At 41.3% G+C, this 57,671-nt stretch carries 49 protein-coding genes, 7 tRNA genes and 1 pseudogene (2 of these 57 cut by a window edge); 33 read left to right on the plus strand and 24 right to left on the minus strand.

What is annotated here, in order from left to right; all coding sequences use genetic code 11:
* The 3 genes in view from nrfD to DQW11_RS16670 are tightly spaced (at most 40 nt apart) and all read right to left on the minus strand, a layout consistent with a single transcriptional unit that may run on beyond the window.
* A protein-coding gene (gene nrfD / locus DQW11_RS16660) for an NrfD/PsrC family molybdoenzyme membrane anchor subunit (protein ID WP_113925229.1) crosses the window boundary here: on the minus strand, positions 1-1,266 show its 5' portion. The gene continues 99 nt to the left of window position 1, outside the view; 1,266 of the gene's 1,365 nt are visible here — the first part of the coding sequence; its start codon is at positions 1,264-1,266; its stop codon lies off the left edge, out of view.
* Between the two features lie 18 nt (positions 1,267-1,284).
* On the minus strand, positions 1,285-4,371 hold the full coding sequence (locus DQW11_RS16665; RefSeq protein ID WP_113925230.1) for a TAT-variant-translocated molybdopterin oxidoreductase: 3,087 nt from the start codon (positions 4,369-4,371) through the stop codon (positions 1,285-1,287).
* 40 nt (positions 4,372-4,411) lie between these two features.
* Positions 4,412-5,674, minus strand: a complete 1,263-nt coding sequence (locus DQW11_RS16670; RefSeq protein WP_113925231.1) for a c-type cytochrome — start codon at positions 5,672-5,674, stop codon at positions 4,412-4,414.
* Between the two features lie 368 nt (positions 5,675-6,042).
* On the opposite strand from DQW11_RS16670, the gene DQW11_RS22285 reads away from it, so the two are divergent.
* The 6 genes from DQW11_RS22285 (at position 6,043) to DQW11_RS16685 (ending at position 7,099) form a co-directional block, all read left to right on the plus strand.
* Positions 6,043-6,112 (plus strand) — tRNA-Cys (locus DQW11_RS22285).
* A gap of 117 nt (positions 6,113-6,229) precedes the next feature.
* Positions 6,230-6,299: transfer RNA gene (locus DQW11_RS22290), tRNA-Cys, on the plus strand.
* 129 nt (positions 6,300-6,428) lie between these two features.
* A tRNA-Cys gene (locus DQW11_RS16675) sits at positions 6,429-6,498 on the plus strand.
* 129 nt (positions 6,499-6,627) lie between these two features.
* Positions 6,628-6,697, plus strand: a tRNA-Cys gene (locus DQW11_RS22295).
* A gap of 128 nt (positions 6,698-6,825) precedes the next feature.
* Positions 6,826-6,898: transfer RNA gene (locus DQW11_RS16680), tRNA-Cys, on the plus strand.
* Positions 6,899-7,028: 130 nt separating this feature from the next.
* A tRNA-Cys gene (locus tag DQW11_RS16685) sits at positions 7,029-7,099 on the plus strand.
* 121 nt (positions 7,100-7,220) lie between these two features.
* Here DQW11_RS16685 and DQW11_RS16690 read toward each other — a convergent pair.
* Together DQW11_RS16690 and rpsA are read right to left on the minus strand one after the other, a co-directional pair.
* Entirely contained in the window at positions 7,221-8,405 is a 1,185-nt protein-coding gene (locus DQW11_RS16690) for a hypothetical protein (protein WP_113925232.1), read from the minus strand.
* Between the two features lie 236 nt (positions 8,406-8,641).
* Positions 8,642-10,435, minus strand: a complete 1,794-nt coding sequence (gene rpsA, locus DQW11_RS16695; RefSeq protein ID WP_113925303.1) for a 30S ribosomal protein S1 — start codon at positions 10,433-10,435, stop codon at positions 8,642-8,644.
* 301 nt (positions 10,436-10,736) lie between these two features.
* Here rpsA and DQW11_RS16700 point away from each other — a divergent pair, with 301 nt between their 5' ends.
* The 5 genes from DQW11_RS16700 to DQW11_RS16720 all read left to right on the plus strand — a co-directional run bounded on the left by DQW11_RS16700 (position 10,737) and on the right by DQW11_RS16720 (position 15,444).
* Complete coding sequence (locus tag DQW11_RS16700; protein ID WP_113925233.1) at positions 10,737-11,465, plus strand: lysophospholipid acyltransferase family protein; 729 nt, start codon at positions 10,737-10,739, stop codon at positions 11,463-11,465.
* Positions 11,466-11,564: 99 nt separating this feature from the next.
* Entirely contained in the window at positions 11,565-12,860 is a 1,296-nt protein-coding gene (locus DQW11_RS16705; protein ID WP_113925234.1) for a DUF2851 family protein, read from the plus strand.
* Positions 12,861-12,911: 51 nt separating this feature from the next.
* Positions 12,912-13,550, plus strand: a complete 639-nt coding sequence (locus DQW11_RS16710) for an acetyltransferase (protein WP_113925235.1) — start codon at positions 12,912-12,914, stop codon at positions 13,548-13,550.
* Between the two features lie 54 nt (positions 13,551-13,604).
* A complete protein-coding gene (gene trhO, locus DQW11_RS16715) occupies positions 13,605-14,618 on the plus strand; it encodes an oxygen-dependent tRNA uridine(34) hydroxylase TrhO (protein ID WP_113925236.1) in 1,014 nt (337 codons plus the stop codon).
* A complete protein-coding gene (locus DQW11_RS16720) occupies positions 14,575-15,444 on the plus strand; it encodes a nucleoside phosphorylase (RefSeq protein WP_113925237.1) in 870 nt (289 codons plus the stop codon). The genes trhO and DQW11_RS16720 overlap by 44 nt, the downstream gene beginning before the upstream one ends.
* Before the next feature lie 15 nt (positions 15,445-15,459).
* On the opposite strand, the gene DQW11_RS16725 is transcribed toward DQW11_RS16720, so the two are convergent.
* Together DQW11_RS16725 and DQW11_RS16730 are read right to left on the minus strand one after the other, a co-directional pair.
* Positions 15,460-15,735 (minus strand): hypothetical protein, encoded by a 276-nt coding sequence (locus DQW11_RS16725; protein ID WP_113925238.1) that lies wholly within the window; start codon positions 15,733-15,735, stop codon positions 15,460-15,462.
* Between the two features lie 102 nt (positions 15,736-15,837).
* Positions 15,838-16,464 carry a response regulator gene (locus DQW11_RS16730; protein ID WP_113925239.1) on the minus strand — a complete coding sequence of 209 codons (627 nt, stop codon included), beginning with the start codon at positions 16,462-16,464 and terminating at the stop codon, positions 15,838-15,840.
* A 275-nt stretch (positions 16,465-16,739) separates the two neighbouring features.
* On the opposite strand from DQW11_RS16730, the gene DQW11_RS16735 reads away from it, so the two are divergent.
* Positions 16,740-17,450 (plus strand): DNA alkylation repair protein, encoded by a 711-nt coding sequence (locus tag DQW11_RS16735; RefSeq protein WP_113925240.1) that lies wholly within the window; start codon positions 16,740-16,742, stop codon positions 17,448-17,450.
* A gap of 48 nt (positions 17,451-17,498) precedes the next feature.
* Complete coding sequence (locus tag DQW11_RS16740) at positions 17,499-18,086, plus strand: hypothetical protein (RefSeq protein ID WP_113925241.1); 588 nt, start codon at positions 17,499-17,501, stop codon at positions 18,084-18,086.
* Positions 18,087-18,164: 78 nt separating this feature from the next.
* Here the strand turns inward: DQW11_RS16740 and DQW11_RS16745 are convergent, their stop codons facing one another.
* Positions 18,165-19,520 carry a DEAD/DEAH box helicase gene (locus tag DQW11_RS16745; RefSeq protein WP_113925242.1) on the minus strand — a complete coding sequence of 452 codons (1,356 nt, stop codon included), beginning with the start codon at positions 19,518-19,520 and terminating at the stop codon, positions 18,165-18,167.
* 131 nt (positions 19,521-19,651) lie between these two features.
* Between DQW11_RS16745 and DQW11_RS16750 the strand changes: the two genes are divergently transcribed.
* The 8 genes from DQW11_RS16750 (at position 19,652) to DQW11_RS16785 (ending at position 27,229) form a co-directional block, all read left to right on the plus strand.
* Entirely contained in the window at positions 19,652-20,995 is a 1,344-nt protein-coding gene (locus tag DQW11_RS16750) for a dihydroorotase (RefSeq protein ID WP_113925243.1), read from the plus strand.
* Between the two features lie 77 nt (positions 20,996-21,072).
* Positions 21,073-21,148 (plus strand) — tRNA-His (locus tag DQW11_RS16755).
* Between the two features lie 352 nt (positions 21,149-21,500).
* Positions 21,501-23,417: an amylo-alpha-1,6-glucosidase gene (locus DQW11_RS16760; protein ID WP_113925244.1), complete on the plus strand. Its 1,917-nt coding sequence runs from the start codon at positions 21,501-21,503 to the stop codon at positions 23,415-23,417.
* Positions 23,418-23,426: 9 nt separating this feature from the next.
* A complete protein-coding gene (locus DQW11_RS16765) occupies positions 23,427-24,707 on the plus strand; it encodes a glycosyltransferase family 4 protein (protein ID WP_113925245.1) in 1,281 nt (426 codons plus the stop codon).
* 2 nt (positions 24,708-24,709) lie between these two features.
* Entirely contained in the window at positions 24,710-25,924 is a 1,215-nt protein-coding gene (locus tag DQW11_RS16770) for a glycoside hydrolase family 57 protein (protein ID WP_113925246.1), read from the plus strand.
* A gap of 72 nt (positions 25,925-25,996) precedes the next feature.
* Positions 25,997-26,506, plus strand: coding sequence for a RidA family protein (locus tag DQW11_RS16775; protein WP_113925247.1), 510 nt, complete (start codon positions 25,997-25,999; stop codon positions 26,504-26,506).
* Positions 26,503-26,961: a hypothetical protein gene (locus tag DQW11_RS16780; protein ID WP_113925248.1), complete on the plus strand. Its 459-nt coding sequence runs from the start codon at positions 26,503-26,505 to the stop codon at positions 26,959-26,961. The genes DQW11_RS16775 and DQW11_RS16780 overlap by 4 nt, the downstream gene beginning before the upstream one ends.
* A complete protein-coding gene (locus DQW11_RS16785) occupies positions 26,951-27,229 on the plus strand; it encodes a hypothetical protein (protein WP_113925249.1) in 279 nt (92 codons plus the stop codon). The genes DQW11_RS16780 and DQW11_RS16785 overlap by 11 nt, the downstream gene beginning before the upstream one ends.
* A gap of 5 nt (positions 27,230-27,234) precedes the next feature.
* Here DQW11_RS16785 and DQW11_RS16790 read toward each other — a convergent pair whose 3' ends face one another.
* From DQW11_RS16790 to DQW11_RS16835, 10 genes and pseudogenes are all read right to left on the minus strand, one after another.
* The gene (locus tag DQW11_RS16790) at positions 27,235-27,915 is read right to left on the minus strand and encodes a DUF2461 domain-containing protein (protein ID WP_113925250.1); all 681 of its coding nucleotides are present in this window, start codon (positions 27,913-27,915) and stop codon (positions 27,235-27,237) included.
* Positions 27,916-28,024: 109 nt separating this feature from the next.
* On the minus strand, positions 28,025-28,636 hold the full coding sequence (locus tag DQW11_RS16795) for an alpha/beta hydrolase (RefSeq protein WP_113925251.1): 612 nt from the start codon (positions 28,634-28,636) through the stop codon (positions 28,025-28,027).
* On the minus strand, positions 28,629-29,579 hold the full coding sequence (locus DQW11_RS16800; protein WP_113925252.1) for a ring-cleaving dioxygenase: 951 nt from the start codon (positions 29,577-29,579) through the stop codon (positions 28,629-28,631). The genes DQW11_RS16795 and DQW11_RS16800 overlap by 8 nt, the downstream gene beginning before the upstream one ends.
* Positions 29,580-29,672: 93 nt before the next feature.
* Positions 29,673-30,199 (minus strand): annotated as a pseudogene (locus DQW11_RS16805) (YceI family protein).
* Positions 30,200-30,331: 132 nt separating this feature from the next.
* Positions 30,332-30,781 (minus strand): MarR family winged helix-turn-helix transcriptional regulator, encoded by a 450-nt coding sequence (locus DQW11_RS16810; protein ID WP_113925253.1) that lies wholly within the window; start codon positions 30,779-30,781, stop codon positions 30,332-30,334.
* Positions 30,782-31,031: 250 nt separating this feature from the next.
* Positions 31,032-31,832, minus strand: a complete 801-nt coding sequence (locus tag DQW11_RS16815; RefSeq protein ID WP_113925254.1) for an alpha/beta fold hydrolase — start codon at positions 31,830-31,832, stop codon at positions 31,032-31,034.
* Between the two features lie 153 nt (positions 31,833-31,985).
* The gene (locus DQW11_RS16820) at positions 31,986-33,578 is read right to left on the minus strand and encodes an amidohydrolase family protein (protein ID WP_198669912.1); all 1,593 of its coding nucleotides are present in this window, start codon (positions 33,576-33,578) and stop codon (positions 31,986-31,988) included.
* A 106-nt stretch (positions 33,579-33,684) separates the two neighbouring features.
* A complete protein-coding gene (locus tag DQW11_RS16825) occupies positions 33,685-34,134 on the minus strand; it encodes a hypothetical protein (protein WP_113925256.1) in 450 nt (149 codons plus the stop codon).
* 297 nt (positions 34,135-34,431) lie between these two features.
* Complete coding sequence (locus DQW11_RS16830) at positions 34,432-36,951, minus strand: ABC transporter permease (protein ID WP_113925257.1); 2,520 nt, start codon at positions 36,949-36,951, stop codon at positions 34,432-34,434.
* Positions 36,944-37,621, minus strand: coding sequence for an ABC transporter ATP-binding protein (locus tag DQW11_RS16835; RefSeq protein WP_113925258.1), 678 nt, complete (start codon positions 37,619-37,621; stop codon positions 36,944-36,946). The genes DQW11_RS16830 and DQW11_RS16835 overlap by 8 nt, the downstream gene beginning before the upstream one ends.
* 144 nt (positions 37,622-37,765) lie before the next feature.
* On the opposite strand from DQW11_RS16835, the gene DQW11_RS16840 reads away from it, so the two are divergent.
* Positions 37,766-38,434: an arylesterase gene (locus DQW11_RS16840; protein ID WP_113925259.1), complete on the plus strand. Its 669-nt coding sequence runs from the start codon at positions 37,766-37,768 to the stop codon at positions 38,432-38,434.
* Positions 38,435-38,595: 161 nt separating this feature from the next.
* A complete protein-coding gene (locus DQW11_RS16845; protein WP_113925260.1) occupies positions 38,596-39,567 on the plus strand; it encodes a c-type cytochrome in 972 nt (323 codons plus the stop codon).
* A 41-nt stretch (positions 39,568-39,608) separates the two neighbouring features.
* Here DQW11_RS16845 and DQW11_RS16850 read toward each other — a convergent pair whose 3' ends face one another.
* On the minus strand, positions 39,609-39,965 hold the full coding sequence (locus DQW11_RS16850) for a YraN family protein (RefSeq protein WP_113925261.1): 357 nt from the start codon (positions 39,963-39,965) through the stop codon (positions 39,609-39,611).
* An 82-nt stretch (positions 39,966-40,047) separates the two neighbouring features.
* On the opposite strand from DQW11_RS16850, the gene lipB reads away from it, so the two are divergent.
* The 8 genes from lipB (at position 40,048) to DQW11_RS16895 (ending at position 46,995) form a co-directional block, all read left to right on the plus strand.
* Positions 40,048-40,764: a lipoyl(octanoyl) transferase LipB gene (gene lipB, locus DQW11_RS16855; RefSeq protein WP_113925262.1), complete on the plus strand. Its 717-nt coding sequence runs from the start codon at positions 40,048-40,050 to the stop codon at positions 40,762-40,764.
* A gap of 133 nt (positions 40,765-40,897) precedes the next feature.
* Positions 40,898-41,299 (plus strand): hypothetical protein, encoded by a 402-nt coding sequence (locus tag DQW11_RS16860; protein ID WP_113925263.1) that lies wholly within the window; start codon positions 40,898-40,900, stop codon positions 41,297-41,299.
* Positions 41,300-41,451: 152 nt separating this feature from the next.
* Positions 41,452-42,186 (plus strand): 3'-5' exonuclease, encoded by a 735-nt coding sequence (locus DQW11_RS16865; RefSeq protein ID WP_113925264.1) that lies wholly within the window; start codon positions 41,452-41,454, stop codon positions 42,184-42,186.
* A gap of 361 nt (positions 42,187-42,547) precedes the next feature.
* Positions 42,548-42,796, plus strand: a complete 249-nt coding sequence (locus DQW11_RS16875) for a hypothetical protein (RefSeq protein WP_113925266.1) — start codon at positions 42,548-42,550, stop codon at positions 42,794-42,796.
* Positions 42,793-43,194, plus strand: a complete 402-nt coding sequence (locus DQW11_RS16880; RefSeq protein WP_157966135.1) for a type II toxin-antitoxin system VapC family toxin — start codon at positions 42,793-42,795, stop codon at positions 43,192-43,194. Before DQW11_RS16875 ends, DQW11_RS16880 begins: the two co-directional genes overlap by 4 nt.
* 6 nt (positions 43,195-43,200) lie before the next feature.
* Positions 43,201-45,390, plus strand: a complete 2,190-nt coding sequence (rnr, locus tag DQW11_RS16885; protein WP_113925268.1) for a ribonuclease R — start codon at positions 43,201-43,203, stop codon at positions 45,388-45,390.
* Positions 45,365-46,351 carry a polyprenyl synthetase family protein gene (locus DQW11_RS16890; RefSeq protein ID WP_113925269.1) on the plus strand — a complete coding sequence of 329 codons (987 nt, stop codon included), beginning with the start codon at positions 45,365-45,367 and terminating at the stop codon, positions 46,349-46,351. Before rnr ends, DQW11_RS16890 begins: the two co-directional genes overlap by 26 nt.
* Positions 46,352-46,365: 14 nt before the next feature.
* Positions 46,366-46,995 (plus strand): rhomboid family intramembrane serine protease, encoded by a 630-nt coding sequence (locus DQW11_RS16895; protein ID WP_113925270.1) that lies wholly within the window; start codon positions 46,366-46,368, stop codon positions 46,993-46,995.
* 65 nt (positions 46,996-47,060) lie between these two features.
* Here the strand turns inward: DQW11_RS16895 and DQW11_RS16900 are convergent, their stop codons facing one another.
* From DQW11_RS16900 to rplU, 5 genes are all read right to left on the minus strand, one after another.
* The gene (locus tag DQW11_RS16900; RefSeq protein ID WP_113925271.1) at positions 47,061-47,372 is read right to left on the minus strand and encodes an HPF/RaiA family ribosome-associated protein; all 312 of its coding nucleotides are present in this window, start codon (positions 47,370-47,372) and stop codon (positions 47,061-47,063) included.
* 265 nt (positions 47,373-47,637) lie between these two features.
* On the minus strand, positions 47,638-50,223 hold the full coding sequence (locus DQW11_RS16910) for a zinc-dependent metalloprotease (protein ID WP_232826776.1): 2,586 nt from the start codon (positions 50,221-50,223) through the stop codon (positions 47,638-47,640).
* A gap of 181 nt (positions 50,224-50,404) precedes the next feature.
* Positions 50,405-53,473, minus strand: a complete 3,069-nt coding sequence (locus tag DQW11_RS16915) for a WD40/YVTN/BNR-like repeat-containing protein (protein WP_113925273.1) — start codon at positions 53,471-53,473, stop codon at positions 50,405-50,407.
* Between the two features lie 145 nt (positions 53,474-53,618).
* A complete protein-coding gene (gene rpmA / locus DQW11_RS16920) occupies positions 53,619-53,879 on the minus strand; it encodes a 50S ribosomal protein L27 (protein ID WP_113925274.1) in 261 nt (86 codons plus the stop codon).
* Between the two features lie 32 nt (positions 53,880-53,911).
* Positions 53,912-54,223 carry a 50S ribosomal protein L21 gene (gene rplU, locus DQW11_RS16925; protein WP_113925275.1) on the minus strand — a complete coding sequence of 104 codons (312 nt, stop codon included), beginning with the start codon at positions 54,221-54,223 and terminating at the stop codon, positions 53,912-53,914.
* Between the two features lie 525 nt (positions 54,224-54,748).
* Between rplU and DQW11_RS16930 the strand changes: the two genes are divergently transcribed.
* Together DQW11_RS16930 and DQW11_RS16935 are read left to right on the plus strand one after the other, a co-directional pair.
* Entirely contained in the window at positions 54,749-55,729 is a 981-nt protein-coding gene (locus DQW11_RS16930) for a ribonucleotide-diphosphate reductase subunit beta (RefSeq protein ID WP_113925276.1), read from the plus strand.
* A gap of 33 nt (positions 55,730-55,762) precedes the next feature.
* On the plus strand, positions 55,763-57,671 hold the 5' portion of the coding sequence (locus tag DQW11_RS16935; RefSeq protein WP_113925277.1) for a ribonucleoside-diphosphate reductase subunit alpha. The gene runs 497 nt beyond the window's last position; 1,909 of the gene's 2,406 nt are visible here — the first part of the coding sequence; its start codon is at positions 55,763-55,765; its stop codon lies off the right edge, out of view.

Here is a 57,671-nt window from a genome sequence, read left to right on the forward strand (position 1 = left end):
GAACAATCCGAAGGTGAACAGATAAACCCCAACATCTGAGATGGTTGGATAGAACATTGCCCAAGATGATGGAAGGTAATCCCTATGCAAAGAGGTCACAATGATCACAAATCTTTCAAACCACATTCCGATATTTACTACAAGGGATAATAAGAAAGTGGCAACAATTGAAGTCCTGATTTTCTTGAACCAGAATAGTTGCGGAGAAATCACGTTACATGTCATCATAGACCAATATGCCCACCAATATGGACCAAACATCCTGTTCATAAAGGCATATTGCTCAGCGGCAACACCTGAATACCAAGCAATGAAGAATTCTGTGATATAAGCAATACCTACAATAGATCCGGTGATGATGATTACAATGTTCATCAATTCAATATGACCTATAGTAATGTAATCCTCCAAATGGAAAACTTTCCTTGTCACAATCATCAATGTCAATACCATTGCAAAACCTGAGAAAATCGCCCCGGCAACAAAGTATGGAGGGAAGATAGTTGTATGCCATCCCGGAATAACTGAGGTAGCAAAGTCAAAGGATACAATGGTGTGTACAGATAGAACCAAAGGAGTTGCTAAACCTGCCAAAATCAAAGCTACTGATTCATATCTGCTCCAGGTTTTAGCAGCGCCATCCCAACCAAATGACAGGGCACCGTATATGCTTTTTCTGATTCCTGTAGCTCTGTCCCTAATTGTTGCAAAGTCGGGAATCAAACCTATATACCAAAATACCAAGGATACAGAGAAATAGGTGGAAATCGCAAACACGTCCCAAAGCAGTGGTGAGTTGAAATTCACCCAAAGTGATCCAAATGTATTGGGAAGTGGCAAAGCCCAATAAGCACCCAACCATGGTCTACCCATGTGAATGACAGGGAACATGGCCGCACAGATTACAGCAAAAATGGTCATGGCTTCAGCAGCTCTATTGATGGCCATTCTCCACTTCTGTCTGAACAATAATAGTACAGCGGAAATCAATGTACCGGCGTGACCGATACCAACCCACCAAACGAAGTTGGTGATATCCCAAGCCCAGCCGACGGTTTTATTGAGCCCCCACATACCGATACCTTCCCAAAGAGTAGCTATCAATGCTATGGATCCTAATAACAAAACCCCCACAGAAAACAAAAAGGCCAATAACCAACCCAAGCTAGGCTTCGCCTCTACTTGTCTTGATATATCATGGGTGACGTCTTTCAGAGTTTTACCGCCTGTAATCAGAGGCTGGCGTACGGATGAAGTAACATGCATATCTTATAAAATTATTTATTACGCTTCTGATTTATCCTTATTTCTGATTTTAGTAAAGTACCACACGTTAGGGCTCACATTAATTTCTTCCAAAACGTGATAGGCTCTTTCTTCATTGACCTCTTTCGTCGCTGAAATAGTGTCATCCTGAATTTTGAGCATTTGGGTAATTTTACTGTTAGTATCATTCATGTCGCCAAATACGATGGCAGTGGTAGGACAAGCTGAAGCACAGGCTACATTGATTTCACCGTCTTTAACTTTTCTTCCTTCTCTTTTGGCTGTCAATTTACCGGCCTGAATTCTCTGAACACACATAGAGCATTTTTCGATTACTCCTCTAGCTCTTACTGTTACATCAGGATTCAACACCATTTTGCCCATGTCATCATTTTGTGCAACGTTCACTGCCGCAAAATCTTTGTTGTCATGATACTTGAACCAGTTGAATCTTCTTACTTTATAAGGACAGTTGTTGGCACAATATCTTGTCCCAATACATCTGTTATAAGTCATTTGGTTAAGCCCTTCCGAAGAGTGGGTTGTTGCCGCAACAGGACACACAGTTTCGCAAGGTGCATTGTTGCAATGTTGACACATCATCGGTTGGAAAGTAACTTCAGGGTTATCTGCAGCAACTTCCAATTCTTTATTGGATGTAGCTTCGGCAGGAGAGCTATAGTACCTGTCAATCCTGATCCAAGCCATTTCTCTTCGGTTAAGCACTTCTTGCTTTCCTACTACAGAAACGTTGTTTTCAACCTGACATGCTATGGTACAAGCACCGCAACCGATACAAGAATTCATATCAATTGCCAATCCCCAATGGTGTTGGCTATATTGGTGTCCTTTCCAAAGTGAAATTTTAGAAGGTTTGACAAACTCCCCTTCTTTGTAAATTTTTGGTTGATATCTGCCTGCAGATGCGTCTTCTTTATATTCACCTAAGGTAGCTTCTTGAATCACAAACTCTCTTCCCATGTAGGTTTGATGGGTTTGGGTTTGTGCAATTTTATAAACCTCAGAAGTCAATTCGATAGAAATACCTTCAGTTACATCGAAATTTGTAAAGCCTTTTGAGCTATCTGCCAATTCATAGGCGTTCACTCCGACTCCATCTGCAACTCGACCTGCTTTGGTCCTGCCATATCCTAAAGCCAAACCGACTGTTCCGTCTGCTTGTCCCGGTTGAACCAAAACCGGTACTATAAGAGATTTACCTCCTACTGTAATTTTTGCCTTCTTGGTCTCACCTTCAGACATCTTTAAGCCATTCTCATTTGCCCATTTTTGGGAAACGGTCAGGTAATTGTCCCAGGTAGCTTTGGAAATCGGATCAGACATTTCCTGAAGCCAAGGGTTGTTTGCAAATGTTCCATTGCCAATTCCGACTTTGGTATAGATCGCCAATTCTGTGCCTGTACTGTCTGCTTTGTAAGCCTTTGCTACAGAAGAAGCTGCGGAAGCCAAATCAGCTACATTAGCAACAGGCGTTGATTCAGATGGAATAGAATACACTCCGTTGAATAATGATCTGTCCCAAAATTCCTGAAAATTTGCAGTTTCAGTTTGAGCTGCAAAAAGGGTTGTATTCCAGTTTTGCTGCAAGAAATCATAATAATTGGTTGCAGCGCCTGCCCAAACTAAAAATGTATCCTGCGCTTGTCTCGAATCAAATAATGGAGAAATTGCAGGTTGGCTTAAGCTATATTCACCTTTTCTTGGATAGAAATCATTCCATGATTCAAGATAATGGTGATCAGGAGCGATGTATTGTACCAATGAAGCTGTCTCATCCATAGTGGAGTTGGTGGCCACTGACACTTTTGCCTTGGCAATACCTTCAGCTACTTCAGCCCCTTTGGCAAAATCATAAACCGGATTACAGTTGTAGAAAACAACTCCCCCTACCCTGCCTGCCTTCAAATCAGCCACAAACTGATTCATTTTTGAATCGTCTCCTTTTCTGAAATAGGATGGCTTGGAAAAATCTACGGTAACACCATTGTTTTCGAGTAAGTCATTGATGGCGTTTACGACAACCTGCACATTAGGATCATTTGAACCCGATACCACGATGGACTTACCCTTATTTGCCCAAAGTTCTTTGGCCGCTTTGTCAAGGTGTGCAATTTCTATAGCTCCGCCTGAAACGGTATCTGCTCCGGCCTGCTTTGCAATGGCATTGTATAATGCCAATACCGCAAGACCGCTTTGAGAAGGTTTTATTGGAGTTCTGTAGTCTGCATTTGCTCCGGTAAGGGAAAGGTTGGATTCAAACTGAAAATGGCGGGACATGACAGGTTTTTCTTTCGAAATTTTCCTTCCCTGTCCATATTGCTTGGCAAATTCAATAGGGGAGATCCAAGTTCCCAAAAAGTCTGCTCCAAAGCTCACAATTACACTTGCCTTTTCAAAATTATAAGTTGGAAGCATTGCTGTTCCATAGCAGGTTTCAGCAGCCTTTGTTATACCATAATTGGATATAGGATCGTAAGTAATGATTTCAGCACCTCCAAAAGCAGCGGCAAATTGCTGTAAAACGCTTTCGGTAGAAGGTGAAATGACTGTATTGGTAACGATTTTAACTGAACCTGCAGCTGCTAATTTGGCTTTCACTTCGGTATCAATCGTCGCCCAATCAGATTTTGCACCATTGATATGTGGCCCTGCTAGTCTTTGCTTGTCATATAATGAAAGAACAGAGGCTTCTACAATAGCGCTGATTCCTCCTTTATTGATAGGGGAAAGCTCATTCCCATCAATTTTGATAGGTCTTCCTTCTCTGGTTTTTACTACGATCGATGCATAATCACCCCCTGAAGAAAATGTAGAGGCATAATAATTAGGAATGGATGGATTGATATCAACAGGTTTGTTGACATAAGGAATAGCCTTTCTTACAGGTGCTTCACAGGCAGCCAAAGAAGCTGCAGCCAAACTGAAGCCCATTAATTTTAAGAAATCCCTTCTTGTTGAACCTTCCTCATTGCCACCGTTGATCGGCAAATACTCGGGAAATTCCCTCTCCGCATTTTTAACAAATTCCGGATCATTTGTTAATTGCTCTAAACCTTTCCAATAGGTCTTTTTATTTTCTGTCATTGTATATTCAAGAAAAGTAAGTTCTGAATTGTTTCTTTAATTAATAATGGCACTTGGCACATTCCAATCCTCCGATGTCTTTCACCTTGAGGGCTTCCTTGGAATTGCTGTGTAACTGTACCAATTTATCATAATACTCATTTCCTTTAGAATTGATGTCAGTCTGTCTGTGGCAGTCTATACACCATCCCATAGTAAGAGCGCTGTGTTGATAGACCACTTCCATTTCTTGAATCGGTCCATGGCAAGTCTGACATTCTATTCCACCTACTGCAACGTGCTGTGCGTGGTTAAAATAAGAAAGGTCGGGAAGGTTATGGATTCTTACCCATTCTATTGGCTGATTATTATCCACAGCCGCATAGATTTTCGCGATCTCAGGAGAAATACCCTCTTTGCCTCCCACATTTTGGATATGTGTATGACAGTTCATACAAATATTTGCTGAAGGGATATTGGCTGATTTACCTATTTCAACGCCTGTATGGCAATATTGACATTCAATTTCATATTGACCGGCATGGAGTTGGTGGGAAAATGCAATTGGTTGCTTTGGACCATAACCCTGCTGAACACCGATGGTCAATATCTCATCCAAAGCGGTCTTTACTGTAAATGCGATTACAATAGTGGTAATAATGATGACGAAACCATCTGATTTTAAAAGCTTTTTGAAATCAAACTTTTGATTTATAAATTCTTCATCAACAGCATCAAGTTTTTGATTGCTCAAATATTTGGTCAGTATAGAAATGATCAGACCCAATACGATCAAAATCAACAGCAACACTACCACAAGAACGCCTAAGATTATGGTCAGGTATTCGCTCGGAATTCCCGAACCACCAGAAGTACCTGTTTGAGCGCCATCTACGGCAGCTGCAGCAGCCGCAGGATCCACTTTATCGCCATATTCGATATAGGACAATAAATTTAAGAGATCTGCATCTGAAAGGAATTCATGAGCGGGCATCACCAAATTGTTGAATTGACCTGCAATGGTTACCGCTTCAGGATCACCTGAAGCAATCAAAGCCTGTGAATTCTTGATAAATTTTTTGGTCCACTCAATGGAATGACGGTCTGTTACTCCCCTCAAAGCTGGCCCAACATTTTTGGAATCCAATCTGTGACAGGTTCTACAGTTAGCATTGAAGACGGTCTTCCCTGCTGCTATCGCCTCCTCACTGTTGGGAACATCGGGATTTACCGCGTAGACTTGTGTCCCTGACAAATGGAAGAATAGCATCATCAAGAAGCTAAATCTCAAAGGGACACTTAATAATGAGCGATTGATCGACATATTTATTACTTATTAAACAGTTTAATGCACGTTTTTTTGATAAACACTGCAAATGTACTATCGCATTTCTACTTTTCAAACTTGAATGACTTAGATCAAATAAGCATTAAAGCTGAAATAATTTTATTATAAGTATTTGTTTTTCAGTTATTTAAATACAATTTGCAATAAACTTTTTCAATTTAGATTCATTATAAATAAAATAATATTTGGATTAAAATCAGGGGAAACAGTGAGTATAAATGCCTCCCGGAATTTTTAAAATCAGATGTCAAAATGAAGATGGGTGGAAAAATAGTTAATTATTAAAATATTTTGAGAAAAACTTGCCTATCTAAGGGATTCTAATTTTCTTTGTTTCACTAAAAGGTCGAGTGGCCGAGTGTTAGGCAGGAGTCAGCAAGACTTTGTACGGTGGTTCAAATCCATCCTCGACCTCAAAATAGAACGCATTAATCACCCAAGATAAATCGTTCCCATATTTTATCAATAAGTTAATAATTTTGGACAATATTTTTTTGTCCTTCATTAATGGCGAGCATTAAGTTTTTACAAGGTCGAGTGGCCGAGTGTCAGGCAGGAGTCAGCAAGACTTTAGACGGTGGTTCAAATCCATCCTCGACCTCAAAATTGGAAACGAGATTTATCCAAAGGGATACCCGCTTCAGTTAGTTTTATTGGAATTGATTTTGCCTAAAGACAATTTGGGGATTACTTCTTCACGATCAATAGCATTATCTAAAAGTAATTACAAGGTCGAGTGGCCGAGTGTAAGGCAGGAGTCAGCAAGACTTTAGACGGTGGTTCAAATCCATCCTCGACCTCAAAATTGGAAACGAGATTTATCCAAAGGGATACCCACTTCAGTTAGTTTTATTGGAATAGATTTTGCCTAAAGACAATTTGGGGATTACTTCTTCACGTTCCAGAGCATTATCTAAAAGTAATTACAAGGTCGAGTGGCCGAGTGAAAGGCAGGAGTCAGCAAGACTTTATACGGTGGTTCAAATCCATCCTCGACCTCAAAATTGGAAACGAGATTTATCCAAAGGGATACCCGCTTCAGTTAGTTTTATTGGAATTGATTTTGCCTAAAGACAATTTGGGGATTACTTCTTCACGTTCAAGAGCATTATCAAAAGTAATTACAAGGTCGAGTGGCCGAGTGTAAGGCAGGAGTCAGCAAGACTTTAGACGGTGGTTCAAATCCATCCTCGACCTCCAAAAGCTTCCCAATTTTGGGGAGCTTTTTTTATTCTAGCAAAATAAAATGAATTTTAACTGAACCAAAATTTGGTTATAGTCCGTTTGATTTAATTAGTAGAATCCCTACATTTGCATTCCGTAAAAAAACGGTCGAGTGGCCGAGTGGCTAGGCAGAGGTCTGCAAAACCTTGTACAGCGGTTCGAATCCGCTCTCGACCTCACAAAAAAAAAGCATCCTTGAAAAGGGATGCTTTTTTGTTTTTTGTCAAAAAGGCTAAGCTTTGAATCTCAATAAATCCTAAGACTTAAGATATGAAAGAAAACACTGGATGGTTTTTGATCATTTCCCTACCAATTGTACTTTGTAAATCCTTAAAAAATCTTCTTCCTCTTCCTTATTTGGAGCTTTTTCCATCCAAAGAAATCCACCTCCTGAAGCAAAACCGCTTAAATTAACTCCCCCGGGAAAATCAAGGTTTCCCATTACTTCCAAAGTCTTTTGGTCCAATATCAAAATTCCCTGATTGACTTCACTTTCAATTTTTTCATAGAGCAGTTCAGCTTCCTCTTCACTTCCAGAACTATAAAGCGCTTCTAATTCCTTCATTTTTTCCTCGGGAATTCCTCCATAGTATTGCAACAGAATTTTGCCCTCCACAACATGTATGTTTCGAATAGCAGGTGTGCCACCTTTTATAATAACTGTACCTTCGGCAAATTCTGCCCGGGGTGTTATAGGCAGTTTGCCAAAGCCAGGCAAATCTAGCATGACCACGGTATCCAACTCTGCTCCCTCAGGACTCAGGTCATATACATTCAGCCGCTGCTCCCCACCCAAGGCGATGTATAGTTTACCTTCTGCGGCCTCTAATGCCGGAGCATAATCACTTTCAAAATAGCCGTTTCCATCCAAAAACTGACTTCCTTGCTCAAAGGGTACAATTTCAATGAATTTTTCTCCCTCAATATCGATAAGTTCCAAAGCCCTGAAGTTGTCATAAAATTTTTGTTCTCCGGGAAAAGTCTCCCGCGTACGGACAGATTTACTAAGCAAGTATTGCTTTCCATTAAGTGTTGCCGTTTCCATTCCCTTACCCGAAAAACTCATAAAACCTGCTCCAGACAAGATCTCCGGGTGCGCAAGTTTTTTTATCATATTGCCGTCTAAATCATAGATAAAAATCCCACTCATCCCAGCCAGGGCGAGTTGATTTTCATTGACGAAACCGGGGGATTCCATCAGGAATCCATAGGAATCAGGGGTGTCTTCTTTTTTCGAAAATTGGCTCAAAATAGCTCCTGAGCTGTCCGTGATGATAAATTCACGGTTTGCAAAATCATAGAAGACAAACCGGTCTGCTTTTGGGCTGACGTCCGTAATCAAGGGATCACCCAAAATCTGCAAATCCAGCGAATCAATAACCTCAAACGAATAAATTGTGGGAATTTCCTGCTCCTTTTTTTCAGGATTGGAGCATGAGTAAAAAATAATAAGGACGAGTAAATAAAGTTGGAGATGTTTCATTATTCAATTTTAAAAAATAATTTTCAAAATTCAATTTTATTCTTAGTTGATTTGTTCAAATTTGATCTATCCATCCTTTTGCTCCAAATTCAGACCAAGCAAGAAATTGGGATGGGCATAAAAAAAGTGTCCACCTTTCGGCAGACACTTCTTTAAATTTATCTCCAATCTTCAAATTCCATGAGAATATATCTCATGTCTTGCATCTTGTCCCGATAGCTATCGGGATTAGCGTCTTATTTCTTTCCGCCTTCCATCTTCTCCTTCAACTCCGCCAAAGCATCGATGTCGCCGAAAGTTGATTTCTCTGCAGCAGCAGGGGCTTCAGCCTTAGGTTCGTCAGCTTTTTTCTTACCTTTTTTATCAGCTGCTTTTGCTGCTGAAGTTGCGGCAGATTTAGCATCTTCTTTGTAAGAAGCAGAATGGGAAAGTACAATCCTTTTGTCATCTTTAGAGAATTCGATTACTTTGAAATCCAAAGATTCACCAACTTCTACAGTAGATCCGTCTTCTTTCTCCAGGTTTTTGGAGGTTGCAAAACCTTCAAGACCGTAAGGAAGTTCAAGAACTGCACCTTTGTCATTTTTAGAATTCACAGTACACTTGTGGATAGATCCGATAGGGAATACCGTTTCAAAAGTATCCCAAGGATTTTCTTCCAATTGCTTGTGTCCAAGTGCCAATCTTCTGTTGTCAACATCAAGTTCCAAAACAGCTACCGCCAATTCGTCCCCGACTTTCACAAACTCAGATGGGTGTTTGATTTTCTTGGTCCAAGAAAGGTCAGATACGTGTACCAAACCGTCGATTCCTTCTTCCAATTCAAGGAACAAACCAAAGTTGGTCAGGTTTCTTACCACTCCTTTATGCTTGGTTCCCACTGCATATTTGGCAGACATGTCACCTTTTGTCCAAGGATCTTCTGTCAATTGCTTGATACCAAGAGACATTTTTCTTTCGTCTTTGTCCAAAGTCAAAACAACAGCCTCGATTTCGTCACCGACTTTTACAAAGTCAGCAGGATTTCTCAAGTGCTGTGACCAGCTCATTTCAGAAACGTGGATCAAACCTTCAACGCCAGGAGCCAATTCCAAGAATGCACCGTAATCAGCCACATTGACGATTTTACCTTTTACTCTTGAGCCAACTTCCAATTCAGCTGACAAAGCATCCCAAGGATGTGAAGTCAACTGCTTCATACCCAAAGAAATTCTCTTCTTGTCATCATCGAAGTCAAGCACAACAACCTGAACTTTGTCGTCAAGGTTAAGTACTTCTTCCGGATGGTTGATTCTACCCCAAGAGATATCAGTGATGTGAAGCAAGCCATCAACACCACCCAAATCGATGAATACACCGAAGTTGGTCATGTTCTTGATAACACCTTCCAATACCTGACCTTTCTCAAGGTTGTTGAGGATTTCTGCTTTTTGTTTCTCAAGGTCTTTTTCGATCAAGACTTTGTGCGAAACGACTACGTTATCGTTGGTGTGGTTGATTTTAACCACTTTTACTTCCATTTTCTTACCTACATAGATATCAAAATCCCTGATAGGCTTCACGTCGATCTGAGAACCTGGCAAGAAAGCCTCCACACCGTAGATATCCACGATAAGACCACCTTTGGTTCTTCTTTTTACAAGACCTTCGATTACGCTGTCATTTGTAAGGGCATCTTCGATGTCAGTCCATGCACGTACCATTCTTGCTTTTTTCCTTGAAAGGACAAGCTGTCCCAAGGCATTTTCCTGCTCTTCGATGAAAAGTTCTACCTGATCACCGATTTTAAGATTAGGAAGGTCACGGAATTCAGATACGGGAACCAAGCCATCAGATTTGAAACCGATGTTGATGATCACGTCCTTGTCATTGATACCAACTACGGTACCTTTGATGACTTCTTTTTCTGTGATCGTGTTCAAAGTTCCGGCATACATGGCTTCCATGTCGGCCTTTTGTTCTTTGGAATATCCGTCACCAAAACCTTTGGTGGAGAAATTATCCCAGTTAAACTCTTTTTGATTAGACATAATGTGTGATTGACCCTGACATTCCTCCATCCTAGGGTCATGGGATTGAGGCTTTTAGTTGATGAAAAGTCGCTGAGAATCAGTCGCAGAGACCCCGTTCACCCGAACGGACTGCAAATGTAAGGTTTTTTTGGAAAAGGAGAATTATTGAAAGGAAAAATGTATTTGTTTTGCGACCGATGTTTTGCGACCTAGATGACTAAAAAACGAAACCCCCGAAATCGCTCTCAGGGGTTGTTTGCAAGTAAAGAGTTAGTAAATTTATTTAACGATCGTTAAAATTACCCAAACCTTTCCTAAAATGAAAATCATTCTGTGGATTTATACCCTTTATGCCGCTGCATTGTTTGTCCTTTTGATGTTGGTCTTTGGATTGTTTATCGTGATTCCGCTCTTGGTCAGTCCAAGGGGAGGTAAAATTTCTTTTATTTTTATCCGCTTTTGGGCAGGAATTTGGTCTTTTTTGGTTGGCATCCGCTATGAAATCCAGGGTCGGGAACACATTGACCCGAAGCAGGCATACATTTATATATTTAACCACCGGTCTTTTATCGATGCCCCTGTGATTCCGATGGCCATCTCACAGGAAGTAAGGGCTATAGGCAAAAAGGAACTTTCCAAAATCCCGGTTTTCGGGTTTGTAGTTTCCAGGGTGGCTGTTTGGGTGGACAGAAAGGATACCGCTTCGCGAAAAGCCTCCGTGGACAGGCTGATGGAGATTCTCAAAAAAGGCATTTCCATTGTTGTCGCTCCAGAGGGGACAAGAAACGATACAGGGCAAGTTTTGCTTCCATTTCAAAAGGGGGCATTCAGAATCGCTATCGAAACAGGGACACCCATCATGCCGATGACAGTTATCGGTGCGGACCATATTATGAAGCGGGGCTCGATTTTGTTGAGGCCGGGAAAAGTCCTAGTCTATTTTTCAGCAGCCATCCAGCCCGGTTCTTTCTCTGGAGAAGATGGTTTTTTGAGGTTGGCTGACAAATGCTACAACAGGCTTGAAGCAATGATTCTGACCCACGAATAATATTAGTCGACTAAAATCGCCTCCTGACGGCCTTGGATTTTTTAATCATTGGAATAATCTTGAAATTGATTTTTCCAATTTCAACCCAATTTTTAAGACATGAATTTTCAGGAAGACTTTCTGCAGACCGTGTGGAAATACCAATATTTTGACAAAAATTCCCTTCAGACTACCGAAGGAATTCCCATTGATGTCAAGAAAATCGGTTACCACAATTTCCATGAAGGGCCGGATTTTTTGGAAGCCCATATCAAACTTGGCAAATTGGATCTATTCGGACATGTGGAAGTGCACCGCAAAGCCTCAGACTGGAAATCCCACGACCACAATGCCGACCTCAGGTACAATTCTGTCGTGCTGCATGTGGTTTGGGAAGAGGACAAAACCATGCTCAGAAATGATGGAAGCAAAATTCCCACCTTGGAACTGAAGGGAAAAATCCTGCTTGATGTCATCCGCAATTATGAAAGGCTGACAAGTAGCCGGGACGAAATCCTCTGTGGCAATCTATTGGAAAAGATTCCTCCTATCATCCAATTTTCTATGTTGGAAAAAACCCTTGTAGAGCGGCTGGAACATAAATCTTCTTTGCTCGGGCAGCTATTGGAATCTACCAACAACAATTGGGAAGAGACGGCATACAGGTGGCTTTTTCAGTGCTTTGGATTCAAGACCAATGCCAACACCATGCTCAAATTGGCAGAAAGCGTGCCTTACAAAATTCTGCAAAAACACGGAAACCAACCGCAGGTGATCGAGGCCATTCTTCTTGGACAAGCTGATTTGATTCCCATAGAACCATTAGATGATTACAGCCTTTTTCTGCAAAAAGAGTATGATTTTTATCAGAAAAAGTACCGCCTCCAAAAAACCATCCACCACCACGAATGGATCATGATGGGAGTCCGACCACAAAACTTTCCTCCTCTGAGAATCGCCCAATTGGCACAGGTTTTCAACAAAAACCCAAACCTGTTTTCATCCGTCATTCATCACAATGAGCATTTTGAGCAGTTCAAAAAAGTCTTCGATATCGAGACTCCTGACTATTGGCTTTTCCATATCAAAGTCGGAATACCTTCCCAGAAAAAATTGGCCAAAAAACTCAGCACCAATACTTTATCCCTGCTTACCATCAATTTTGTCTTCCCGCTTTGGTATACCTATGGGCAGTACATTGAGGAAAGCGATTGGAAAGAAAAATGCTTTGACCTTCTTCAGGAAATACAGGCTGAAGAAAACTTCATCATCCGCAAATATGCAACACACCAATGGAAGGCAAAAACCGCTTTTGACAGCCAAGGGATGATCGGACTTTACCATGATTATTGTAAGCCTAAAAAGTGTCTTGACTGCAAAATCGGGCAGAACCTGCTCAAGCCGGAGAGGAAATGATTTTTGTTTAAATCCTGATTTGCGTACTTTTGCGATCCGAACAGGAAAAAAATGGAAAAACCAGTAATCATTCTTGGAGCCAAAGGCATCGCCCATCCAGCATTAGAGATTTTCAACAGCAACAAAGTCATTGTCTATGGCTTTTTGGATGAAGATGAAAAGCTCCACGGCACAGAAATCAATGTCGTGCCCGTATTGGGGAATCCTGAAGATGATGGTTTTCTGAAACTTATCGGACAAAAGTGTGAAGCATTTGTCGCCGTAGATGACAATAAATACCGTCAGTTTCTGGTCAAAATGCTCAATGAGCGTAGGAAAGTCCAGCCGATCAATGCCATCCACGAGTCTTCCTATGTCTCGACAGATGCGGTTCTTGGACATGGAAATTTTATCAACGGTAGGGTGAATATCGGCGCAGGAACCAAAATCGGCAGCCATTGCATATTTAATACCGGAGCAATTGTAGACCACGAATCAGTGTTGGAGGATTTTGTACAAATCGGTGCGGGTTCTATTGTCAACTCTGGCGTGACGATCAAAGAAGGTGCGTTTATTGGTTCCGGAGTCACTTTGGTATCCGGCATCACGGTTGGTAAAAATGCCAGAATCGGTGCCGGTTCGGTCGTGATCTCCAATGTCAAAGACGGTGAAACCGTATTCGGGAATCCTGCTGCCCCTATTAAAAAGTAATTATTGAAATCTCATTTATAAACCAAAACACCCTGCCGAAACAGGGCTCTAGTTATGGAAAATCAACCCTACAGCATTCTGCTCTATTATTGCTATGCCACCATCGAAGATACGGAGGCATACCGCGAGGAACACCATCTTTTTTGTATTGAAAACAACATACGGGGCCGGATTATTATTTCGCCTGAGGGGCTGAATGGAACCGTTTCAGGACTGAAGGAAGATTGTGAAAAATACATGGCCTATATCCATGCCGATCCGAGATTTGCCAAAACAGAATTCAAAATTGAAGCCTTTGACAAGCATGCTTTTGCAAAAATCCATGTACGCGTCAAGCCTGAGATTGTTCACAGCAGCCTTCGCCACCTTGATCCCAATGTCAAAACCGGCAAACATTTGGCTCCTGAAGAATTCAAAGCACTTAAAGACCAGGAAGACGTGGTCATCCTTGATGTCCGGTCCAACTATGAGCATGAACTTGGAAGATTCAAAGGTGCCCTTACTTTGGATATCGATAACTTCAGGGATTTTCCCGAAAAGGTGAAAGAGCTTGAGCATCTCAAAGGCAAAAAGGTTTTGACCTATTGCACGGGTGGGATCAAATGCGAAAAGGCTTCTGCTTATCTTTTGGAACAAGGCTTCCAAGATGTCTACCAACTCCATGGTGGCATCATCAAATATGGCATCGAAGCAGGAGGTGAGGATTTTGAAGGCAAATGTTATGTATTTGACAACAGGATCGCAGTCGATATCAACAAAGTAAATCCAAGAGTGATTTCAACCTGCCATGTTTGCGGTACCGAATGCGACCGCATGGTCAACTGTGCCAATCCAACCTGCAATGCCCACCTTCCAATCTGTGAAAAATGTGGATGGGAAATGGAGGGCGCCTGTTCTGTGGAATGTAAAGAAAATCCTGAAAAGAGACCTTACGACGGAACGGGCTATTACCAGAAAAATACCAACGGTTACAATCCTTACAAAGGCCTGATACGAAGACAGGACAAAGCAAAACAACCTCTCCATGAGCAAAAGGATCCCGGAATCAGAGTTGATCATCAATCCTGACGGAAGCATTTATCATTTGAACCTGAAGCCGGAGCATTTGGCTTCGACGGTTATTGCGGTGGGTGATCCTGAGAGGGTATCCAAAGTTTCCAGATATTTTGATGAAATCGAATATTCGGTCAGCAAAAGGGAGTTTGTAACCCACACAGGTTTTTATAAAGGCAAAAGATTGACCGTGATGAGTACCGGAATGGGTACTGACAACATCGAAATCTTTATGACAGAATTGGATGCTTTGGTCAATATTGACCTGCGAACAAGGATCCCAAAGGAAAACCATACCACGCTCAATATCATCAGGGTAGGAACTTCCGGCAGCATGCGGAAGGAAATTCCCGCAGGTACTATGCTTGCTTCGGAATATGGCATTGGACTTGACACTTTGATGGCTTTCTACAATACCGAATACACTGATTTGGAGCAAAAAGTCGGAAGGAAAATCCAAGAAGACCTGGAGCTTTCATTTACTCCCTATTGCGTAAAGGGTTCGAAAAAACTGCTGGATCTCTTGGGGGAAGGACTTTTGATAGGAAATACAGTTACCTGTCCGGGATTTTTTGGCCCTCAGGGAAGGGAAGTCAGAATCAAACCTGCCATTCCTGATATCATCGAAAAATTAGGAAATATGGACCTGGATGGGTTTAAGCTTACCAATTTTGAAATGGAAACTTCGGGCTATTATGCGATGGGAAGACTTTTGGGCCATGAAGTTTTGAGCCTCAATGCCATCATTGCCAACAGAATCACCCAAGAATTCACAAAAGACGCATACGGAATTGTGGACAAGCTGATCCAACATACCTTAAAAAAATTGGCGGACAATTAGTCCGCCAATTTTTGATCAGGCATTGCTTCTCACGTAATAGTGGTCTTTCTCCAGCTTCAAATGATCCCAATCTCTGTAGTCTATATTTTTGATCATTTCGTTCATGGCATCCATACATTCCTTTTTGGCCAGATACACCCCGAACACAGCATCATTGTTATTGACTAAAAATATCCTGTTAGCCTCAAACAATTTCTTCAAACTTTCCCACTCGGACAAAACTAAAAGCTCGTCCTCATTACTGACAGACTGAATTATTTTAAACATTCCAAAAGTACAATGAATATTCATTTCTTTGTAATTAAATATTTTATCCAAAAATAAGCCAATTGTGTTGGTATTTCAATACGTATTAATACTTAATTTTATGGATTAAACACCAAAAAAGGAATTTTAGTATATAATTTCCTTATTTTTTTGCACCCATATCAACAATGAGTTGTGTTTTTTGTCCAGATCAAGTTTTTTGATAATATTACTTCTGTGCTTGTCGATCGTTCTTTCTGCGACAAATAATGTCGATGCTATTTCTTTGGTAGTCAGACCATCTGCGATGTACCTGATGATTTTTAACTCAGAAGGGGTCAGATTGGAAGGTTTTATTCCAGTATTTACAACAGCCTTTTCAGAAAGAATCCGATCACTCAGGTAGGTTTCATTTTTAGAAACCAATTCGATGCAATCGAGCAATTCCTCCACGGCATAATCTTTTGGCACATATCCGGAAATATTCAGAGATTTGGCTTGTTGGTAGATGTAGGACTCTTTGTGAAATGTCAATAGAATAATTTTTGTTTGGATATCCTTTTCATAACACATTTTGGCCACTTCCAAGCCACTCATCCCCGGCATATCAAGATCGAGTATGGCCAGATTCGGTTCTATTTCCTGAATAAATTTCAGGGCCAAGTTCCCGTTTGGTGCCTCTCCTATGACATCGAAATTGTTCTCTTCCAAAAACCCTTTGAGGCCTTTGAGGAAAAGAGGATGGTCATCGGCAATAAAAATCTTTTGTTTCATAAAAACAGTAAAAGTTAAACTCTGATAAATGAAATTCAAAACGAGTGAATCAGTAGATTATTTGGCCGTTTTGAGAAAAATTGGTCTTTGTATACCTTTCAAATATATCAAAAAAAATGCCTAAAATCCTTTAACCTCAGAGATTCATGAGAATTTATCCAAATATTTTCAATGAACGAAATAAAATTTACTTCCAATGATTCATCCAAGAGAAATTTGGAAGGAATTGAAATAAAAAAACATCAAATTAAAGTCTCCAAAATGTGCATTGAACTATGAAAATTAAAGATCAAATCGAGGAAGCTCTTCGGCAAAAGGCAATTCCTGAAAAAGCCGCTTTTTTCCCAAGGTTTTTCAAAACAGGAAAGGGTGAATATGGAGAAGGCGACCTGTTTTTAGGCGTCACAGTTCCGGAGCAAAGAATAATCGCCAAGAAATATTGGAAAGATTTGCCTGACCAAGAGCTAGAGATTATGATCAAAAGTCCATTCCATGAGGTCAGGTTGACTTCCATCCTCATCTTGGTCCTGAAATATCAAAAAGCAACCAGCAAGGCAGAAAAGAAGTCATGGGTTGATTTTTATCTCAAAAACCGGTCTAGGGTCAACAATTGGGATTTGGTGGACAGTTCGGCGCATCTCATCCTCGGGAATTACCTCTTTGACAAAGATAGAGGCATACTTTATGATTTGGCAAAATCCGGGATACTTTGGGACCAAAGGATTGGGATCATGAGCACTTTTTATTTTATAAGGAAAAAAGATTTTACCGACACTTTAAAAATCGCAGAAATCCTACTCCACCATCCCCATGACTTGATTCATAAGGCTGTGGGTTGGATGATCCGTGAAGTCGGAAACCGTGATTTCGAAACTGCAAATCAGTTTTTGCTGAAGCACTATCAATCCATGCCACGAACCATGTTGCGGTATGCGATTGAGAAGTTTGACGTGGATGCAAAAGCATTTTTTATGAAAAAGGATTAAATCAGACCTAAATCCACTAACTTAGGGCAACAACAAACCCTGTCAACCATGAAAACTTCCCTCCTATTTTCGATTCTTTTTCTTATTGCTTTCTCTCCCTTTGCCCAATCCATTCCCTCCAAGGAAGTACAGATCAAAACAGCTTTGATGGCCGCTCCTGAGGATAAAAAAGAAGGGGCGACGGTTTATGGATTTGACGAAAAAGGGGAATTTGCCATTTTGAGAAAGGGGACCAATGAAATGATCTGCCTGGCTGATGACCCAAACAGCCCTGGATTCAATACTTCCTGTTACCACAATACTTTGGATCCTTTTATGGAAAGAGGACGACAGTTGAAGAAAGAGGGGAAAACAGCCAAAGAGATTTTTGATATCCGGGAAGAAGAAGCCAAATCCGGCAAACTGATCATGCCCAAAGATGGCGCAACTTTATTTGTTTTGAGTGCTGATGCGGCGGATTACAATCCCGAAACAGGTGAAGTAAAAGACCCCTACCTGCGCTATGTGGTGTATATCCCTTGGGCCACGGAAGCGAGTACAGGTTTACCTCTAAAGCCATCAGGTCCGGCTATGCCTTGGATCATGGATCCAGGAACGCATAGGGCACACATTATGATCAATCCGCCGAGGAATTAAAAAACCAAAAGCCTCCGAATTTACTCAATTCGGAGGCTTTTGGTTTAGGGGCATTTCAATATCGCAGGACTGTTTTCATCATTTCTTCCACTTCGCCTGCGTCTTCATCTGGTTTCTGTTTCTTTTCGCTTTGGAGTTTTTGTTACCGCGTTTCTTTTCGACTTTATTGGGATTGGCTTTGGGAATGGCTTTTTTCTCGTGAAAACCACCTTTGAAATCGGGATTCATTTTCCTCTTCTGCCCATCGATTTCCCTTTCGTAAGCCTGTTTTTCTTCAAAAGGTGTTGGGACAGTCTCCACCTCAACCGGAATCTGCACAGTCGGCACTTCCATGCGGATGATTTCTTCTATTTTCTCAAAATGATACTCTTCCGCAGGATTGACAAAAGTGATGGCAATTCCTTCGTTTTCTGCCCTTCCTGTCCTGCCGATGCGGTGTACATAATCTTCATAGATCAGCGGCACGTCAAAATTGACCACGTGGCTGACCATACTGATATCAAGCCCTCTTGCTGCCACGTCTGTCGCCACCAAGATCCGCACATCCCCTGCTTTGAAATCCTCCATGGAATTGATCCGGGTATTTTGTCCTTTGTTGGCATGGATGACACGCATAGACCCGAGTTTCTTTTTGTCCAGATAGCTGTAGACTAACTCGGCATTTTTCTTTGACTTGGTAAACACCATGATCCTTTTGACATCATGGGCTTCCAGGATATGGATCAAAAGGTTGGTTTTGGTTTTGATGTTGGGAATCAAATATTTGACCTGATGGATGGTCTCGGCAGTAGTGGCTTGTGGAGATACTTCTACACGCTCAGGAAATTCCAGAAACTCGTAAGAAAACTTCTCTACCTTCTGTCCAAAAGTGGCCGAAAAAAGGAGGTTTTGACGCTTTGTCGGGATGATCTCGAGTATAGACCTGATCTGTGGCATGAAACCCATATCCAGCATTTTATCAGCTTCATCCAAGACCATGGTTTTGATCTCTTTGGTGACGATTTCACCTTTTCTATATAAATCCAAAAACCTTCCCGGTGTGGAAATGATAATATCCACGCCCTTTTGGAGCTTTTCGATCTGGGTTTTTGGCCCAAGTCCACCATAAAGAGAGACGAATCTCAGGTCCGTATTTTTGCCAAAAACGATTACCGCCTCTTCGATCTGCATGACCAATTCACGGGTTGGGGCCAATATCAATGCCCTTGGAAGATTCCCTTGGGCATACTTGATTTTCATCAGGATGGGAAGGATATAGGCGGCTGTTTTGCCTGTTCCCGTTTGGGCGATGCCCAATACATCATGCCCTGCAAGAGCCAATGGGATTGCCTTTTCCTGAATCGGCGTGGGCTTGGTATATCCGGCCTCCTTGACAGCATCGAGGAGCTGTTTGTTTAATTTAAAATTTTCGAAACTTTGAAGGCTATCGGACATGTTTTGTATTTTTGAAAGGAAAAAAACACCGAGAATGAAGTTTGTTGGCTTTTATCTCCCGGATTTAGGAAAATCAGCTGTTTAGGATTGGTGTTTCTTGGCTCAAATTTCCCATCTCACAAAGAATATTCATGAAAAGTATTTTAATCACCGGTGCAAATATAGTGAATGAAGGCAAGATAACCCTCGCCGACATTTTTGTTAAGGAGGGAATGATCCATAAAATAGGTCCGGATCTGTCAGATTTTGAAGCAGATATCCGTATTGATGCATCCGGCAAATATGTTTTTCCCGGACTGATCGATGATCAGGTCCACTTTAGAGAACCGGGATTGACCCATAAAGCGGATATTTATACCGAAAGCAAATCCGCCGTAGCAGGAGGCGTCACCTCCTACATGGAAATGCCCAATACCGTCCCCCAAAGCACTACTATACCTCTTTTGGAGGAAAAATATACCATCGCTTCCCAAAAATCCCTTGCCAATTATTCCTTCTTTTTTGGTGCCACCAACGACAACATTGCCGAAATCCTCAAAGTCGATCCTGAAAATGTCTGTGGCGTCAAAGTGTTTCAAGGCTCCTCGACAGGAAATATGCTGGTAGACAATCCGGAAAGCCTCGAAAGAATATTTGCGGAGTGCAAATTGCTGATCGCCACCCACAGTGAAAACGACAATATCATCAAAGCCAATCTGGAAAAGTACAAAGCCGAATATGGCGAGGACATTCCTGTAAAGTTTCACCCCAAAATCCGGTCTGCCGAGGCTTGTTATGATGCATCCAAGAAGGTGGTCGCATTGGCAAAGAAGTACGGCAGCAAACTCCATGTTCTTCATATCAGCACTGCCCAGGAAGTGGAGTTGTTTGACAATTCCATTCCATTGGAACAAAAGCGCATCACTGCAGAGGCTTGTATTCACCATCTTTGGTTTTCGGAGGAAGATTATGAAGAAAAGGGAAATCTGATCAAATGGAACCCTGCGGTAAAGACTGCCAAAGATCGGGAGAGAATCCTTCAAGGTGTATTGGAGGACAGGATCGATGTCATTGCTACCGACCATGCCCCACATACCTTGGAAGAAAAATCGAGGACTTACAGCTCGGCACCCTCAGGAGGCCCATTGGTTCAGCACAGCCTTGTAGCCATGCTTGACCTCTACCATGAGGGTAAGATCAAACTCGAGCAAATTGCCCAGAAGATGTGCCATAATGTCGCCATCCTTTTTGAAATTGACAAAAGAGGCTATATCCGTCCCGGATACCATGCGGATCTGGTGATCGCGGACTTAGACAGTCCATGGAAAGTTGAAAAATCCAACATTCTTTCCAAATGTGGATGGTCCCCATTTGAAGGTCATGTCTTCAAATCAAAAGTCACACACACAGTGGTTTCCGGACATTTAGCTTACGAAAACGGTGTTTTTCATGAGGAAAAGAAAGGGGAGCGTCTAAAATTTTCAAGAAAATTTTGAGAAAGGTTATTGCTTTAGGAATCGCGAAATATTACCTTTGCAGTCCAATCTGATAAATGATCAGAATAAATTAAAATGGTGGTTGTAGCTCAGCTGGTTAGAGCGCTGGTTTGTGGATCCAGAGGTCGCCGGTTCGAACCCGGTCTTCCACCCTCAAACCCCTGTCTCGGACAGGGGTTTTTATTTTTTATTATTTTCAATGAACCCAAATGGCACAAATTTTGTATTAGTGGTTAAAATTAAATTTGGAAGGCAATGTTTACGTTATTCAAATCTTCACCGAGATTTCCAAAGGTCAATCCGGTAAATCTCAAATTTGTTCATCTTTACGTCATCAAGTTTGAGGAATCCCTCCGGAACTTTGAGGAACTGCAAAAAGAAGGGGCACTATCCTAATTCAAGAATAATTCAAGGTTATGGAAACATAACCTTTATTTTTGTCCCAATTAATTTTTCTTTCACATGCAAAAAAGTATTTTTATAAAAATCTCAAACTTTTGACCAGATGAGTTATATCCACTTTGACAAAACCCAATTAATTAACCTCAACTACTCACTTGACAGGGAAATAATTCGAACCAATAGAGGCGGATGTTATACCAGCACGACCATAATCGGGTGTAACACCAGGAAATATCATGGGTTATTGGTGGTTCCCCAACCGCAGATTGACGAGCAACTGCACGTGATGTTGTCGACTGTCCACGAGACAGTGATTCAAAGAGGCGCAAGCTTTAACCTTGGGATAAGCAAGTTTCCCGGAAATTATTCCCCAAGGGGCCATAAATATTTAGAAGATTTCGACACCGAACCTATTCCAAAACTCACCTACCGTGTGGGTGGCGTTTTACTTCAGAAAGAACTCATTCTCGATACCAATAGGGATCGTGTGATGATCAAATACACGCTCTTGGAAGCCCATTCTCCCACAAAAATCAGAATCAGTCCTTTTTTGGCATTCCGAGGCTATCACAACCTCTCAAAAGAAAACAACAGGATTAACAAAGAATTTGAAAAAGTCCCGGACGGAGTAAAATTTCAACTATATCCTGAATATTCACCGCTTTACCTCCAGCTTTCCAAAAGAAATGAATATATCTCCAAACCGGAATGGTATTTCAATATTGAATATATCATGGAAAGGGAAAGAGGATATGAATACCAAGAAGATTTGTTTGTCCCGGGATGCTTTGAATTTGATATTACCAAAGGTGAGTCGGTGATTTTTTCAGCCGGACTAACCGATGCTGACCCTAGCACCCGTCAAAGGGCATTTGAGAAAGAACTTGCAAGAAGGATTCCAAGAAATAATTTCGTCAATTGCCTTAAAAACTCTGCGGGGCAGTTTATCCAGAAAAGAGATGGCAAAACACATGTCATTGCCGGTTACCCTTGGTTTGGATGGTGGGGCAGGGATACTTTCGTTTCGGCACCGGGATTGGTTTTGACCCAAGGGGACAAAGATACTTTCCTCGAAATCATGGATACCATGGTGGAAGACCTGCATGGTCCATTGTTCCCCAATGTGGGTAGCGGTGTGATGAGAAATCTTGCTTCTATGGATGCGCCACTTTGGTTCTTTTGGTCATTGCAGCAATACATCAGATTTACCGGAGACACCAAAACAGTCAAGAAAAAGTACCTTGAAAAGATGAAGGGTATTATTGATGGATTCAGGAAAGGGACTGATTACAACATCCACATGCTTGAAAACGGACTTGTGTATGGAGGTCAGGAAGGGGTTGCACTCACTTGGATGGATGCTGTCAATTCTGATGGTCCTGTCACACCAAGAATCGGATGCCCGGTGGAAATCAATGCATTGTGGTATAATGCCCTTTGTTTTTACAATGAACTGACCAATGAACCTGAAATCAAAGATTTGTCTGAACAGGTTAAAAAATCCTTTATGGAGGTATTTTGGGATGAGAAAAAAGGCTATTTGGCAGATTATGTTAGCGGAGACTATAAGGATTGGGCGATAAGGCCAAATATGGTGATCGCGACTTCCTTGCCATATTCCCCATTGGAAGAAAGCCAGATGAAAAGTATTTTGGAGATCGTCAAATCAAAACTTCTTACTCCAAGGGGCTTGAGGTCACTCGCTCCTGACGACCCGGGATACAAAGGTTATTACCACGGAAACCAGTACACAAGAGATATTGCCTACCACAATGGAACCGTTTGGGCTTGGTTGCTGGGTCACTTTGTGGAGGGATACCTGAGGTTACATGGCAAAGCGGGGAAACATTTTGTAGAAAAAATAGTGCAGGCATTTGACGATGTGATGCCGCAATACGGTATAGGAACTGTTGCTGAAATTTATGATGGAGATCCTCCACACAGACCAAAAGGAGCCATCTCTTCAGCATGGTCTATCGGTGAGTTGTTGAGAATGATGTATATTTTGGAAAAAGTTTAATTCGGTTTTATGAAGATATTAATGTTCGGTTGGGAATTTCCTCCACATATTTCCGGGGGCTTGGGCACAGCTTGTTATGGCTTGGTCAAAGGCTTAAATCATCATAACCAAGAGGTTATTTTTGTGGTGCCGAAATTATGGGGTGACGAAGAACCACTGGCAGATTTTGTCAATGCCAGCGACGTAGTCATTGATTATCGTGAAAGAAAATTTAAGAAAATCTGGAAAAACCTTACTTACCTTGAAGTAAGCAGTTTTCTTGTGCCCTATTTGGGACCAGAGGAATTTAAAAAGTACACCGACTTTACCATCCACGACCGGACCGATGTCGATGAAAGCGTTTTTTCCAACAAGTTTGAATTTAGCGGAAAATACGGAAAGGACCTGATGAAGGAAGTTTCCAGGTATGCACTTGTCGCAGCCCAAATTGCTAAATCCAAAGAACATGATGTGATCCATGCCCATGATTGGCTGGCATATCCGGCAGGAATTGCAGCCAAAGAGATCAGTGGAAAACCACTCATTGCACATATTCACGCCACCGAATTTGACAGATCAGGCGAATCAGTAAACAAACCTGTATATGACATCGAAAGAGCAGGAATGCACGCCGCTGACCATGTGGTGGCGGTAAGCCACCTGACCCGAAAGATTGTAATCGATAAATACGGCGTACATCCGGATAAAGTCAGCGTACTTCACAATGCCGTCCTTGACGCAAGCATCATCCATTCAGAAACCAAGAAGCATGTCCCCGAAAAGATAGTCACCTTCCTAGGAAGGATTACATTCCAAAAAGGACCGGAATACTTTGTGGAAGCCGCCAAAAAAGTAATCGACAGAGATCCTAATGTGAGGTTTGTCATGGCCGGAAACGGTGATCTTCTCAATAGAATGATTGAACGAGTTGCAGAATTGGGCATGGGTACCAAATTCCATTTTACAGGATTCCTAAAAGGAAAAGATGTGGATGACATGTATGCCATCAGTGATGTCTACGTCATGCCTTCAGTCTCCGAACCATTTGGAATCGCCCCACTTGAGGCGGTGAGACATAATACCCCTGTCATCATCTCCAAACAATCAGGTGTAGCAGAAGTGCTGGTAAATGCCATAAAAGTAGATTTTTGGGATGTAGATGCCATGGCAGATGCCATTTTTGGTTTGCTCCATTACGAAAGTATTTCAAAGATGTTCAAGGAACTTGGCAGTGAGGAATTGAAAAAACTGAAGTGGGAGCATGTCGCCGCCAAACTAGTTAAAGTATACGAAAAGACCATAAAACAATAGCCATGAGAACAATCTGTTTTTACTTTCAGGTTCACCAGCCTCTAAGAATCAAGCCTTATCGCTTTTTTGATATTGGTGATGACCATTATTATTGGGACGATTACAGTAACAAAAGCATCATCAGAAAAGTAGCTCAAAAATGCTACCTCCCAATGAATGCCCTTTTGCTAGACCTTATCCATATGCATCAGGGAAGGTTCAAAGTGGCTTTTTCAATATCAGGCGTTTGCTTGGATCAGTTCGAGGCATTTGCACCCGATGTCTTGGAAAGTTTCAAAAAACTGGTGGCTACCGGGCATGTTGAAATCTTGAGCGAAACAGACGCACACGCATTGTGCTCTTTGAAAAGCAAAGAAGAATTCAAGAGAATGGTCGGAAGACATACCGAGAAAATAAAAAGACATTTCAACGGCTACACCCCGAAGGTTTTTAGAAATACAGAATTGATATATTCTGACAAAATCGGCGGAATGGTAGCAGAAATGGGGTATGAAGGAATGCTGACAGAAGGTGCCAAGCACATTTTAGGATGGAAAAGTCCGAACTTTGTTTACCAAAACGCAATCGATCCTAACCTGAAGATTCTTCTTAAAAATTTCCAACTCAGCGATGATATCGCTTTCAGGTTCAGCAACAAGACCTGGGCGGATTATCCTCTGACCACTGAGAAGTTTGTCACTTGGCTCAATGCTGTACCAAAAGAGCAGGAAGTGATCAACCTTTTTATGGATTATGAGACATTCGGCGAACACCAATGGGCAGAAACCGGAATTTTTGAATTCATGAAAGCCCTTCCAGGTGCAGTATTTAAATATACCGATTTCAACTTCTCTACACCATCTGAGGTGGTAAAAAATGGAACTCCGGTGGCTAAAATTCATGTACCTACCCCAATCTCTTGGGCGGATGAAGAAAGGGATTTAACTGCCTGGTTAGGAAACGACCTCCAAAACGAAGCTTTTTCCAAGCTCTATGAAATGGAAAACAGAGTCAAAAACATCGAAGACGCTGAAATCCAAAGGGATTGGAACTACCTTCAGACCTCCGATCATTTCTATTACATGTGTACCAAATTCTTTTCTGATGGCCATGTCCACTCCTATTTCAGTCATTATGACACACCATACGATGCTTTTATCAACTACATGAATGTATTGAGCGATTTCATCCTTCGTGTCAAAATGAAAGAAAATGAATTGGCAGAAGCTGAAGAATAGACTACATATTGAATCAATAATAAGAGGCTTGGTAAAACAAGCCTTTTTAATTCCAGAAAACCCAGACAAAAGATGAAAAGAATAATTTTCCTTTTACCCATGTTTGCTTTCCTTGGTTCCTGCATGGTCACCACAGAGAAAAAAGAAGTTGCCGAAGAAAAGGAGGAATTTATCGTCCGGTATGATCGGCCTGATGCCGCCATTCTGAGAGGTATTTATATTCCAAAAGGCGCAGAATATTTCTATACATCCGGTTTGGTCGCTCCTGTTAAGGACGAAAATGCCTCTCCGGGTACTTACGGGAGGTATGGCAATACCTACGAGCAAAGTATCGGGATATTGGAAAGGATAAAAGAAACCATCGGAGAAGGTGGGTTTACACTTGAAGACGTGGTTTTTCTACGGGTCTATCTTGCACCTGATAAGGATGGGAAAATTGACTGGGAAGCGTGGTTCAAGGCATATGGGGAATATTTCAACAATGAAACAAACCCAAATAAAGTGGCGAGATCGACGATAGCAGTTCATTCCCTCGCCAATCCTGAATTATTGATTGAAATTGAAGCCGTTGCAGCAAAATGAAAAAAATCAGTCCAATCTATTTTCTTCTAATTTCTTTGTTTGTCAGTTCCTGTGCCTGCGATGGAGAGACAATGGTCAAAGGTATGATGTGGGGATTTAGCAAAATCGCCGGAGAAGGCTACATTCCTTCAGCGGAAATAATGGCTTTGGGAGAATTTGAAAGTGTAGAAGTCAATGTATCGCAAGAATACACGGATGGCGAAAACCAAGGCACAATCGAACTCAGGTTATTCAATGGAAAAAGTCCTGAAATGAGAATGAGTGAAGAGAATGTTGCCAGAAGATGCGCTGAATTGTATTCCCAAGGGTATTCAAAAATTGAGGATTACAAAACCATCAAAATTTCTTTTATACAAACCGATCCTTTCAATGCTGAAAACTATGCGATAAGCGAATATACTTTTGAAGTAAAAGATTTATTAACCTCCCCAAACTCTGAAGAAAATGGAATTTGACTACACTGCTGATTTTAAGCATCCAACCGTAAAAGCAAGCGATTGGTTTTTGACCATATTAATTGCCAATATTCCTGTCGTAGGATTTATCATGCTCATCGTGTGGGCTGTAGACAAAACCGGAAATCCCAACAAAGCCAATTGGGCCAAAGCCAAACTGATTTGGTATGCCATTGGATTCGGATTGATGATTCTGTTGTTGTTGATGATTGGATTTGGAACGGTCTCAGGAGTATTTGATGAAATCGACTGGAGCGATTTCCAATAAATCCATCACATCAACCCGTCTCCGCTATCAGATTCATCTATTGCGCGGGAAAGAAAATCATGGAATGGCTTCATCAATTTGAAGCCTTCCACTGCTTTTTTCTTAAAACTTCCTGTGGAAATTTCCACATCTGATATAGGATTGGATACTATAAAACTCTTTTGCTTGAGCAATTCAATGTAAGGGTGATCCATTTCATAACCTTTTGGCATATTCTTGAGTTTTTCTCCTTCCAATCCTGAAAAAGTCTTTTTGAACTTCGGTTCGTTCAAAATGGCTTCCAATTCCTTTCCGGAATAGTCAATTTCCTGTCTTATTTTTTTCAGGCTTTCGGATTCCGGCATCCATATTCCCCCTGCCAAAAAGCTATTGCCTGGCTGAACATGTACATAGTATCCCGGGCCAGGGGATTTCTTTCCACCTACAGAGAAATATGCGGCAAAGTTGGTTTTGTATGGGGCTTTGTTTGCTGAAAATCTGATATCCCTGTTTTGTCTAAAAACACAGTCTTTTGCTTTAAAAGAAGATAAGGCCGGTTCCCAAACAGAAACTTCCGCAAGCATTTCGCCCACATCATTCAAAAATTCCTCTTTGACAGCAAGGTACCACGCTTTGTTCTCATCCATCCATGATTTATGGTTGTTTTGAGAAAGTGCCTCTAGAAATTTCAAGTATTGATTTGCCATATTCAAATTTAGCTAATAACAGGGAAGCAAGACATAAGTTTTCCAAAAAATCAGGTAACCAAAAAAGCCTGACAGGTAAGGTCAGGCTTCGTTTTGGTTTAGTTTTCAATTACTTCAACACATTCTTATTTACCCAATCGATCTCCTCTTGACGAATGGTATGCTGCGTATCCGTAAAAATCAAGGTTTTCACTTCCGCACCTAGATTTTTTATCAATTCAGCCGAAGCCTCAATCCTGCTTAATGGAACATGCATGTCCTTTTGACTTGATCCGATAAAAACAGGAGTTCCGAGAAAATCACCTTTGTATTTGGCGGGATTTAATTTTTCTCCAATCAATCCTCCAGTAAATGCCATCACCCCTCCGTACTTTTTGGCGTTTTGGGAAGCATATTCCAATGAAAGACAAGCTCCTTGAGAAAATCCGATAAAATAGATTTGGCTGGAGTTGAAACCTTTGTCCAGAATTTCTTTGACAATCCCATCAATGACTTGAATAGAATTTGAAAAGGCAGGTTCATTATTGGCATCCGGTGCCATAAAGCTGTAAGGATACCAAGAACCACCCTGAGCTTGCGGTGCCAATAATGCAAATTCATCCAAGTTCAGGTATTGACTTAAACTCAATATGCTTGCCGCGGTGGCGCCTCTGCCATGGATCATGATCGCAACTTTGGTTGCTTCTTCGATCGGTTTTCCGGAATGTATCAACTCAGGCATATTTTTCAATATTCAGTTCAACTTTGGCTAGCCGTGCTTCTAACTTTGCCCTTTGAGGCTCAATCCATTGAGGAAGTTTTAACAATTCTCCCAAATGTGCTTCATCTTCATCGATTGCAAATCCCGGTTCATCGGTTGCGATTTCGAACAATACTCCGCCCGGTTCGCGGAAATAGATGGATTTGAAATAATTTCGATCCTTCACTTCTGTGACATGGTAGCCATTACTGAGCAATATTTGTTGTATCTCTAGTTGGCTTGCAACATTGGCAGTCCGAAAAGCGATGTGGTGCACTGTTCCTGCGCTTTGCATCCCCTGTCTCCCATTTGGATCAATGACGATGTCCACGATATCACCCGGTTCACCTCTAGTTCCATATCGGAACCGACCATTCTCCTCTTCAATAAACCTGTAATCCATGAATTGGGTGAGCAAATTGGCTGTCAATTCTTTCGCTTTGAGGTTCAATGTAGCTCCGTAAAATCCCTTAATCGAAAATTCCAATGGGATAGAACCGTAAGTCCAACCTTTTCGGCTGTCTTTGTCGGTTGCAATGAGCTCGATACCCATGCCGTCATGGTCTTCAAATCGGATCAGTTTTTCACCAAATCTTGACAAAGGGGTAGAAATAGGAATATTGAATCTGGTCAGCCTTTCCATCCAAAAACCCAAAGAATCCATAGGAATCGAAAAGGCGGTATAGGTCAATTCACCAGTCCCTTTTGTTCCTTTTCTTGCTCCCTCAAACGGGAATGTAGTGAATACCGTCCCGGGTGCACCCAATTCATCTCCAAAATAGAAATGATATACATCAGGGGCATCAAAATTGATGGTCTTCTTCACCAGCCTCAAACCCAAAATACCTGTATAGAAATCCAGGTTTTTTTGTGGATTGCCTGCAATTGCGGTGATATGGTGGATTCCTGTGATTAGAGGAGACATAGTGTTAGGGGTTTTTGGTTGAATTATTTGGTTATTTGGTTAATGGTTATTAAGAATAACTCAATAACCATTAACCATTAACCATTTTCAAAATTACTGTTTTACAATCTGAATGTTAGCCAAAATTCTGACTTGGTCACTGACGACCACACTTCCTGCTTCAGTTACGGCATTCCAGATCAATCCGAATTCTTTTCTGCTGATTTTTCCTTCCAACGCGAACCCGCTTTCGTTTGTCCATATGGATCCTGAACGACACCGCCAAAGTCCGCGCTCAACGCTACTGTCTTGGTAACATCTTTGATAGTCAACTCACCTTTCAGCGAATTTCCTTCTAAGATACCCGAAAATGTCATTTTAGGATATTTTTCAGCATCAAAGAAATCTGCTGATTTCAAGTGATTATCCCTGTCTGATTGGTTAGTATCAATACTTGCGATGTGGGCTGCGAAAGAAATCTCTGCTCCTTGAAAATCATCTGAAGAGCTTTCTGCTCCGCCTTCAAATGATTTGAAATTACCAGTTACGGTAGAAATCACCAAGTGTTTTACTTTGAATGATACTTCTGAATGTGTTGGGTCAATGGCCCATTTGGTTGTTGTTTCTGTTGCGGTAATCATACTTTTGTTGTTTAATTTATTTATTGATAAAGGTTTGTTTCAGTTGGCTCTTTATTGCAACATAAAGTCACAATCAATGTTTTTAATAAATCTATACATTAAATGTATAGACATGTTTATAGGCAAATTTTTTTACCCTCGCAGTTTGTCAAGCAGAAAATTTAACTGACTGACTTCCTGCTGGTTTAATTGTATCAGGTTATTGTTTTGATTCAGAATTTCCTCTTGAAGTTGGTTGAGCAATTGAAGACCCTTTTCAGTAATCATGATATCTACCTGACGTCTATCTGCGGGGCATTCTTCCCTGAGGACAAGCCCTTTTTGTTTTAACTTCTCCACCAAGCGAGATGCATTTGACATCTTATTCAACATTCTATCCTGTATGGAAGAAACTGTAATGGGATTTCCGTTTTGCCCCCTAAGGATCCTCAACACATTGTATTGCTCCGGTGAAAGACCATAAGGCTTTAAGAAATTGTTTTGCTTTGTGACGATATAGCTTTGCGTAAAAAGGATATTTACGATGGCTTTGCTGTAGTCATCTTTAAATTCCTTCTGCTGTATTTCGTCTTCCAATCTCATGTGTATAAAATGTCTTTGTATTAAATGTATATACATACAAATGTATCAAAAAGTTTCAAATGATTTCTGTTTTTCAAAAATTTATTTGAAATAATCTAAAAAAAAATAATCTGTACGTACGCAATGATGTCAGAAGATTTGAAATCTATTCAAATTCTGGGGTGCGGACTTAAATGCCAGGTACATAGGTCTTCCGTCCCGGATGAAGAGGAATATGGGGCTACTGGCAAGTAGTGGATAACAATTAAAATTAAAACTGCCTCATCCAGTCCCCAATGAGCCTATTGATTTCATCGGGTTTTTCGATACAGCTGCTATGACCCGCTCCCGGTACCATATGCAATACTGAATTGGGAATAGACATTTGGATAAACTTTGCTTTTTCGGGCTTGGTGGCCACATCCTCGTCTCCCACTACGATCATGGTGGGACATTTTATGCTTCGGATTTCTTCCTCTACACCTTTCCGATGGATAACGGCTTCCACAGATTTGGTGATGGACTTTTTGTTGGATTGAAGTTCTTTTACCCACTTTTTATAAGCATCCCCGTTTTTTGGGTTTTCGAGCCAACTTTGCGCAAACATGATCTTCATCACGGAGCCGGCAACTGTTGGAATGATACCAAACCATTTGACGATTCCATTCAAAAATTTATACTTTGGGAGGTTTTCTACGGGTTCAGGACTTGCAGAAGTCTCCAGCAAAGCCAGACTTTTTACTTTTTCGGGAAATCTAGCTGCAACCCGCATCCCAACAAATCCACCCATAGAAAGCCCAACAAAATGAACCGGCTTGCCTACAAGTTTATCTATCAGGTCTACTGCATCCAAAGTCAGCAAATCCATGTCAATGGGTCCGTCAGTCACTTCGGATTGACCTTGTCCTCTGTGGTCATAAGCGATGACAGTGTAATTCTGTTTTAAAAAATCAACCTGACTCTGAAACATCTTTTGACTCCAAAGTAATCCATGTGAAAAGACGATTACTTCTTTTCCTTCGCCTTCTTTGGTATAAAAAAGCTTTGTCGTGTTGAGCTGAATGTGTGGCATAATGTTGTTGTACGAAGGATAGTTTACTAAGTACCAAGTTTTGGAAAATATATTTGAATTTACTTTCTGATTCCAGATCCTAGTTTTGTGTAAAAATAAGTCAACCCGAGCTTCCTTACCTGGTACTTGATACTTGGTTCTTGGTACTCAATTTCACCAATCCAAACCCGGCTGTTTCAATTTCCTGGATTCTTCCCGGTCTTTGTGCTGTTGTACAAGAGTACGGACATCCTGCAAGAGTTGTTTGGCATCGTAGACTATCCCATCTTTCACTGTATATTTCACGCCTCCAACTCTGATCGGTTCATTGTTTTCATCAATCCGGATGGCGCCGGTGCCATATAAAACCTTGAGGTTCTGAAGTGGGTTTTCTTCCAAAATCACAAAGTCCGCCAACTTCCCGATTTCCACCGTTCCGATTTCATTTTCCATCCCCAAAGCCTCCGCGGCATACATAGTCGAGGACCTGATGACTTCCAAAGGATGAAATCCTGCTTCCCTGAGCAACTCCATTTCCCTGATATAGGCAAATCCATACAATTGATAAATGAAACCCGAATCCGAGCCGGTAGTCACACGGCCTCCACGGTTTTTGTATTCATTGACAAAAGTCATCCAAAGGCGGTAATTTTCCTTCCATTGGATTTCCTCTTCTGTAGTCCAATCAAACCAATAGGATCCGTGGGATTCTCTGCTAGGTTTGTAAAAACGCCATAAGGAAGGAAGCGTATATTCCTCATGCCACTCTGCCCTTCTAGCACGCATCAGGTCACGGTTAGCTTCATAGATATTGAAAGTGGGATCCAAAGTAAAATCCAGGTCCAACAACTCCTGCATCACTTTGTTCCAATGCTCTGAATACGGCGGCGCAGCCTGCTTCCAAAGCTTTCCTGCTTCTGCAAATCTGTGCTGTTCATTCTGATAATTATAATCAAGCCTGTAATCCTGAATGGTCCTGTCAGCAAAAAGTGCCTCAGGAAGCCCATACCAATGCTCCATTGTAGTCAGTCCTGCCCTTGCAGAATGGAGCACATTCCATCTCGCCACGTCCATCTGCGCATGATGCATCGAAGACCTCAAGCCGATTCTTTTGTTTTCTTCCAATGCTGCCTGCATCACTTCAGGTTTTGCACCAAAGAATTTGATTCCATCAGCTCCTTTTTTAGCATTGTCATTTACCCAAACCCTGGCCTCAGCGGCATTGGTAATGGGTTTTTCTGAACCCTGCCCAAAACTTGTGTACGCAAACAAACGCGGTGCTGTGATGGTGTTGGCTGCGGATTTTCTTTTATGGTCAAGCACCCAACTCAGTCCATTACCGGCCGAGGGGTCTTTTACGGTAGTGATGCCATGTGACATCCAAAGTTTGAAAACATATTCAGCGGGAGTGCCCTGTCCTGAACCTCCTATATGCCCGTGCATATCAATGAATCCCGGCAAAAGGTAATGTCCTGCAAGTTCCATCACTTTGTCATTTGGCCCGGCTTTTGGCCTTCGGTCTTCCTTGATGGGAATACCGGGATAACCTACAACTGTTATTTCCGTGATCCTGTTCTTTTGGACAACAATATCGACAGGACCAATTGGCGGTGAGCCTGTCCCATCGATCAATGTTACTCCGCGAATGATCAACTTGTCATATGGGCCTTCCCCTTCTTTTCTGTCAGGAGAAGGCATGATCTGGGAAAAAATCTCTGAGGTAAAGAGAAAGAAGCTGAAAGCAAATAGAATCAATGTTTTTTTCATGGCTGGTGGATTTGACAGGATCAAAATAATCCTTTTCCACCCAATAAAAAAACCGACCATCCCAATGAAGAGGATAGTCGGTTCTGTTAAGTAGGAGGTCTATATACTACTCTTTTTCCTTCCTGAAAGTATAGCGAAGGCCAATATTTCCTCTAAATCCAATCATTCCAATATCAAAATTCACATTCGGTGTTGCTTCCATAAGAATTGAAAAATTCCGATGTTCTTGGATGGGTTTGAAAGTCAACCCTAAAGGCAATCCAACTCTTGCTCCTCCATTTTCAAATACGCCTAACATTACGCCTGCATGTAAATTAACCCAATCTGACCTCTTAAAATTTCTATGAAACATTCCTTCGACTCCAAGAGGAGTATCAAGTAGGTCCGTTGCGAGGAACCTTAATTCACCAAAATACTTTTTCTCATTATCTGTTCCAACTCCGATTTGACTAAATAGGCCACTATTGTACACTCCCACATGTACTTGGGCATGAGCCTGAATTGAAATAAAAAGGCCAAAAATTAAAATAATGGCAAAGGATCTGATTTTATTCATGTTTTTTATTGGTTTGATTTATATAAGACAAAAATAGTTTTTAATTCCAATCTACCAAAAAGAAAGTTGATCATCCCAACGTGGACAAAAAAAGGCCTTTGAGAATTTTATTCCCAAAGGCCTTTTTGCATTTTTTATTTCATTTACAAAATGAAAATCTTAATAAAACGTATCAAAAAACAAGCAATCCTAAGTTTCTGAAACAATATCTATAAGTATCAAATATCAATTAGTATCAAATACCTTTGAATTGACAGTTAACTTTGGAACTCCCAAAATAACTCATTATATAAAGTATTACCCCCGTAGAATCTCCATAGGAGGCATCTTCACGATTTTGCGACCATTGAGCCAGCCTAGCAAAATTGTCAATGCCGTAATGGCTACATAGACTATCAACGCTTCTTTGTATGCACCTCTAAATGGCAACTCAAACACAAACTCACTTAGCAACCATGTTGCCAAAAAGGAAAGCAAAATCCCGCTCAGAGAAGCCAAAGAACCCAAAAAGAAATATTCCAAGGTATTGATCTTGCTGACCAAACCGCTGTCTGCACCTAGTGTCCGTAGCAAAATGCTTTCCCGCATCCTTTGATACTTGCTGATGATCAGTGAACTGATCAAAACCAAAATCCCGGTAATGATGCTGAAGAAAGCCATGAATTGGATCACAAAACTGATCTTGCCGAGAATCTCTTCCAAAGTCTCCACTATTGCCCCCAAGTTGATCACGGAGATATTTGGAAACTCCCTCACAATCTCTGATTGCACATCTGCGGCCTGTCGGTCATTCTTGGTTTTGGTAATCAGCACATGAAACTTCGGCGCATTGTTCAGGACATTTTCAGGAAATAAGACAAGAAAATTCGTGGAGACCTGATTGAACTTTACCTCCCTGAAACTTCCTACATAAGTCGTAATGGGCCTTCCCTGCACATTGAAGATAATTTCATCGCCCAATTTGATCCCTGTTCGCGTAGCATATCCCTGATCGAAAGAGACAAATACAGAATCTCCGGGATTGGTCACTTTCCTTAGCTCTCCGCTCAACAGTCTTTCAGAACTGATCAAAGTGTCTCTGTAGGTCACCCTAAATTCCCTGTTGTATAATCCCCGAGAACGTTTTTCCTCTTCAGGCAAAGTGTCATTTCCTTTTTTGGTAAGCCCGTTGATTGACTCCAATCCCATAGTAACAATGGGAACCTGCTGCATGATGGGAAGGTCTTTGCTTCGGATTTTATCTGCGACTGCCTCTACCTGATGCGTTTGGATGTCAAAAAGCAGCATGTTTGGTTGGTCCTTTTTGTCTGCAAACTTTGCTTCATCCAACAATTGGTTTTGGACAAAAAACAAGGTACTGATCATGGCTGTACCTAGACCAATGGTCGCTATCAGGGAAACAGTTTGGTTGTTTGGTCGATACAGATTAGCCAAAGATTGTCTGATAGGATACTGCAGTGAAATCGGCAGAAACTTCCGGATCAGCCACATGATTCCAATCGCAACAGTCCAAAGAATCAGGAAGGCAAAAACCACAAATCCGGTAAAACCGAGTGCTTGCTTCCATCCATTGAGCAGATAAAAGCTAAACCCGAAGACAAACAAAAGAATACCAAACACAACCGCCCAACGCAAGGGATCCTTGTTTATCTTGGTTTCTGCTTCCTCAGGCCGCAAAGTAGCCATCGGAGATACCTTTCTGATTTTCAACAAAGGCAACAAGGCAAATAAAATAGATACCAACAATCCGGTGATTACACCAAAGCCTATACTTTTCCAAGAAATTGCGATGGTAACATCCACCGGAAGGAAATCCGCAAAAACAGCCGGTAAAATAAACTGCAAAATGCTCCCTAAAAGTGATCCAAACAACGCGCCTGCCAAACCCATAATCACGATCTGAACCAGATAAATTTTCATCGCGGTCCAAGCTGAAACCCCAAGACATCTAAGCACAGCTACTGAAGCCAATTTCTCTTTTACAAAAACATTGACTGCACTCGCCACTCCCACACATCCGAGAAGTAAAGCAATAAAGGCAACCAAACTCAGGAAATTGGAAAGGTTTTCAAAAGACCGGCCTGTTTGTCTTTTCCTGTCTTCAACGGAGTCTGCATCGACTTTTTCTTCCTCCCATTGCTCCTCATATTTCTTCACCAAGTCATCAGGATTGGTCAAATCATCCAATTGATAATACCTGACATATTCAAGCCTGCTGCCGTATTGGATCAGTCCGGTGGCCTCTACATATTCCATCGGAATGTACACCGCAGGAGCGACAGTGGCTGTAATCCCGGTTTGTCCAGGAACTTTCTGCAATTCTCCTTCTATATAAAAAGAAACGTTACCCACTTTGATGCTGTCCCCAATTTCCGCATTGAATTGTGCCATCAGAAGTTTTTCTACCAAAGCCCTTTTGCCTCCTTTTCGAAAGGAAGCTTCTGCTTCAGCGGGGATGGTTTCTAATTTTCCATAGAAAGGAAAATCTCCTTCAAGCGCCCTAACCTGCGTCAGCCGGCTTGCACCTGTGGAAGGGAATGCGACCATACTGGCAAAGTTGATTTCCTCAGCGGTCGCCGTTGCCAACGAATCGGTAGGCTGTGGCCCAAGTGGCTTGTTATTTTCCAAGACCAAATCAGCACCTACAAGTTCTTTGGATTGTTGATCGATTCCTTTCTTGAGGTTTTCACCAAAGGAACTGATGCCTACCAAAGCCGCAATTCCTACGACCATGGAAGAAACAAAAAGGAGGAGCCTTGAGAAATTTTTTCTAAAATCCCGGAAGGCCATTTTCAAGACCCAAGAAAAATCAGACATGGCTGCCCTCCTGGATTTTACCGCCTTTGATATTGATGATGCGGTTTGTTCTCTTCGCTAATTCCGGATCATGGGTGACCAAAATAAGTGTGGTGCCCTGTTCCTTGTTCATATCAAAAATCAGGTCTTCTATCATTTCACCTGTTTCTGTATCGAGATTACCTGTAGGCTCATCTGCAAAAAGTATTTTAGGTTCATTTGCAAAAGCCCTGGCGATAGACACCCGCTGCTGTTCTCCACCCGAAAGCTGAGAAGGATAATGGGTTACCCGATCTCCCAATCCAACTTTGGTCAGCAGCTCGGTGGCTTTTGCTTTTGCATCCTTTCTTTTCTTGAGTTCAAGGGGCACCATTACATTTTCCAAGGCGGTAAGGGTAGGCAGCAATTGGAAATTCTGGAAAATAAACCCGATGTTTTTACTCCTTACTTCGGCCCGTTGGTCTTCAGACAGCTTTTCGAAGGCATTGCCTGCCAATACCACAGATCCTGTACTGGCGGAATCTAATCCTGCACAGAGTCCGAGCAGAGTGGTTTTTCCGCTTCCCGAAGGGCCTACGATGGAGATGCTTTCTCCTGCTTGGATATCAAAATTTACCTGGTCTAGGACTGTCAGTTTTCTTGTGCCGCTTTGGTAGGTTTTGGACACATCCTTTACACTCAATATGCTCATAAAAATCTTTGTGGATTGGTTTTGACAATAACACCATCAAACGGCCAAATGGTTTGATTCGTTGGGTTTAAATATAAAAGGAAAGGATGGGGTTTGAACAAAATAGCTGAAAAATTGTAGATTTGATGGTAACAAGAATAAAAAATGAAAACATTCAGTAATTACTCAATTCTTTTTTTGTTGGTTTTTTCAATTGCCTGCGGTTCAAAAAATGAAAAAACATCTGAATCTGAATCAACCTCAAAAACTGAAACAGCTCAATCAAAAAAACTAATCCTGTTTTTCGGGAACAGTCTTACTGCCGGATATGGAATTGAAGCCGAGGACGCATTCCCGGGACTGACTGCCGCTAGGATAGACAGTCTTGGTTTGAACTACAGGGTCATCAATGCTGGATTGAGTGGAGAAACGACAGCTAGCGGATTGAGCCGTTTGGATTGGTTTTTGGAAGAAGAACCGGCAATTTTTATTTTAGAATTAGGCGGAAATGATGGATTGAGGGGAATCACGCCTTCTGAGACCAAGAAAAATCTGAAAGGAATCATCCAATTGGTGCGGGGAAAATATCCTGAAACAATTATAGTTTTGGCCGGAATGCAGATTCCCCCTAATATGGGACAGGAATACACCAAAGAATTTTCAGAATTATTTCCCCAAGTAGCTGCTGAAGAAAATGTCGAATTGATTCCATTTTTATTGGAAGGTGTGGCAGGGAACCCTGACCTCAACCTACCCGACGGAATCCATCCTACTGAAGAAGGTCATTTGATAGTTTTTCAAACCATTTGGAAAAGCATCGAAAACCTACTTTAAATCAAATTAAATCAGTTGGGATTTTGCCTTGAATCACTTGTAAAGTGATTATTAAAAAATACTTTACAATCTTTTCTTTCGTTTTTTTTCAAAATTCAAGTAGAAGTATTAAATTTTGGATGAAATTATAAATTTTTATTTCATCCCAAACCACTACCTGAATGAAGAAAATTTTGAAGATTGCTGCCTATCTGGTGACAGCTTTAGTATTGGTAATTATTGGCGCCGTGGCCTATGTGTCATTTGCCTTACCCAATGTTGGTCCGGCTGATCCGGAATTTAAAGTGGAGATCACCCCTGAGAAAATTGAACATGGCAAATACTTGGCAAACCATGTGATGGTGTGTATTGACTGCCATTCCAAAAGGGATTTTAGCCTCTTTTCAGCACCCCCAATTCCGGGAACAGAAGCCACAGGTGGAGAAAGATTCGATGCTACGATGGGATTTCCCGGGGTATTTATTTCTCCAAATATCACTCCATTTGGAATCGGGGAATGGACAGACGGTGAATTATTCAGGTTGATTACCACGGGAGTAAGACGGGACGGCACTCCCATCTTCCCAATCATGCCTTACCACAGTTATGGCAAAATGGATGTTTCAGACATTGAGGCAGTGATCGCCTATATCAGAAGCGTAGATCCGGTCGAAACAAGTCATCCCAAATCCAAGCCTGATTTTCCGTTCAACCTTATCATGAGAACGATGCCTGTCGAAGCTTCATTTACCAAAAAACCTGATCCAAGCAATCAGGTAGCTTATGGAGGATACTTGGTCAACGCAAGCGCTTGTGCGGATTGTCATACCAAATTTGAGGATGGTGCTTACGTCGGAGAACCAATGGCGGGAGGCAGGGAATTTGCCTTTCCTGACGGTATCCTAACTACTCCCAATTTAACCCCTCATGCCACAGGATTAGCAAATTGGACGGAGGAGATGTTTTTGCAGCGATTCAAAATGTATTCAGAAAACTATACAGCAGAAAAACTCAAACCGGGTGATTTCCAGAGCATCATGCCTTGGGTAATGTATGCGGGGATGAAGGAGGAGGACCTAAAGGCCATTTTTGCCTATCTTAAATCACTGCCCCCTACAGACAATACAATAGTAAAATTCAAACCGAAAAGTTGAAAAACAGGAGCCTGATAGATAAATCAGGCTCTTTTTTTTGACTAATAAAAGGCGTCTTCGAACTGCTTAAAATTTACATTCCCGTTTTGGTCTCTGTACACTCCGATGATGTCAAACCGGATATCCTTGTGCCAATCCCTTTCATAAACAAAATTATCCGCAGCTTTGATCAGTAGTTTTCTTTTGGTACCATCTACGAATTCCTCTGCATAACCAAAACCGGTCCCGCTTCGGAATTTGACTTCCACAAAAACCAAAATCCCTTTATGCTTAAAAATAAGGTCAATTTCGGCATGTCCACTCCGGTAATTGGCCTCTACAAATTCGTAGCCTCGCCCCATCAACCAAACTTTGGCCAAGTTCTCAGCCTCCTTTCCTATGTCATTATGTTCCGCCATGGGGATATTTGTTTATTTTTGGGTTATCAAAGAGAACCATCATTTTATGGTTGCTGTTCTCATTTGGATTTAAAGAAAAACTGTGAATCAAGTTATCAATAAAAAAGTTAAGTTCATCGATCTCGGCATCAAGGATTACAAAGAAACTTGGGATTTCCAGGAGGAGCTTTTTGCAAAGACCGTTTCACTTAAAATCCAAAACCGTCAATCCGGCCCGGAATCGCAAATTTCCACTGACAACTACTTGATTTTTGTCGAGCACCCACACGTCTATACTTTGGGAAAAAGCGGTGAATTGTCCCATCTCTTGTTGGATGAGAAGGGATTGAAAGATAAGGATGCTACTTTTTACAAAATCAACAGGGGAGGTGACATCACCTATCATGGTCCCGGGCAGTTGGTGGGATACCCCATTATTGATCTCGATAATTTCTTTACCGACATCCACAAATACCTGAGACTTCTCGAAGAAGCTGTCATTTTGACTTTGGCTGAATATGGAATCGAAGCAGGAAGAATCGAGGGATTGACCGGAGTTTGGCTGGATTTCCTCGAACAGAAAAACCCAAGAAAAATCTGTGCATTTGGCGTAAAATCAAGCCGGTGGGTAACTATGCATGGCTTCGCTTTTAACATCAATGCAGACATTGGCTATTTCAATAACATTGTGCCTTGTGGCATAGCGGACAAAGCAGTCACTTCGATGCATTTAGAACTTGGACACCCACTAGAAGAAACTGAAGTAAAGGAAAAAGTCAAAAATCATCTTGTTGAATTATTTGGGATGGAGTTAGATTAAATTTTCGAAATACAGTAGAAATAAAATTGAAATAAAGTAGAAATAGGATTGAAATAAAGTTGATATAACTACTGAAAATAACAGTTGATTCTATTTCTCAAATCTCATGTCTCAAATCTCACGTCTAATTTAAATGAAAAAAGACATCGACTTTCACCCTGTCACGGGAGTCAAGCTTGCCATTGCCAAAGAAGAAACCAACGGCAATACCGAATGGTCGGTTTACATCATCAATCTCAACCTGATTGAATTGAATACTGTGATGATTACCTCAAAAGGGTATGGCCAAATCGGTGGAGAAGAAAAGAAAACCTCGGTTTTGAGACACATGATCCAAGAACTTGGATCAGAATCCATTGCCAAAATCGAACCGATTGACCCTGCACTTTTTGCCTTGACCAATGAATATTGGGTCAGTTATTATATCCTAAATCAGATTTTTGACAAAAAATTCATTTTCGCAGAAGGCAGTATGGACCCTTCCAATCTGAGCTTTATCCCTGAATTGGGATTGGAAGGTGTTCTCCATTCATAATGGCAGAATTGAATTTATATGATTTTTTGATTTTTAGTTGAATATTAACTAATATCCCAATATCTTAATGAGTAATTGGATCAATTCCGGAAATAGGATTGCCCAATGTTTATTTGGAAGATTAGAAAGGAAACAATATAAAAATCATTTATATGGGAAATTTTTTGAGTGAATTAGGGGATGTCCTTTTTTTGGATATCGAGACTGCTTCTTTGGAATCCGATTTTAGAGAATTACCACCGCGGCTACAGGAAGAATGGCTTAAAAAAGAAAAGCATATCATTCCCAAAGAGGAAGATGTGGAACCCGGAAGTTTATTTTTCCAAAAAGCAGGAATTTATGCTGAATTTGGTAAAGTCATCTGCGTTGGAGTCGGATACTTTCATTATTTGGAGGAAGAAAATAAATTGGAATTCCGGACCAAAAGCTATGGGGAAGAATTGGAATACGACACCCTGACTGCCTTTTGTGAATTACTCCAAAAGAAAAAATGGGTCCTGTGTGCCCACAACGGAAAGGAATTTGATTTCCCTTACCTCAGCAGAAGGATCTTGATAAATAGGATTCCCCTTCCTGAACCATTGCAGATCGCAGGCAAAAAACCTTGGGAAGTCCGTCACCTTGATACTTTGGAACTGTGGAAATTCGGAGATTATAAGCATTACACCAGGCTCGAATTGCTTGCTGCCATTTTTGACATCCCTACTTCCAAGGAGTCCATCGACGGTTCTCAGGTCAATGAAGCCTATTATATCCAAAAAGACCTGGAATCTATTCGAAAATATTGCCTTCGTGATGTGGTGGTAACAGCCCAGATATATTTGGCTTTTCAAGGACTGCCGCCTGATATCGAAATGGAAGTGATTAACAAGGACAATGAAAGATGATCCAAATCAGAAACTACATAAAGCAAATAAGCCCATTTTGACTCTTTTCGAATATATAAAAACTAATAGACCACATGTCAATTCAAAATTGAACGTATGTAATTTCAAAATTCATGTCGTGTTATTTCAAAGTTATATCCGTGTAATTTCAAAATTGAACCTGTATAATGTCGGGCTCAAAAAGTTCGAAGAAATCTCACAAATCCAAAACCTGAAAAAATTCTTGGTATATGGCGGAAAGGAGTCGCAAATACGCAGCAGCGGTAAGTTGCTTTCTTGGAAGGATTTTGGTTAATAAAACCAAATTGGAACCAATTCTGCTTTAAGTTTTTTATTAACTTTAGAAAAAGTAAGTGAGACAATGGAATCTACCACAGTAAAAAGCCTGAAAGAAACGGTTTTGGAAAGGATTGAAAGTCTTTCTGAGGTTGACCTTAAAGTTATTGATGGAATGTTAAATCAATTGGAAAACAAAACTTCAAAGAAAGATAAAATCCTTTCATTTGCAGGATTGTTGGATACGCAGAAAGATGCAGGGCTAATCAAAGAATTAACCACTGACCTGACCAAATCCAGATTAAAAGAAACCAGAAATTTTGAATCACTTTGAAAAAATCACTTTTAGATACAGATACAATCATCAACTTTTTCAAGAAAGATATTAATACCCTCAAAAACGCCACATTATACCTTGCTGAGTTCAATAGCTTTATAATTTCAGAAATCAATTATTTTGAATTTAAAAAAGGAATTGAATATAAAGGATCCGAAAAGCAAAAGATTGCTTTTGAACAATTTGTAGATGAGATTGAGGTGTTAAATATTTCAAGAAATACAGTTAAAATTTCAGCTTCCATTTATTCGGATTTAAGGAAAAAAGGAGTCACAATCGGTTCATCTGACTTACTGATAGCCGGGATTGCAATCCATTCCGACCTACAACTAATCACAAACAACACAGCCCATTTCGCACAGATTCAGGGCTTATCATTACACAATTGGAAATAAACTTTCATGGGAAGAAAATCAAATAATCAGGGCCAAAAGGGCAAAAAAAGCGGAAAGGTGATAGATGCCGCCCAACTGACCAAAAAAGTACTCAACTTTTTAGATAACAATTACGGCAAAGAATTCAATGCCAAACAGATTATCAAGAAACTTGAAATCCGCGACTCCATCGCCAAAGGCGGTGTAGAACCGATGTTACATAAACTTGCCGCAGCAGGCAACATATCCAAATCACCGAGAAATTATTTTGCTTCAGTCAAAGAACCTGAGTTCATTGAAGGTGAAGTGGATTTTGTCAATCCGCGCTTTGCATTTATCAAACCTGATCCCAAACATGGATTGGAAGAAGATGTCCTCATTAAAGAAGCCGATCTAAAACATGCCTTGGATGGTGACCGAGTCAGAATCATGGTATACCCCGTCAAAGGAAGTACCGGAAGGCTCGAAGGAAAAGTATTGGAAATCGTCAGCCGAAGCAGGGATGAGTTTGTCGGTAGGGTAGAAATATCCCCGAGATTCGCCTTTGTCGTGCCTGATTTCAAAAAGATGCACTATGACATTTTTGTCCACAGGGGTGACCTTGGTGGTGCCGAACACAACCAAAAAGTAGTTGTCAAACTCTCCGACTGGCGCGAGGACGACAAAAATCCGACAGGGAAAGTCACCCGTGTTCTTGGAAAAGCCGGAGAACATGAAGTAGAAATCCATTCCATCATGGCTGAGTTTGGCTTGCCCTTCGAATACCCAAAAGAAGTCGAAGATGAAGCAAACCTGATCCCCGAGGAAATTTCACCTGAAGAAATCAAAAACCGCCGCGATATGCGGGACATTCCGACATTCACCATTGACCCCGCGGATGCCAAAGATTTTGATGATGCGATATCCTACAGGGTTTTGGAAAACGGAAACCTTGAAATCGGCGTCCACATCGCTGACGTAACCCACTATGTCAAGCCAAAAACCAAATTGGAAAAAGAGGCCTACGAAAGAGCTACTTCGGTCTATTTGGTGGATAGAACCATCCCGATGTTACCGGAAAGGCTCAGTAACGGACTTTGCTCGCTGAGACCAAATGAAGACAAACTGACTTTTTCCTGCGTTTTTGAAATGGATGAAAATGCCGATGTTCTGAATACTTGGATAGGCCGGACTGTGACGCATTCCGACAGGCGATTTGCCTATGAAGAAGGTCAGGAAAACATCGACAAGCAGGAAGGTGATTTCTATCTGGAACTCACACTTTTAAATGACCTTGCCAAGAAGCTGCGAAAAAGAAGATTTGATAAAGGAGCGGTCAATTTTGAAACTGTGGAAGTCAAATTCAAACTAGATGAAAAAGGAAAGCCACTTGGTCTCTTTGTCAAAGAGCGAAAAGATATCCACAAGCTCATTGAGGAATTTATGCTGTTGGCCAATAGGACGGTGGCAGAATTTGTCTTCAACAAAAACAAAGGAAAGGATACATTTGTCTATAGGATTCACGACCATCCGGATGCGGAGAGGTTGGAGACCTTTGCCAATTTTGCCAAGAAATTTGGCCATGAAATGAAAATCGGGGAAGGGACAAGGATTTCGATGGCCTTGAATAAACTCATGGAGGAGATTCTCGGGAAACCGGAACAAAATGTCCTTGAGCAACTTGCAATCCGAAGCATGGCTAAGGCAAAATATACGACAGAAGCAAAAGGCCACTTTGGCTTGGCATTCCAACATTATACCCACTTCACCTCGCCTATCCGAAGGTATCCGGATATGATGGTGCACCGATTGTTGCAACATTATCTTGATGGCGGCAAGTCACCCGAAGCAGAAACTTGGGAAGACAAATGTCTCCATTCTTCCGAAAGGGAAAAAAGGGCTGCTGATTCAGAGAGAGCTTCCATCAAATACAAACAAGTGGAATTCATGTCCCTTGCTGAGGAAAAGGATTATGACGGTATCGTTACCGGAGTGACAGAGTGGGGAGTTTTTGTGGAAATCACCGAAACCAAGTGTGAAGGAATGATCAGGGTTCAGGATATGAAGGACGATTATTACCAATTTGATGAAAAAAATATGCGTCTTATTGGGACAAGAAATAAAAAAATGATCACTTTGGGTGAAAAAGTAATGGTACGTGTAGTAGCCACGGACATTGATAGAAGAACTATAGACCTGGAATTTGCAGATAATGAACCAAGAAATAAGCGTAGATAAAATCTTACAGGATTTAGAAAAACATATCCAAAGACATTCTTACGGACAATCACCCCAAGAACTTTACGAGCCGATTTCATACATCATGAGCCTGGGCGGAAAAAGAATCCGCCCTTTGCTTACCCTGATGGCTTATTCGCTGTATAAATCTGACTACCAAAACATCATGAATCCCGCGTCGGCAGTGGAGGTCTTTCACAACTTTACCCTGATGCATGACGACATCATGGATGATGCCCCGCTACGAAGGGGAAAAGCTACTGTCCATGAAAAATGGAATGCCAATACGGCGATTCTTTCCGGGGACGTGATGCTGGTCAAAGCTTATGACATGCTCCTGGACATTGAACCCGGTAAATTCTGGGAATCCATCCGCCTTTTTAATCAAACAGCTGCCGAAGTTTGCGAAGGCCAACAGCATGACATGAATTTTGAATCCCAAAATACTGTCTCGGAAGAAGCCTACCTCGACATGATCAGGCAAAAAACAGCTGTTTTGCTCGGATTCGCACTTCAGTTTGGGGCGATTTTGGCCGATGCTTCTATCGAAGACGCTCAAAAACTTTATGATTTTGGAGTCAATATCGGTATAGGTTTTCAACTCAAAGATGATTTGCTCGATGTCTATGCCGACAAAGACAAATTCGGCAAGCAGGTCGGTGGCGATATCATTTCCAACAAAAAGACTTTCCTGCTAATCAAAGCCAAAGAATTGGTTGAGGGAGATGCTAAAATCAAATTGGAATCCTGGCTGGAGGCTAAGACTTTTAACAAGGAAGAAAAAGTAGCTGCAGTCACGGCCATTTATGATTCTTTGGGGATCAAAAGCCTGACCGAAGCAAAAATGAAAGCATACTTCGACAAAGGCTTTGAGCAATTTGCTTCTCTTGAAGTTCCCAACAAGGACATCTATACATCCCTTCTTCAACTCACCCAAGACCTGGTGCACCGGGAAAAATAATCAACCCCTATTTCATGGAATTATCTGCAACGGTTCTCATCATTGCGCTGACAGTATTGACTTCATACCAAGCTTGGCAAAAGCCCAACCTGTTGGAAAGATGGATGTTTACGCCCTACCAAATCCAAAAAAGGAACCAATGGGATCGGTTTATTCTTTCTGGATTTATTCATAAGGATGGTACCCATTTGCTCTTCAACATGTTTACTTTCTATTTTTTTGGAAGGGTGGTTGAAAGTTTTCTAATGATTAAGTTTGGGCAGACAGTTGGGATTGGAATGTATCTCCTTTTCTATGTTGGAGCAATTGTGATTGCAGATATCCCGACCTATTTCAAGCATCAATCCCACTCCTACTATCAGGCCCTAGGCGCATCCGGTGGGGTCTCGGCAACAGTGTTTGGCAGCATTATCTTGATGCCTCTGTCTGACATCTGTCTATTTGGATTGCTTTGTCTGCCGGGTTTTGCACTGGGAGTTTTGTTTTTGATTTACAGTCTTGTCCAATCCAAAAAAGGCGGCGATGGCATCAACCATGATGCCCACCTGTATGGTGCATTATTCGGAATTGCATTTATCCTGATCGTGTCCCCACAAAGCGCTTTGAATTTTGTAGATCAAATAAAAAGCTTCAGGATTTTTTGAGCTGAAGCTTTATTCCTTTTTTAACTTTTCCTTATTGAGATAAGGCCTTTTCAAAAACCTAATCCCTATTTATCTTTTTGAAGTTGTCTGATATTTTTATCAGTGACACTCCTCATCATGGTATTCCATCTGTCCTTTCCTCTTTCTTCAGAATAGACGTCCGGACCAGGAACACCAACCCTCATTCCCAAAATTCTTTCAGCTGTTTTTCCTTTTCCTGAAATATTAAAATACAGGTCAACGGCATTTATATTGTCTGTAAACCTAGAGATTTTGTCAATTGATTTCCTGATTTGGGCCTGCAAACCTTCAGGCAAATCTACCTGTGGTGCCTGCACATCAATTTTGATTCCGTTATAATTTTCCGTGTAATTCATGGTACAGTATTTTGAGTTTTTAAACGTGATTCTTTTACCTTTTACAGTAATTAAAGCTAGTCTAAATTTCTATTTCAACCGAATTTTAGACCACAAAAAACATGAAAATTTTAACCAAATTACTGTGCCAAACCTTCCAAAAAATCAAATAACCATCCAATATCCAAGTACACAGAAACATTCCTTTTTGGTGCAAATAATTACTGGAATAAAAAAAACCTCAGACCTTAAAGGCCTGAGGCTATAGAAATATGTTTTGCTTTTTTTACTTCACATCTTCAAGGGTATTGTTGATGACCAATTTCAAGTGGTCTTTGTGGGCCTTTGAGGAAATATTCCCTGAGGAATTGCTGACTTTGGTTTTGACATAATTCAGGTTATACAATGCGGCTGATTTGGCAAAGTTGTTATACCTGTTGCTCTGAGGACCGGTAAGCATCCCTTTCAAGGTATTGACATATTCAATCTGCAGGTTTTGTCTGAAAGTGTTGACATTGCCATTGATGTCCGCATCGAAGATTGCTTTTGTCAAATCATTCATGTAGGTAGCCATGTTGTATTCATTGCCATACAATTCTGAATCTACCATTCTTTGCAAAGTATTGGGATGTGTCATGTGGGCCAAGACGCTTCTTTGGGAATTCAAGACCTGTTGGTGGATTTTTGGATCTTCCGGTCCACCAAAGAAGTTGAATCCTCTTCTTTGTCTCGCAAGGTAATTGATCAGGTCTTCAGGGATCTGGTAGGCATTTGGGGCCAACATGTACTTGCTGATGGCATCCAAGGCTCTTTTCTGATCCTTAACGCTTACAGGGGTGAAAGGCTGCGTAGCTCCGTCCTGACCTGCCATCGCTCGGTCCACATATACTCCACCGATATACCTTGACATTACGCCTCCCGCGGTGGTATAGGTTCCCATCAATACACCATATGCCTGAGTCAATTCTTCGTACGATTGACCATCGGTTGAATATTTCTCTTTGATCCCTTCCATGAGTTTTTTGGAAGTTTCCATCATGTGGATCGAATAGCCAATCTGGTCATTGGAAAGGTCACCTACCATCACCCTTGGGTCGATTGCTTTGCCCGGAGCTCTCATGTCATCTGCATCATTGCCAAAAGTCAGTTCGGGCCTCGTAGAAAGTGCCAAAATCGCGTCCAACTCGGCTTGGGATTTGACAGCAGTATAGCCAGCCTGGATTGCCCAAACATCGTAAGGCCCGACTGTTGTGGAGAAATAATGCCCTTGTGTGCTCTTGTCCGGAGAAAGATTGATTGCCAGGTAATCCATCACAGATCCTGAAAGTGCTTTTCCTTCGATGGTATTCTTGTCAGCCAATTCTTTTGGGGAAAAAAGCTGGGAAGCTTTCATGTTATGGTTCAAACCAAGAGTATGTCCGACCTCATGCATCAGCAATTCGGCCATGGCTTCTTTTTTCATGCCTTCCATTTCCAAGTCAGAAGCTCCATGTGCTCTCAGGAAAGCCTGACCAAACATCATGTTGTTTTGAAGATGTGCACCTACAAAACAGAAATGAGGTTGTTTGCTATGGTTAAGTCCATTTTCCAGGGCCGCTTCCTCGCCAAACAGTTTGTCGTACATCACCCTATTGGTATGGTACACAAATTCCAACATGATATCCGCGCCTAAAATCTGGCCTGTTCTAGGATTGACAAAGCTAGGTCCATAACCACCAAAGGGAGGATTTGGAGAGCTTGTCCATCTCAATACATTGTATCGGATATCTCCGGCATCCCAATCTGCATCATCCGGCTGGATTTTGACCTGAACGGCATTTTTGAATCCGGCTTTCTCAAAAGCTTTGTTCCATTCCAATACTGCATCCATGATTGTTCCTCTCCATTCCATCGGAGTGGAATTTTCTATCCAAAATACAATAGGCTCGACAGGTTCAGAAATGGCAGCACTTGGATCTTTCTTTCTCAGATCCCATCTGTGAATCAAATCTCTGAAAGGAGTGGCGCTGGCAGAGGTCATGTCAGTCACTTCTGTGGTGAAATAACCCACTCTCGGATCGTCGAATCTCGGCTCGTAGCCATTGTCAGGTAATTCAATCAAGCTATGGAAAACCTTGATACTCACATTCCTTCCGTCAGTGACTGCAGAAGATCCTCCATTCAGAACAGAGGGATTGTTGTACACATATTCTACCGCGAGGTCAGTGTTTTTCTCATAACTTCTGATGGCGAGGACTTTTGTTTTTTCACTGTCAAGATTGCCTAACCTGAATGCCATTGGCGATTCACCAGGGAAAGGTGGGTTTTTGATCTGCGAAAAAGTTTCTTTCAAAAAGAGGTTATCTGCCTTGATGAGAATTGTTCCTTTTTCAGCGTCTTCAGCTTCGATTTTGGCACTTGCCATGATACCTGGACTGATGTTGGCATCGGCAGATCGGCTCAGGGGATTTTCAGGATCGAAATAATGGGAGACGTTTTGTTTGACAAATTCCACCCTGTTGAAATAGCGTACAATCTTGAAAATGTTGTTTTCTCCATAAGCACCTCTAAAGGTTCCGGCATCAGTGACACCATCCCCGATCTGGGCAAAATAAATAAACTCCTTGCCTAATTGGTCTTTGGCTACTTCCATTTTCAATTCACCGCTCACAGTGTCTTGGTAGAATGTGAATAGGCCTTCAAACTTATGATTGCCTTTGGTAAGATCAGCAATGGTTTTTTTCTCAGGCTTTTTTTCAGGTGCCGGGGCTGTGGCTACAGGAGAGTCGGATTTTTTCTTCTTTTTCTGTGCCAAGGCCTCATTCATTGGCATTGTCACAGACACCATCACAATCGCCATTGCGATGAATAAATTTTTTTTCAGTTTAAACATAAGGTTCTCAATAATTAGGTGGTAGAAATAGTTATTTGGGTCCGGAAAATAATAGGTGGAAATGTACAAATTCTTTTGAAGTCCTTAAAATTACGGGAGTTGCCCAATAGAAATTAAGAATAATTAACAGAAAAATCCCTGTCAATTTCATCGACAGGGATTTGGGATTGAAATCTGATTTCTACTTCTTCTCTATCTCCGCTTTCAATTCCTCGATATTCAAAACTTTGGAAATCTGTGTTTTTTCAATTTCCCTGAATTTTGTCAATTGGATATTGATCAGGTTGGTGATTTCGGCCCGCACTTCTTCGGCGCCATCGGTCGGTCGGTAATCTCCCGTTCCCGCCACAGAATTCAAATGTGCCAACTTATTGTTTAACCTGATCGGGAAGTTCAATGGATCCTGACCGCTTTGGTTTTGGGTTTGATACAATTCTTTTTCTATATCCGAAATGGCCTTTACAATCGGATCTATCCTTCTTTTCTTTTTGGGATCTTTTTCAACCAATGCATTTAACTCATCTCTGTATTTCCTGATGATGATGATTGTTTCATGGGTTTCGGTCAGCTTATCCCTGACATTCAGGAGAAAATCATATTGTGCCAATAAATCTTCCTGCGTGGATTCGTATCTCGGATCCGCCAAAACTTTGAAAGACTGTTCTTCGGCTTTGCCATCGACAAGCAACCTTACAATATATTCTCCAGGAACAACCTTAGGTCCACTTAGCGGGCCTGACCACATGATCATTCCTTCAAAACTTTTTGCATCGGGAATACGCAGATTCCAATTGAATTCATTCGAGCCTGTTTTGTACTTCAAAGTATCTTTTTCGATTCCTTTGGAAGAAAATTCTCTGAGAAGATTTCTCTTGTTGTCATAAAACTCAATCCTTAACTCTTCTTTGGGTTCGTCTTTCAGGTGATAATAAACCAAGACTCCGCCGGCCCTATTGGTTCCTGCAGTTTTTGACTCCCTTTTTACACCGTCCATTCTGTAAGAATCCTGAGGTTTGAAAAGGTGAAATGGTTTTGCTCCAATTTGATCAGACATTTGATGCAGGACAGTCAGGTCATCCACAATCCAAAAACTCCGGCCTTGGGTGGCGGCGATCAAATTGTTGTCCTTGATAGTCAAGTCTGTGATAGGAACAATAGGAAGATTGAGCTGAAAAGGTTTCCAATCAGCACCATCATTGAAGGAAATGTACATTCCTGTTTCGGTTCCGGCATAAAGAATTCCTTTTTTGGAAGGGTCAGCCCTTACCACACGGGTAAAATGCTGTCCGTCTATGCCATTGGTGATTTTGGTCCAGGTTTTTCCGTAATCTGAGGTCTTGTACAGATACGGTGCAAAATCACCGTTTTTATAGCCTGTTGCTGCAAAATATAATCCCCCTTCCTCAAAAGGATGGCCTTCTGTGCTATTGATTTGGATCCATTCAGGAAGGCCTTGGGGGGTTACATTTTCCCAGGTTTTGCCATTGTCTTTGGACACATGGACCAATCCATCATCTGAACCTGCCCAAAGCACCCCTTTTTTCAAAGGAGATTCTGTTGCGGTGAATATAGTGCTGTAATATTCCACAGAGGTATTATCCTTTGTAATCGGTCCACCTGAAGGTCCTAATTTCTCTTTTGCATTTCTTGTCAAATCCGGGCTGAAAGTCTCCCAAGATTGCCCGCCGTCTGTTGATCTGTGAAATTGATTGGAGGTCGTGTAAAGGACTTTTGGATCATGCGGAGAAAAGAAAATTGGGAAGTTCCATTGAAAGCGGTACTTCATATCTTCTGCGCCATGCCCCATCGGATTGTTTGGGTACACATTTACTGTCCTGGAGGTTTTTTTCTTATGGTTTTCTCTGGTCAAATATCCCCCATACGACCCTCCGTATACAATGTCGCTATCATTTGGATCAGGTGCTATCCAACCACTTTCCCCACCAGCTGTAGGTTCCCAGTCATCTTCAGTAATCCCTCTTCCATCATTTCGGTGGCTGATACGCAGCGTGGAATTATCCTGTTGGGCACCATATATTCTGTAGGGAAAATGGTTGTCCGTAGTTACCCTGTAGAATTGGGAAGTCGGTTGATTCATATAAGTCGTCCAAGAAGCTCCTCCATCGAAAGAAACCTGTGCCCCGCCGTCATCGGCGATGATCATTCTTTGGTTATCCTTTGGATCAATCCACAGGTCATGGTGGTCCCCGTGAGGGGCATCATAATTTTTGAATGTCTTGCCTCCATCGGTAGATTTATGGTAATCGACATTCAGGACATACACTGTGCTGTCACTTTGCGTATCGGCATAAAGTCTGGTGTAGTACCAGGCTCTTTGTCTGAGGTTTCTATCTTCATTGGTTTTTTCCCAGGTTTCCCCTCCGTCATCTGACCTGAACAATCCTCCTTTTAGGTTTTCGACCATTGCCCAGATACGGTTTGGATTGACCGGTGAAATGGTGACTCCGATGATTCCCAACGTACCTTCAGGCAGTCCCTTATTGGCGGAAATTTCGGTCCAATTTTCACCCCCATCCATACTCTTGAATATTTTGGATCCGGGTCCGCCACTTTCCAGACTATAAGGCGTTCTTTTCAATTCCCAGGTTGTAGCAAACATGATATCCGGATTTTTTGGATCCAATACCAAATCCACAGCTCCAGATGTTGGGTTTACAAATAGTTTTCTATTCCATGTTTTTCCTCCATCAATGGATTTGTAGACACCTCTTATCTCTGTTGGTTTGAATATGTCACCCATCACTGCAGCAATGACAATATCCGGATTGGTAGGATGGATTCTGATTCGAGATACAAAGCGGGATTCTTCCAAACCTAGACTTGTCCAGGTCTTCCCTGCATCGGTACTTTTCCAAAAGCCATAACCATAGGACACATTACCCCTGACGGTCTTTTCTCCCCCGCCGACATAAATGATGTTGGGATCGGAATCTGCCACTGCAACAGCGCCGACAGACCCACCAAAATACCCATCTGAAATATTACCCCAAGTTTTACCTCCGTCGGTAGTTTTCCATACCCCACCCCCGGTAGAACCAAAATAAAAGGTGTTTCTTTCAGAGATTACCCCTGCCACTGCAGCTGACCGTCCACCTCGGTGGGGTCCGATATTCCGCCATTGGATGGCTTCATAGATTTTTTCATCATAGGATTGGGCACTGATCTCTGCGCTGAAAGAGAAAGTAAAAAGGAGTAGGAATGCCCAAATCCATCGTATCGATTTATTCATTTTTAGAAGGTTGGTTAAGTGTGACGGAATTTAATTCTTAAAAAGAGATAATTTTATAAAAAGTGATTTCTGGCAAATATTTGGTCTAAAACAAAAAAGGCTTCTCCGTTTGGAGAAGCCTTTCAAATGCTTGGGAAAATAATTGTTATGCTTCAGCAGGAAGAACGTTGACGTAAGATTTACCGTCAAACTTCCTTCTAAATTCAACTTTTCCTGGTACAAGTGCAAACAAAGTATGGTCTTTGCCGATACCTACGTTTTCACCAGGATGGTGCTTTGTACCTCTTTGTCTGATAATGATGTTTCCGGCAATTACTGCCTCACCACCAAATTTCTTCACACCAAGTCTTTTGCTGTGTGATTCTCTACCGTTTCTGGAACTACCGACGCCTTTCTTGTGAGCCATGATTTTATACGTTTAGGACTTCTTGCGAAATCTTATAATGAAATGCTTTCAATCAATACTTTTGTAAAGTCTTGTCTATGACCATTTTTCTTCTTGTAACCTTTTCTCCTCTTCTTTTTGAAGACGATTACTTTGTTACCTTTTACATGATCAAGAATTTTTCCTGATACCATGGCCCCTGCAATAGTGGGTGCCCCAATTGATACGATACCATCGGCCTCTGCCAATAATACCTGATCAAATTCCACGGAAGCGCCAGCTTCGCCCTGCAACAATGGTGCATAAACGTGCTGATCTTTAGTTACTTTGAACTGCTTTCCTGCGATGTTGACAATTGCGTACATAGAATGATTTTAATGTCTTTAGGAAATTGAGGTGCAAATATAATTACTCTTTCATTAAGAAAAAAGCATCACTGCGAATTCCATTGCATTATCTTATCTCTATTGAAGTCAAAAACCAACCACCGTGTATTAAGTATGGGACAATATTTGAAAGATTAGCCTTATTTTCATTTATACAATATTATTTTGACTTTTATTCAAAAACCTTCTTAAAAATAGGTCGAAAAAAAATTTTTGTAGACATCAAAAAAAGTTTTGATGCCTCATACAGCAATTTTAAATTAAAGTCATGATTTATATTAATGTATATATATGTTTGATTTAAAGTGTTTTATATATTTTTTGAATATAATTCAAAAAACGAAATAATTAGACGTTCTTGCGGTTTTATTTTTGGAAATTCTTCATCATATTTGTTGAAGGCTGTTCCAAAAAAATAGCCTTTTCTTCCCAGCAGTATTTAGGAGTTTAATATAGCCTTCTCTCTCCTTTTAAAGAAGACTAAATCCAAAACATTTAAGAGTAATGCAACATTTTGAACCAATTCTCCAAGAGAACAAAAACCGCTTCGTTTTATTTCCCATCCAGCATGACGACATCTGGCAATACTATAAAAAGGCAGAGGCCAGTTTTTGGACAGCCGAAGAGATTGACCTGAGTCAAGATTTAAAAGACTGGAAAAACCTGAATGACGGAGAAAGACATTTTATATCACACGTCTTGGCTTTTTTTGCTGCAAGCGACGGGATAGTAAATGAAAACCTAGCTGAGCACTTTGTTGCTGAGGTTCAATATACTGAAGCCAAGTTTTTCTATGGTTTCCAGATAGCAATGGAGAATATCCACTCTGAGACCTACAGCTTATTGATCGATACATATATCAAAGACAATGTTGAAAGAGACAGGTTACTCAATGCCATCGAGCATATTGATTGCGTCAGAAAGAAAGCTGATTGGGCATTGAGATGGATCGACAACGGAAACTTCCAGGAAAGACTGATTGCTTTTGCTGCCGTAGAGGGTATATTTTTCTCAGGTTCTTTTTGTTCCATCTTTTGGATGAAAAAAAGAGGTTTGATGCCTGGGCTAACCTTTTCCAATGAATTGATTTCAAGAGATGAGGGTTTGCACTGTGATTTTGCATGCCATCTATATACCCAACACGTGGTCAATCATCTTCCTAAAGAAACTGTAACAAGAATAATTGAGGATGCTGTAAATATTGAAAAAGAGTTTGTCACAGATGCATTGCCAGTCAAATTGATCGGAATGAATGCCGATTTGATGTGCCAATACATTGAATTTGTCGCGGATAGACTTCTTGTTGAACTGGGCTGTGCGAAAGTATGGAACAGTACCAATCCATTTGACTTTATGGACATGATTTCCCTTCAGGGAAAAACCAATTTCTTTGAAAAAAGAGTTGGCGATTACCAAAAGGCTGGGGTGATGAAGTCCAAAGAACTGGTCGAATCCCCTAAGTTCTCCATCGGAGAAGATTTCTAAAATAATTTCACCACCAACCCAAATCCATTTGTCATGTTAGTAATAAAAAGAGATGGCCGTCGCGAATCTGTACGGTTCGACAAAATAACCGCTAGAATTGAAAACCTTTGCTATGGTTTGGATATCAATTATATCCACCCAATCGAAGTAGCAAAAAAGGTGATAGACGGCCTTTATGACGGAGTGACAACAACAGAGCTAGATAATCTAGCTGCGGAAGTAGCTGCATCGTTGACCGTAAAGCACCCTGATTATGCGATTTTGGCAGCAAGGATAGCCATTTCCAACCTGCAAAAAACCACCTCCCAGTCATTTTCAAATACGATGAAAAGACTGTACACCTATGTCAATCCGAAGACAGGTGAAAATGCGGCATTGATCGCTCCTGATGTATATGGAGTGGTTAAAAACCATGCTGCTAAGCTTGATGAGGCGATTGATTACAACAGGGATTTTGACTACGATTATTTTGGATTCAAAACTTTGGAAAAAAGTTATTTGATCCGGTTGGATAATAAAGTTGTAGAGAGACCACAGCATATGCTGATGAGGGTAGCAGTCGGTATACATAAGGAAGATGTGGAAGCTGCTATTGAAACTTACCACTTGCTTTCCCAAAAGTGGTTTACACATGCCACTCCGACCCTTTTCAATGCAGGTACGCCAAAACCACAGCTTTCTTCCTGTTTCCTATTGACAATGAAGGATGATAGCATTGACGGAATCTATGATACCTTAAAGCAATGTGCAAAAATATCCCAATCGGCGGGAGGTATTGGACTTTCTATCCATAACGTCAGAGCAAAAGGAAGCTACATAAGAGGGACTAATGGCGTTTCAAACGGAATCGTACCTATGCTTAGAAACTTTGACATGACCGCAAGGTATGTGGATCAGGGTGGGGGTAAAAGAAAAGGTAGTTTCGCTATTTATCTTGAACCATGGCATGCAGATGTAAAAGATTTCTTGGAATTGAAAAGAAATCATGGCAAGGAGGAAATGAGAGCGAGAGATCTTTTCTATGCCATGTGGATACCGGATCTTTTCATGAGAAGAGTGGAAGAGAATGAAGATTGGTCTCTTTTCTGTCCAAACGAGGCTCCAGGATTGGCAGACTGCCATAGCGAAGAGTTTGAAAGACTCTATGAAAAATATGAAAGAGAAGGACGGGCAAGGGAAGTGGTAAAAGCCCAAGAGCTTTGGTTTGAAATTTTGGAATCCCAAATAGAAACAGGTACTCCGTACATGTTGTATAAGGATTCTGCCAACAAAAAATCAAATCAACAAAATCTTGGGACAATCAAATCCTCGAATCTTTGTACGGAAATCCTAGAATTTACTTCTCCTGATGAAGTAGCAGTATGTAATCTAGCTTCCATTGCACTTCCTAAATTTGTGACAACCGGACCTGACGGGAAGAAATTCTTTGACCATCAGAAGCTGTATGAAATCACAAAAGTTGCCACCAGAAACCTGAATAAAGTAATTGATGTCAATTATTATCCGGTAGAAGAGGCAAAGAGATCCAACTTCCGACATAGACCTATCGGGCTTGGTGTACAAGGGTTGGCTGATGCTTTTATTATGTTGAGAATGCCTTTTGAATCCGCAGAAGCAAAAGGTCTGAATGAAGACATTTTCGAAACCATTTACTTTGCAGCCATGGAAACTTCTATGGAATTGGCGAAAGTCCATGGCCCTTATGAAACCTATGAAGGATCACCTGCATCCAAAGGCATATTCCAGTTCGATATGTGGGGAGTAACTCCAAAATCAGGCAGATGGCAATGGGATTCCCTTAAGGAGCAAGTCGTGAAGCATGGTGTTAGGAATTCCTTATTAGTAGCTCCTATGCCTACTGCTTCCACCTCCCAAATCTTGGGTAACAACGAATGTTTTGAACCATATACCTCCAATGTGTATACCAGAAGAACGCTTTCTG

This window comes from Cognataquiflexum aquatile (assembly GCF_003316845.1).
GTDB classification, from domain to species: domain Bacteria; phylum Bacteroidota; class Bacteroidia; order Cytophagales; family Cyclobacteriaceae; genus Cognataquiflexum; species Cognataquiflexum aquatile.

What these genes read in the sequence shown, in the direction of transcription:
- DQW11_RS16665 (WP_113925230.1), bottom strand. Translation starts at nt 4,371, where the DNA reads ATGACAGAAAATAAAAAGACCTATTGGAAAGGTTTAGAGCAATTAACA.
- DQW11_RS16670 (WP_113925231.1), bottom strand. Translation starts at nt 5,674, where the DNA reads ATGTCGATCAATCGCTCATTATTAAGTGTCCCTTTGAGATTTAGCTTC.
- DQW11_RS16690 (WP_113925232.1), bottom strand. Translation starts at nt 8,405, where the DNA reads ATGAAACATCTCCAACTTTATTTACTCGTCCTTATTATTTTTTACTCA.
- rpsA (WP_113925303.1), bottom strand. Translation starts at nt 10,435, where the DNA reads ATGTCTAATCAAAAAGAGTTTAACTGGGATAATTTCTCCACCAAAGGT.
- DQW11_RS16700 (WP_113925233.1), top strand. Translation starts at nt 10,737, where the DNA reads ATGAAAATCATTCTGTGGATTTATACCCTTTATGCCGCTGCATTGTTT.
- DQW11_RS16705 (WP_113925234.1), top strand. Translation starts at nt 11,565, where the DNA reads ATGAATTTTCAGGAAGACTTTCTGCAGACCGTGTGGAAATACCAATAT.
- DQW11_RS16710 (WP_113925235.1), top strand. Translation starts at nt 12,912, where the DNA reads ATGGAAAAACCAGTAATCATTCTTGGAGCCAAAGGCATCGCCCATCCA.
- trhO (WP_113925236.1), top strand. Translation starts at nt 13,605, where the DNA reads ATGGAAAATCAACCCTACAGCATTCTGCTCTATTATTGCTATGCCACC.
- DQW11_RS16720 (WP_113925237.1), top strand. Translation starts at nt 14,575, where the DNA reads ATGAGCAAAAGGATCCCGGAATCAGAGTTGATCATCAATCCTGACGGA.
- DQW11_RS16725 (WP_113925238.1), bottom strand. Translation starts at nt 15,735, where the DNA reads ATGAATATTCATTGTACTTTTGGAATGTTTAAAATAATTCAGTCTGTC.
- DQW11_RS16730 (WP_113925239.1), bottom strand. Translation starts at nt 16,464, where the DNA reads ATGAAACAAAAGATTTTTATTGCCGATGACCATCCTCTTTTCCTCAAA.
- DQW11_RS16735 (WP_113925240.1), top strand. Translation starts at nt 16,740, where the DNA reads ATGAAAATTAAAGATCAAATCGAGGAAGCTCTTCGGCAAAAGGCAATT.
- DQW11_RS16740 (WP_113925241.1), top strand. Translation starts at nt 17,499, where the DNA reads ATGAAAACTTCCCTCCTATTTTCGATTCTTTTTCTTATTGCTTTCTCT.
- DQW11_RS16745 (WP_113925242.1), bottom strand. Translation starts at nt 19,520, where the DNA reads ATGTCCGATAGCCTTCAAAGTTTCGAAAATTTTAAATTAAACAAACAG.
- DQW11_RS16750 (WP_113925243.1), top strand. Translation starts at nt 19,652, where the DNA reads ATGAAAAGTATTTTAATCACCGGTGCAAATATAGTGAATGAAGGCAAG.
- DQW11_RS16760 (WP_113925244.1), top strand. Translation starts at nt 21,501, where the DNA reads ATGAGTTATATCCACTTTGACAAAACCCAATTAATTAACCTCAACTAC.
- DQW11_RS16765 (WP_113925245.1), top strand. Translation starts at nt 23,427, where the DNA reads ATGAAGATATTAATGTTCGGTTGGGAATTTCCTCCACATATTTCCGGG.
- DQW11_RS16770 (WP_113925246.1), top strand. Translation starts at nt 24,710, where the DNA reads ATGAGAACAATCTGTTTTTACTTTCAGGTTCACCAGCCTCTAAGAATC.
- DQW11_RS16775 (WP_113925247.1), top strand. Translation starts at nt 25,997, where the DNA reads ATGAAAAGAATAATTTTCCTTTTACCCATGTTTGCTTTCCTTGGTTCC.
- DQW11_RS16780 (WP_113925248.1), top strand. Translation starts at nt 26,503, where the DNA reads ATGAAAAAAATCAGTCCAATCTATTTTCTTCTAATTTCTTTGTTTGTC.
- DQW11_RS16785 (WP_113925249.1), top strand. Translation starts at nt 26,951, where the DNA reads ATGGAATTTGACTACACTGCTGATTTTAAGCATCCAACCGTAAAAGCA.
- DQW11_RS16790 (WP_113925250.1), bottom strand. Translation starts at nt 27,915, where the DNA reads ATGGCAAATCAATACTTGAAATTTCTAGAGGCACTTTCTCAAAACAAC.
- DQW11_RS16795 (WP_113925251.1), bottom strand. Translation starts at nt 28,636, where the DNA reads ATGCCTGAGTTGATACATTCCGGAAAACCGATCGAAGAAGCAACCAAA.
- DQW11_RS16800 (WP_113925252.1), bottom strand. Translation starts at nt 29,579, where the DNA reads ATGTCTCCTCTAATCACAGGAATCCACCATATCACCGCAATTGCAGGC.
- DQW11_RS16810 (WP_113925253.1), bottom strand. Translation starts at nt 30,781, where the DNA reads ATGAGATTGGAAGACGAAATACAGCAGAAGGAATTTAAAGATGACTAC.
- DQW11_RS16815 (WP_113925254.1), bottom strand. Translation starts at nt 31,832, where the DNA reads ATGCCACACATTCAGCTCAACACGACAAAGCTTTTTTATACCAAAGAA.
- DQW11_RS16820 (WP_198669912.1), bottom strand. Translation starts at nt 33,578, where the DNA reads ATGAAAAAAACATTGATTCTATTTGCTTTCAGCTTCTTTCTCTTTACC.
- DQW11_RS16825 (WP_113925256.1), bottom strand. Translation starts at nt 34,134, where the DNA reads ATGAATAAAATCAGATCCTTTGCCATTATTTTAATTTTTGGCCTTTTT.
- DQW11_RS16830 (WP_113925257.1), bottom strand. Translation starts at nt 36,951, where the DNA reads ATGTCTGATTTTTCTTGGGTCTTGAAAATGGCCTTCCGGGATTTTAGA.
- DQW11_RS16835 (WP_113925258.1), bottom strand. Translation starts at nt 37,621, where the DNA reads ATGAGCATATTGAGTGTAAAGGATGTGTCCAAAACCTACCAAAGCGGC.
- DQW11_RS16840 (WP_113925259.1), top strand. Translation starts at nt 37,766, where the DNA reads ATGAAAACATTCAGTAATTACTCAATTCTTTTTTTGTTGGTTTTTTCA.
- DQW11_RS16845 (WP_113925260.1), top strand. Translation starts at nt 38,596, where the DNA reads ATGAAGAAAATTTTGAAGATTGCTGCCTATCTGGTGACAGCTTTAGTA.
- DQW11_RS16850 (WP_113925261.1), bottom strand. Translation starts at nt 39,965, where the DNA reads ATGGCGGAACATAATGACATAGGAAAGGAGGCTGAGAACTTGGCCAAA.
- DQW11_RS16860 (WP_113925263.1), top strand. Translation starts at nt 40,898, where the DNA reads ATGAAAAAAGACATCGACTTTCACCCTGTCACGGGAGTCAAGCTTGCC.
- DQW11_RS16865 (WP_113925264.1), top strand. Translation starts at nt 41,452, where the DNA reads ATGGGAAATTTTTTGAGTGAATTAGGGGATGTCCTTTTTTTGGATATC.
- DQW11_RS16875 (WP_113925266.1), top strand. Translation starts at nt 42,548, where the DNA reads ATGGAATCTACCACAGTAAAAAGCCTGAAAGAAACGGTTTTGGAAAGG.
- rnr (WP_113925268.1), top strand. Translation starts at nt 43,201, where the DNA reads ATGGGAAGAAAATCAAATAATCAGGGCCAAAAGGGCAAAAAAAGCGGA.
- DQW11_RS16890 (WP_113925269.1), top strand. Translation starts at nt 45,365, where the DNA reads ATGAACCAAGAAATAAGCGTAGATAAAATCTTACAGGATTTAGAAAAA.
- DQW11_RS16895 (WP_113925270.1), top strand. Translation starts at nt 46,366, where the DNA reads ATGGAATTATCTGCAACGGTTCTCATCATTGCGCTGACAGTATTGACT.
- DQW11_RS16900 (WP_113925271.1), bottom strand. Translation starts at nt 47,372, where the DNA reads ATGAATTACACGGAAAATTATAACGGAATCAAAATTGATGTGCAGGCA.
- DQW11_RS16910 (WP_232826776.1), bottom strand. Translation starts at nt 50,223, where the DNA reads ATGTTTAAACTGAAAAAAAATTTATTCATCGCAATGGCGATTGTGATG.
- DQW11_RS16915 (WP_113925273.1), bottom strand. Translation starts at nt 53,473, where the DNA reads ATGAATAAATCGATACGATGGATTTGGGCATTCCTACTCCTTTTTACT.
- rpmA (WP_113925274.1), bottom strand. Translation starts at nt 53,879, where the DNA reads ATGGCTCACAAGAAAGGCGTCGGTAGTTCCAGAAACGGTAGAGAATCA.
- rplU (WP_113925275.1), bottom strand. Translation starts at nt 54,223, where the DNA reads ATGTACGCAATTGTCAACATCGCAGGAAAGCAGTTCAAAGTAACTAAA.
- DQW11_RS16930 (WP_113925276.1), top strand. Translation starts at nt 54,749, where the DNA reads ATGCAACATTTTGAACCAATTCTCCAAGAGAACAAAAACCGCTTCGTT.